Below are 42494 nucleotides of genomic sequence, written 5' to 3'. Positions count from 1 at the left end.
CTGTCGAAAACTGCGTAACTCTTTGTTTACCAAGGAGTTTTCCGTTTCGACTGCGCCGGAAGTGGGGCGAATTATAGACTTCCAAAATCTGCCGTCAACCCCTGATTACGCTTTTCTATCAATAACTTGCGGAAAGCCTGAAAACTGCACTATTCCTTCTATATAGGAGAGCAAAACCAGCCCCTCTATATAGAAGGAAATCCTCAGAGCACTCCAGACGCCTTGAACCCGGCAACAACGCCGGCATCCAGACCCAACACCCGCTGCAGAACCTCCAGCGTATGCTCACCCAACAAAGGAGGGGCACTACGGTACTCCACCGGAGTCTCGGACAGACGTATCGGGCTCGCCACCTGCGGCACCATCCCGGCCAAAGCATGAGGCAGCTCAATGGCCAGCCCACGCGCCCGAACCTGAGGATCGGCAAACATCTGAGCCAGATCATTGATCGGCCCGCATGGCACGCCTACCTGCTCCAGCTGCGCCACCCATTCGGCGGTAGTCTTGAACACGGTCGCCTGGCGGATCAGCGGAATCAATACTGCTCGGTTAGCCACCCGCAATTTGTTGGTCGCGAAACGTGGATCATCCGCCCACTGCGGCTGACCAGCCACCTGCGCAAACTTGCGGAACTGCCCATCGTTACCCACGGTGAGGATGAAATCGCCATCGGCCGTAGGAAAGTCCTGATAAGGCACGATATTCGGGTGAGCGTTGCCCAGGCGCTTCGGCGCATTGCCTGTAGTCAAATAATTCATTGCCTGATTGGCCAGACAAGCCACCTGAACATCCAGCAATGCCATATCTATATGCTGACCGCCACCGCCCTGATCCCGGTGAGCCAAGGCCGCGAGGATCGCTACCGTTGAATAGAGACCGGTCAAAATATCTGTCAGCGCCACGCCGACTTTCACCGGGCCCGCGCCTTCATCTCCTTCGGGACGACCGGTCAAACTCATCAGACCGCCCAAGCCCTGGATCATGAAGTCATAACCCGCCCGCTTGGCATATGGACCGGTTTGACCGAATCCGGTGATCGAGCAATAGATCAGCTTCGGATTAATTGCCTTGAGCGACTCATAGTCCAGCCCATAAGCCGCCAGGCCACCGACCTTGAAATTTTCAATGAGGATGTCCGACTTCGCCGCCAGCTCACGCACGAGCTGCTGCCCCTCTGGCCGCGTGAAGTCGATGGTCACCGATTGCTTGTTGCGGTTGGCGGACAAGTAATAGGCCGCCTCGCTGGTGTTCTCGCCATAGGCGTCTTTAAGGAACGGAGGCCCCCAGGCGCGCGTATCATCGCCATTGCCCGGGCGCTCGACCTTGATGACTTCGGCGCCAAGGTCCGCCAGGATCTGCCCGGCCCAAGGCCCGGCAAGCACCCGCGATAAATCCAATACCCGTAGATGCGAAAGCGCGCCCATGGCCGTTCTCCTATTAATAGAACGCCTGGATGCCGGTCTGCGCGCGACCGAGGATCAATGCGTGGACGTCATGCGTACCTTCATAGGTATTCACCACTTCCAGGTTGACCAAGTGCCGAGCGACGCCGAATTCATCGGAAATGCCGTTACCACCCAGCATGTCGCGCGCCATTCGAGCAATGTCCAGGGACTTGCCACAGGAGTTGCGCTTCATCATCGAAGTAATCTCGACCGCAGCAGTGCCTTCATCCTTCATACGACCAAGACGCAGGCAGCCTTGCAGCGCCATGGTGATTTCGGTCTGCATGTCAGCCAGCTTCTTCTGGATCAACTGTGTGGCCGCCAATGGACGACCAAACTGCTTACGATCCAGGGTGTACTGGCGAGCGGTGTGCCAGCAGAACTCGGCAGCGCCCAGTGCGCCCCAGGAAATGCCATAACGCGCCGAGTTAAGACAGGTAAAAGGACCTTTCAAGCCACGGACATCCGGGAAGATGTTCTCTTCAGGGACAAACACGTTGTCCATGACGATCTCGCCGGTGATGGATGCACGCAAGCCAACCTTGCCGTGAATCGCCGGAGCGCTAAGGCCTTTCCAGCCCTTCTCCAGAACAAAACCACGAATGTCGCCCGCGTCGTCCTTGCCCCAAACCACGAACACATCCGCGATCGGGCTGTTGGTGATCCACATTTTGCTGCCGGTGAGGCTGTAGCCGCCTTCCACTTTGCGTGCACGAGTAATCATCGCGCCCGGGTCGGAACCGTGGTCAGGTTCGGTCAGACCGAAGCAACCGATCCATTCACCCGAGGCCAGCTTCGGCAGGTATTTCTGCTTCTGTGCTTCGGTACCAAATTCGTTGATCGGAACCATGACCAGCGAGGACTGCACGCTCATCATCGAGCGATAGCCAGAGTCGACACGTTCGACTTCACGGGCAATCAGACCGTAGCTGACGTAGTTAAGGCCGCTGCCACCGTATTGCTCAGGAATGGTCGCACCCAACAGACCCACTTCACCCATCTCGCGGAAGATCGCCGGGTCGGTCTTCTCATGACGGAAAGCTTCGAGAACACGCGGAGCGAGCTTCTGCTGAGCGAATTGCTGAGCCGCGTCGCGAATCATGCGTTCTTCTTCGGTGAGCTGTTGATCCAGCAACAGGGGATCGATCCAGTTGAAGCTAGCCTTACCGCCCATGAGTGAGTCCTCTCGAATCGGGTCAAATAACGTGGAGTGATCCTAGGCCGGGTTGGCCGTCACGACAAACGAGGATTTTGCATAGTGTTGTGCTAATTTCTCACTCCGTAACGTCGCAAAATGGCTTATATGCGATGTACTAGTGAGGTTGACGTACATGCGTAGGAAGATCCCCAGCACTACCGCCCTGATCAGCTTTGAAGCTGCAGCGCGCCACGAGAGCTTTACCAAGGCAGCCCAGGAACTTTCCCTCACGCAGGGAGCGATTTGCCGACAGATCGCCAGCCTTGAGGAGTTCCTCAGCGTCGAACTGTTCCGTCGCTCGCGGCGCGGAGTGAAGCTGACGGAGGCCGGACTTTCCTACAGCCGCCGAGTGGCCACCCAGCTCGACGCGGTTGAACGCGACACCTTGTCAGTGATGGGTCAGCAAGGTGCCAACGTGATCGAGCTGGCGGTGGTGCCAACCTTCGGCACTCAATGGCTGTTGCCGCGACTCAAGGACTTTCAGCACAAACACCCGGAAGTGACGGTCAACCTCACCAACCGTACCCGCCCCTTCCTGTTTGCCGATACCGATTTCGATGCCGCGATCTATTTCGGCGACGCCGATTGGTCGGGTACCGAATCCCACAGGCTAATGGGCGAAAATCCGATGCCGGTGTGCAGCCCCACGTTACTAGGCGAAAAAACCAACCTGAGCCCCGGTGAAATCGCCGAACTGCCCCTGCTGCAGCAGACCACACGCCCTTATGCCTGGCGCCAGTGGTTCAACTCCCAAAACCTGAATATCCCGCGAGACATGACAGGGCCGCGTTACGAGCTATTCTCCATGCTTGCTCAAGCGGCGATGCACGATATGGGGATCGCGCTGATACCACCGTTCCTGATTCAGCGCGAATTGGCAGAGAAGCGTCTGGTGATTGCCAACGCCCAGGCACTCTCGAGCATCAAGGCCTATTACCTGATGATTCCCGAGCGAAAGGTCGAATCTGCGTCTTTAAGGGCATTTCGAGATTGGCTGGTGAATCAGGCACAAAGCTACAGCCTAGAAGGATAAAGGCTCCACGTTATTAGCTGACCTCGTAGTCAGAAAAACAAAAGCACTACAGATATAAGTATTTGTCGCATATTGGCAGACTGTACCGAGGAGTAGCACAAACGTCCTACAAAGGCCTGAATACGTGGCCTTGAGCCTCTATTGGCAGGCAATGACGCCTCATTCACCGTGCCGATGTGTAAATTCTTGAATTTTGGACAAAATCCTCACAGGCCACGGCCTGCAAGGGATTGCACCGACCAGTGCGACATTCGGTCACGGGGTGACTTGTAGTTAATTTTCCGTCACCCGTCATAATCCCTTGAAGGGCACAAAGTTCGCCTGCAAAATGCCGCGCCCCGCCCTGATTTGGCGGGATCGTGCTGATCGGCCGCCCCAGACGCACCATCCGAAGTGCTTGGGTTTACTCAATAAGATCACGCAGGAGATTTGACGTGCACATTGGTGTTCCTCTCGAAACCCAGACGGGTGAAACACGGGTTGCTGCAACCCCGGAAACCATCAAGAAGCTGATCGGCCAGGGTCATAAGGTCACTGTGCAAAGCGGCGCCGGCATTAATGCCAGTGTTGTCGACAGTGCTTATGAAGCGGCGGGCGCAACCATTGGCAGCGCCAACGATGCGTTTGGCGCCGAGCTGATTCTCAAGGTGGTCGCCCCCAGCGACAGCGAGCTGACGCTGATCAAGAGCGGCACCGTTGTGGTGGGCATGCTCAATCCGTTCAGCAATGAAACCATTGCCAAGATGGCTGAGTGCGGCATTACCGCGTTCGCGCTGGAAGCCGCACCGCGCACCTCCCGTGCGCAGAGCCTGGATGTGTTGTCTTCCCAAGCGAACATTGCCGGCTATAAAGCCGTGTTGCTGGCTGCTCATCACTATCCTCGCTTCATGCCGATGCTGATGACTGCGGCGGGAACCGTGAAAGCGGCGCGCGTGCTGATTCTTGGCGCTGGTGTAGCCGGTTTGCAGGCGATTGCCACGGCGAAACGTCTGGGCGCGGTGATCGAAGCGTCCGATGTGCGTCCTGCGGTGAAGGAACAAATCGAATCCCTGGGTGCGAAATTCGTCGATGTGCCGTACGAAACCGATGAAGAGCGCGAATGCGCCGTCGGTGTCGGCGGTTACGCGCGCCCAATGCCGGCCAGCTGGATGCAGCGCCAGGCCTTGGCCGTGCACGAACGCGCCAAGCTGGCTGACATCGTCATTACTACTGCGCTGATCCCGGGCCGCAAGGCGCCGACGCTATTGAGCGCCGAAACCGTGGCGCAGATGAAGCCAGGCTCCGTGGTCATCGACCTCGCGGCAGCTCAGGGCGGCAACTGCCCGCTGACCGTGGCCGATCAAGTGGTCGTCGAGAATGGCGTGACCATTTGCGGCCCGACCAATCTGGCCGGTGCGGTCGCGGCAGACGCGTCGGCACTGTACGCGCGCAACCTGCTGGACTTCCTGAAGCTGGTCTTCAACAAAGAAGGCCAGTTTGAAGTGAACCTCGAAGACGACATCGTCGCCGCGTGCCTGATGTGCCGCGACGGCCAAGTCATCCGCAAAAACGCCTAAGCAGGGATTCAGACGATGGAAGAGCTTATCTCCCCCGGTATCTACAACCTGATCATCTTCGTGCTGGCGATTTATGTCGGTTATCACGTGGTGTGGAACGTTACACCTGCACTTCACACGCCGTTGATGGCGGTGACCAACGCTATTTCGGCGATTGTGATCGTCGGCGCCATGTTGGCGGCAGCTTTGACCGTGACCCCACTGGGCAAGACCATGGGCACCCTGGCGGTGGCTCTGGCGGCAGTGAACGTGTTCGGTGGTTTCCTCGTGACTCGCAGAATGCTTGAGATGTTCAAGAAAAAAGCCCCGAAAGCCGTAAAAGAAGAGGCGCCCAAGTAATGAGCATGAATTTGGTAACGACGCTCTACCTGATCGCGTCGATCTGCTTCATCCAGGCCCTCAAAGGCCTGTCGCACCCGACCACGTCGCGGCGCGGCAATGTCTACGGCATGCTCGGCATGGCGTTGGCGATCCTCACTACCGTGGGTCTCATCTATAAGCTAGGGGCAGAGCTCGCTACTGCCGGCATCGGTTACGTCATTGTTGGTCTGTTGGTCGGCGGCACCGCCGGTTCAATCATGGCCAAACGCGTTGAAATGACCAAAATGCCAGAACTGGTCGCCTTCATGCACAGCATGATCGGTATGGCCGCCGTGTTCATCGCTATCGCGGCGGTGGTCGAGCCGCAGTCTCTGGGCATCGTTAAACAGCTGGGTGATCCGATTCCGGCGGGCAACCGTCTGGAGCTATTCCTCGGCGCAGCCATCGGTGCAATCACCTTCTCCGGTTCCGTGATCGCGTTTGGCAAGCTGTCGGGCAAGTACAAGTTCCGTCTGTTCCAGGGCGCACCGGTACAGTTCGCTGGCCAGCACAAACTGAACTTGCTGCTGGGTCTGGCAACGCTGGCATTGGGCATCACCTTCATGCTCACCGGCAGTCTCAGCGCTTTCGCGCTGATGCTGGCCCTGGCCTTCGTGATGGGCGTGCTGATCATCATCCCGATCGGCGGCGCCGACATGCCTGTCGTGGTGTCGATGCTCAACAGTTACTCCGGCTGGGCAGCAGCGGGTATCGGCTTCTCGCTGAACAACTCGATGCTGATCATTGCCGGCTCGCTGGTCGGTTCGTCCGGTGCGATCCTCTCCTACATTATGTGCAAGGCGATGAACCGTTCGTTCTTCAACGTGCTGCTCGGCGGTTTCGGCAACACAGCAGATGCCGCTGGCCCGGCAGGCTCGAAAGAAGCCCGCCCGGTGAAATCCGGTTCGGCTGACGACGCGACCTTCCTGCTGACCAACGCCGACACGGTGATCATCGTTCCGGGCTATGGCCTGGCGGTGGCCCGCGCGCAGCACGCATTGAAAGAGCTGACCGAGAAGCTGACCCACCGCGGCGTGACCGTGAAGTATGCGATTCACCCGGTTGCGGGTCGGATGCCTGGCCATATGAACGTATTGCTGGCCGAGGCCGAAGTGCCTTACGACCAGGTGTTCGAGATGGAAGACATCAACTCCGAGTTCGGTCAGGCCGATGTGGTGTTGGTGCTCGGCGCCAACGACGTAGTCAACCCGGCCGCCAAGAACGACCCGAAATCGCCGATTGCCGGCATGCCGATTCTCGAGGCGTTCAAAGCCAAGACCATCATCGTCAACAAGCGCTCGATGGCCAGCGGTTATGCCGGTCTGGACAACGAACTGTTCTACCTGGACAAGACCATGATGGTTTTCGGCGACGCCAAAAAAGTCATCGAAGACATGGTCAAAGCCGTCGAGTAAAACCCTTCGGCAACCTGAACGCCCCGACTCGTCGGGGCGTTTTTGTTTGTGGCTGTTACCGATCCTGTAACGGTGTTTTGTCCGAAAGGCCCGGAATAGACACCTCGAATGCGACCTTGGTAGCGGGACGGACAACAATCAAATTCACTAGACTGCGCACCTTGCTTTCTGTTGCCGAGATAACCATCCATGTACCGTGACCGTATTCGCTTGCCTTCATTGTTGGACAAGGTGATGAGCGCCGCCGACGCTGCCACTCTGATTCAGGACGGCATGACCGTCGGCATGAGCGGCTTTACCCGAGCCGGCGAAGCCAAGGCCGTGCCTCATGCCCTGGCCGAGCGCGCCAAGGTCGCGCCGCTGAAAATCACCCTGATGACCGGTGCCAGCCTGGGCAACGACCTCGACAAACAACTGACTGAAGCCGGCGTACTGTCGCGACGCATGCCGTTCCAGGTGGACAGCACCCTGCGCAAGGCAATCAATGCCGGCGAAGTCATGTTCATCGACCAGCACCTGTCGGAAACCGTAGAGCAACTGCGCAATCAACAACTCAAGCTACCGGACATTGCGGTAATCGAAGCCGTGGCAATCACCGAGCAGGGCCATATTGTGCCGACCACTTCGGTAGGCAACTCGGCCAGCTTCGCGATTTTCGCCAAACACGTGATCGTCGAGATCAACCTGGCCCACAACCCGAATCTCGAAGGTCTGCACGACATCTATATCCCGACCTACCGGCCGACCCGCACGCCTATTCCGCTGGTGAAGGTCGACGACCGCATCGGCAGCACCGCCATCCCGATACCGCCAGAAAAAATCGTCGCGATCGTGATCACTAACCAGTCCGACTCGCCGTCTACTGTCTTGCCACCGGACAGTGACACCCAGGCCATCGCTGATCACCTGATCGATTTCTTCAAACAAGAAGTGGCTGCCGGGCGCATGACCAACAAGCTCGGCCCGCTGCAAGCTGGTATCGGCAGCATCGCCAATGCGGTGATGTGCGGCTTGATCGATTCACCGTTCGAAGACCTGAGCATGTATTCCGAAGTGCTGCAGGATTCGACTTTCGATCTGATCGACGCTGGCAAGCTGAGCTTTGCTTCGGGCAGTTCGATCACCCTGTCGAGCCGGCGCAATGCCGATGTATTCGGGAATCTGGAACGTTATAAGGACAAGTTGGTGCTGCGCCCCCAGGAAATTTCCAATCACCCCGAAGTGGTGCGGCGCCTGGGCATTATCGGCATCAACACCGCGCTGGAATTCGACCTGTACGGCAATGTCAATTCCACCCATGTCTGCGGCACGCGGATGATGAATGGCATCGGCGGCTCCGGGGATTTCGCGCGCAATGCGCACCTGGCGATTTTTGTCACCAAGTCGATCGCCAAGGGCGGGGCGATATCCAGCGTGGTTCCCATGGTCAGCCACGTCGACCACACAGAACATGACGTCGACATTCTCGTGACCGAAGTAGGTTTGGCCGACCTGCGTGGCCTGGCACCGCGTGAGCGTGCCCGGGTCATCATCGACAACTGTGTTCACCCGGACTATCGCCCAGCCTTGAATGATTACTTCACTGCCGCTTGCGCAGTCGGCGGGCACACTCCCCACATCCTGCGTGATGCCTTGAGTTGGCACATAAACCTGGAAGAAAACGGGCACATGCTGGCGGTGTAATTGATACAGATTGCAGCTGACGCAAACACAGTTTCGTCAGCTCGCTGTGATAATACTCAACTCACTCAAAAACTGTACTGCTGTACCGGTCTTTTCCTACGGCATTTACCTACCTTTTGCGTGGAAGCGATCAAAAATGCACCTAATTAGTGCAGATAGATACAGTTGCCTCAATTTCGACCAGTACACTGCCTTTTAACAGTTAACTGGTCTCTCACAATACAGGTGAACTGTATCTACAGAGACTGGCCTAACGAGAGGATCATTGGCATCAGTTAAACCACTACCTAATCCCGCCATAAGCGGAAGGATGTCAACCATGGAACGTACACTCAGTTCCGAGCTGTTCTTCGAAGACAAAGCTGTAAACACCCAGGCTTCCATGCCTCTGCGCGTTCTCGCCAACCTGATGCTGTGGCAGCGCCGCATCTCCAGCCGCCATCAACTGGCTCGTCTGGATTCGCGTCTGCTGGCTGACGCAGGGATTAGCGAAGCACAACGCTACGAAGAGCTGAGCAAGCCGTTCTGGCGCTAAGTTAGCGTCGCTGGCTCTGATCCTCCGGATCCACCGCCAGCACCCGAATTGAACAAACAAAACCCGTCGTGGGAAACCACGACGGGTTTTGTCGTTTTGGAGCTTCGTATTGGATCGTACAACGGAGATAATCATCACACAGGTACAATTTTAAGATAATGTAGATATTACCAGTACAGTTTTATTGGACTGTTCTAATCGATGTGCACAAGCCTAATATCCAGACAGAACGTGGCGAACGCTTTACGACAGGCGTCTGATCCTGCGCCACCTCTAAACCGGTCTATCCAAAGGAGCTACCCCATGTCCCGTCTTCGTCTGCTCAGTGCTGCCGCCCTGCTTGTCGTGGCTGCCAATTCCCACGCCACCAGTTTTATCGTGACCACCGATTCCATTGTTGGTGGGCTGAAGTCCTCCTCTGACGCTACGTCGGACATTTCGTCTTCGTTTCACGATGACAAAATCGTCCGCGCTGCTCGTGACGACGCAGCCAGCTTCGTCGCCAGTGAAGGCGCCATTCGTGGTGTGAAACTGGAAAGCGCTCTCGACCATATCCGCCAACAGGCTCCGCAACTGAATGCGACCGATGCACAGCTGGCCCAAGCCATCCTGACGATCTAAGCGACAGCTCTGACGCGGGACACGCACGTCGTGTCCCCATGTTTCGGCGCTGGCTCTAGCCCGGGCATTGCGCTAGCCTTGGGACTCGCTTTCAGCTATCGAGTCTCATGCGTTTTCTTTCAAATCTATCGATCACTGCGGTTCTTCTTGCGGCTTGCTGGTCGGGTTCGGCCCATGCCTTCGACGCTTTCAACCTGTCTACGCAAGGCACCGTGGCCAGTGGTTATGCCACCAGCATGGTGACCTCCGCGCCCTTCGACCATAAACTGTTGATCGCCCGGGATGACGCCGCCGCATTCATTGCCAGTGATGGCCGACTACGAGGAGCGCAACTGGAATCCGCCTTGATTTACCTGCGCCGGACCCAGCCAAAACTTCATGCCAGCGACCTTGAACTGGCGCAGGCAATTCTCGTCCAATAGTTATCCCTCGTTCCTCCGGAGTCGTTCCATGCGTAACCCGCTGATTGCTGCCACCCTTGGCCTGCTGTTGTTGGCCGATCTGGCCCAGGCGCAAACCCTGGTAGCCACCAGTAACATCATCATTCGTGCCTCCGAGCGCACGCTTGATTTCACATCCGATACCACCACGTCCATCCGCGATTCGAAGATTGTCCGTGAAGCCCACGACGATGCGGCCAGTTTCGTCGCCAGCGACGGTGAAATCCGTGGTGCGCACCTGGAAGCGGCCTTCGACACCTTGCGCACCCGCGTACCGGAAGCCCGGGACGCCAGTGATCAGGTTCTCGCCGAAGCCATCCTCGCCCTGTGAAGTCATTAGGCGCCTGGCTGTTGGCCGGGGTTGTATTGCTGCTCGGCAATACGGCTCAGGCTGGCCTGCAATTACGGCTCAAGACCGACGGTCTGAGCCCCGCGCAACAGCAGGCCAGTCAGGCACTGCTCGATGAAGCCATGCAGGCTTTACCATCGCGTTTCATTGAGCAATTGGACCGGCGCATTGATGTCGGCTGGACCGACGACATGCCGAGCGATGCTTACGGCCAGGCGTCGCTGGTGTCCGAACTCGACCTGAATCGCAATCTGCTCGCCAGTCTCACCAACGGCAGCGCCGCGACCCAAAAAACCTATCGTCCCCACGGCACCGTGCGCCGGGAAATGCTCGCCACGGTGTTGCACGAACTCACCCATATTTATGACCGCGCGCGTCTGTGGCCAGACGCCGAGCGCACGCTGATCCAGCGCTGCACGCGACGCAACAGCAGCTCAGGGCTGATCGGCATCCCCGACCAATGCCGCGGGCAGACGGAACGACGCTGGACCCTCAGCGATGACCCTCGCCTGCTGGATTTGGCCGGCTGGCCGCAATACGTCGGTCGGCGCGGCGAGCGCGAACAACACAACCGGCAGATTGCCCGCAGCCCGGACATCTACGAGACGAGCAGCCCGAAGGAGTTCGTCGCGGTCAACATGGAGTACTTCCTTCTCGACCCAAGCTATGCCTGCCGTCGTCCTGCGCTGTATCGCTACTACAAAGAACATTTCGGTTGGGCGCCCGCCGCCAAAGACACATGCGCCCAATCATTCGCCTTCCTCAATGCGGGTAACGACTTCGCCAAGCAGCCCTTGGGTCAGGTCGATCCGGAGCGGGTTTACGCTGTTGACTATCTTCTGGCCGAAGCCAACCAGAACTGGGTCAGCCGCTGGGGCCACAGCATGCTGCGACTGGTGATCTGTGCACCGGGTCGGCCTCGCGGGCCGGATTGTCGACTGGATCTGGATCAGCATCTGGTGTTGTCCTACCGCGCCTTCGTCGGGGACGTACAGCTGTCGAGCTGGGATGGGCTGGTGGGCAAATACCCATCGCGCCTGTTTGTCTTGCCGCTGGCCCAAGTGATCGACGAATACACCAAGACCGAATTGCGCAGCCTGGCTTCAGTGCCGCTGAACCTGTCGCACAGCGAGGTCGAAGACGTGGTGGAGCACGCCGCGGAAATGCACTGGAGTTACGACGGCAACTATTTTTTCCTGTCCAACAACTGCGCGGTAGAAGGTCTGAAATTACTGCGCAGCAGCACTAACAATGCGCAACTGGTCGGCCTCGACAGCATCATGCCCAACGGTTTGCTGGAAGTGCTCAAGGGCCGCGGATTGGCGGACACCAGCGTGCTGGACGATCCCCGCGAAGCGTTACGTCTGGGCTATCGCTTCGACTCCTTCCGCGATCGCTATCAAGCGATGTTCGAAGTGCTGAGGAAGCATTTACCGATCAAGCAGGACAAGGTCGAGGACTGGCTGGCCTTGAAAGCCGAAGAGCGACGCAAATGGTTTGACCAGGCTGACTTGCGTACCAGCGCGGCGTTGCTGCTGCTGGAGCAGGCCAGTTTCCGTCAGCAGGTTGTATTGGCTCAGGACGAAGTGAAGCAACGTTATCTGGGCGCTCGGGAGTTGAAGAATGGCAGCATGGATAAGGCCAATGCGACCTTGCAGCAGATTCTCGCCAACAGCGGCTTCCTCAGCCGTCCGGCCGAACTGCTTGGCACCGGTGGTTATGGTTTGCCGCAGTCGAACGAGTGGACGCGCCTGGAGTCGGAAAGCAGCCTGCGCCAGAAGCAGTTGCAAGCGCTGACCGGGGATCTCGATAAGCAAGTCAGAGCCTTGCTCGAACCGAGTCGTTCCGCCGAAATGGCCGCCAACGAAGCCAATCTGAAGCAGGTTGGCGACCATTTGAGGAAGCTGCACAAGGCTGCGGGTGGGTTGGAATTGCCCTAGTTGAAATAGCACGAGTTCTGTAGCAGCTGCCGAAGGCTGCGTTCGGCTGCGAAGCGGTCGTAAACCCAGGCAACTCGGTCTATCTGAAACGATGCGGTGCATGATTTCACGACTGCTTCGCAGCCGAACGCAGCCTTCGGCAGCTGCTACATAAGCCGGAGTTGGCTTGTTGGGATCCGCTCGTCAGTAGAGCACCCCACAGCAAAAAGGGCTTCAGAACGTAGTCCTGAAGCCCTCGGTCTTGCTGTTTAGTCTGTGCCGCGAGGCTCTAATTCCTCAATATCAGGAACTTTACTTCAGCTGACCCGCGCTTTATGTACGCCTTCAGACAACGCTGCGCACAGGCTGAGTACGCCCTCCACAGCCTGATCCGGCGTCGAGGCATTGGCGATGTGATCGATCAGTGCCGACCCCACCACCACACCATCGGCCAGACGTGCGATGGACGCTGCCTGCTCTGGTGTGCGGATACCAAAACCGATGCTGATTGGCAGATCGGTATGGCGACGCAGACGGGTGACGGCTTCTTCAACATGTTCCAGAGTCGCCGCGCCCGCACCGGTCACACCCGCCACCGACACGTAGTAGACAAAGCCGGAACTGCCGTTCAAGACCGTCGGCAAGCGTACGTCATCAGTCGTCGGGGTGGTCAGACGGATGAAGTCCAGGCCCGCCGCCTGTGCCGGGTCGCACAATTCACCGTTATGCTCGGGCGGCAAGTCGACCACGATCAGGCCGTCGACACCGGCCTCTTTGGCTTCAGCGATGAAACGCGGCACGCCGTACATGTGAATCGGGTTGAAGTACCCCATCAGCACCAGCGGCGTCTCGCTATTGCCTTCGCGGAACTCGCGAACCATTTGCAGGGTTTTCGCCAGGTTCTGTTTGGCGCCCAAGGCACGAATGTTAGCCAGTTGAATCGCCGGGCCATCGGCCATTGGATCGGTGAAGGGCATGCCCAACTCGATCACGTCGGCACCCGCTCCCGGCAAGCCTTTGAGGATCGCCAGAGACGTGTCATAGCTCGGGTCGCCAGCGGTCACGAAGGTCACCAGGGCGGCGCGGTTCTGTTCCTTGAGTTCGGCAAAACGCGTTTGCAGGCGGCTCATCAGTGTTTCTCCTGCTTGGATTGCTCTTGTTGAGCGTGTTCCATGTGGTGCATCACGGTCTGCATGTCTTTATCGCCACGGCCGGACAGGTTGACCACCATCAAGTGATCTTTCGGCAGCGTCGGTGCGCGTTTGAACACTTCGGCCAGGGCATGGGCGCTTTCCAGTGCAGGAATAATCCCTTCCAGACGGCAGCATTTGTGGAACGCGTCGAGGGCTTCATCGTCGGTTACCGAGGTGTACTGGACGCGGCCGATGTCATGCAACCAGGCGTGTTCCGGGCCGATGCCCGGATAGTCGAGGCCGGCAGAAATTGAATGAGCGTCGATGATCTGGCCGTCATCGTCCTGCAACAGGAAAGTACGGTTGCCGTGCAGAACACCCGGTACGCCGCCGTTCAGGCTGGCCGCGTGCTTGCCGGTTTCGATGCCGTAACCGGCGGCTTCAACGCCGATGATCTCGACGCTCTGATCATCGAGGAACGGGTGGAACAGGCCCATGGCATTGGAACCACCGCCAATGCACGCTACCAGGCTGTCGGGCAGACGACCTTCCTGGGCTTGCAACTGCTCGCGGGTTTCCTTGCCAATCACTGCCTGGAAGTCGCGAACCATTGCAGGGTATGGGTGCGGGCCGGCCACGGTACCGATCAGGTAGAAAGTGCTGTCGACGTTGGTCACCCAGTCACGCAGGGCTTCGTTCATCGCGTCTTTGAGGGTGCCGGTGCCAGCAACCACCGGGATCACTTCGGCGCCCAGCAGCTTCATGCGAAACACGTTGGCTTGCTGACGCTCGATGTCAGTGGTGCCCATGTAGATCACGCAATCGAGGCCGAAACGCGCAGCCACGGTGGCAGTCGCCACGCCGTGCATGCCGGCGCCGGTCTCAGCGATGATGCGTTTCTTGCCCATACGCCGCGCCAGCAGGATCTGGCCGATGCAGTTGTTGATCTTGTGCGCGCCAGTGTGGTTCAGCTCTTCGCGCTTGAGGTAAATCTTCGCGCCGCCGCAGAACTCGGTCAGACGCTCGGCGAAATACAGTGGGCTTGGACGTCCGACGTAATCCCGCTGGAAGTAGGCCAATTCTTCTTTGAACGCAGGATCTTCCTTGGCCGCTTCGTATTCGCGGGCCAGATCGAGGATCAACGGCATCAGGGTTTCGGCGACATAACGGCCACCGAACGCACCGAACAGGCCGTTGGCGTCGGGGCCGTTACGCAGATTAGTCTGGGTCATGGGTCGCTCCAGTTGTATTCGAGAGGTGACGATGGGGTTCACTCTACCCCTGACATCCCGCACTGAAAACCGATAAGATCGCCACAACCTGTCAGGAAAACTCACAGATCCCATGAGCCACGACCTTCCTCCGCTGAACGCCCTTCGCGCCTTTGAAGCCACGGCCCGCCTGAACAGCGTCAGTCAGGCCGCCGAACAGCTGCACGTCACTCATGGCGCGGTCAGCCGACAACTCAAGGTGCTGGAAGAACACCTCGGCGTGAGTCTGTTCATCAAGGATGGGCGCGGCCTGAAACTCACAGATGCCGGTGTCCGTTTGCGCGATGTCAGCGGTGAAGCCTTCGAGCGTTTACGCAGCGTTTGCGCCGAACTGACCCAGAGCACCGCCGATGCGCCGTTCGTGCTGGGCTGCTCGGGCAGCCTGCTGGCGCGCTGGTTCATTCCGCGTTTGGGGCGGCTCAATACGGACCTGCCGGATCTGCGTTTGCACCTGTCGGCTGGCGAAGGCGATCTCGATCCACGGCGGCCCGGCCTGGATGCTTTGCTGGTGTTTGCCGAGCCGCCATGGCCGGCGGACATGCAGGTCTACGAATTGGCCAGCGAACGCATCGGCCCGGTCATGAGCCCACGATTCGTCGGCTGCGAAAGGCTGCAGAATGCACCGACTCACGCACTGCTGACCGAACCCTTGCTGCACACCACCTCACGCCCGCAAGCCTGGCCGAGTTGGGCACAGCAAAACGGCCTCGATGCCAAGGCGCTGAAATACGGTCAGGGTTTCGAGCATTTGTATTACTTGCTGGAGGCGGCAGTGGCCGGGCTGGGTGTGGCCATCGCCCCCGAGCCGCTGGTGGCCGAGGACTTGAAGGCCGGTCGCCTGGTTGCGCCATGGGGTTTCTGTGAAACCCCGGCGCAACTGGCGTTATGGCTACCCAAGCGCGCCGCGGACGGGCGCGCTCGGCAATTGGCGCAATGGCTTAAAAATGAACTGCGCCAGGCCTCTTAATTACCGCGTTTGCACAACAGATAGGCCGCGAGCAGGCCCAGCGCACCAACAGCGACGCCGGCGGTAGTCCAAGGATGTTCCTGGGCATAGTCACGCGTCGCGATCCCGGTTTCACGGGTTTTGACCTTGACCTCTTCATAGGCATCGGCGAGCAGATGGCGGGAATGTTTCAGCGCGTTCTCGGCGTTGCTTTTCAGCGTTTTAAGGGTTCTACGCGACTCGTCCGAGGCGTCGTCCTTCAGGCTTTCCAACGATTTCAGCAGACTTTCGATCTCGGCTTCCATGCTTTGCAATGAGGCTTTGCGTAACGAGGTGTTGGCCATGGTGGATCTCCTGCATTGTTTGAGTTGCGTGTGTTGGTTGGGACTTCAGGGGTTCGAGAAAGTGCAGTAAATCTGAACTTCCCCTCGGATTGGTCGACAGAAGAAATAAGAAAAATCACTGCTAGGCTGTATTTCACACCCTTAGGAGAACGCCATGACTGACCATCACACCTACAAGAAAGTCGAGCTGGTTGGCTCATCCACCACCAGCATTGAAGACGCCATCAACAATGCCCTGGCCGAAGCCAACAAAAGCCTCAAGTATATGGAATGGTTTGAAGTGACCGAAACTCGCGGACACATCAAGGACGGCAAAGCGGCACACTTTCAGGTGACGCTCAAAGTCGGGTTCCGGATTGCCAGTAGCTGAGCTTAAGCTAGTCTTCTGAACTTGCGCGCCGGCCGAATGCCATAGGGAATGGCAAAGCGCTACGTGGTGAGTGCGTCCGGCCGATAGCTGGATGCCCTCCCCCTATTGATCCGACCAGGGAGTGCAACCCATGAAGAAGTTTATTTTGGCGATAGGTTTGTTGAGCCTTGCGGGAACAGCCTTTGCCCAGGGCAAGTCGTGCGACGAGCTGAAAGCCGAAATCGCAGCGAAACTGGATGCCAAGGGTGTTTCCAATTACACATTGGAGATCATCGACAAAGGCGCTAGAGCTGACGGAAAAATCGTCGGCATCTGTGAAAAAGGCTCCAGGCAAATCGTCTACAAACAGGGCTGACCGCCCGCGAAAATGAAAAAGCCGACACAATGGCGTCGGCTTTTTTGTGGGCGCTGTTTGCGCCTCAGCCCTTCATGACTTGTGCCAGCAACTCATAGGAGTGCACGCGATCGGCATGTTCGTACAGGTCACAGGTAAAAATCAGCTCATCGGCCTGGGTCTGTTCGATCAGCACCTCAAGCTTGGCGCGGATTTTCTGCGGGCTGCCGACCATGGCCAGGCCAAGGAAGTCACCGACCGCTTCTTTCTCATGAGGCAGCCACAGGCCGTCCATGGTCTTCACTGGCGGGCGTTGCACCAGACTCTGACCACGCATCAACGCGAGGATTCGCTGATAAACCGAAGTGGCCAGGTAGTCGGCTTGCTCATCAGTGTCTGCAGCCACCAGTGGCACGCCGAGCATCACGTAAGGCTTATCCAATACCGCTGAAGGCTTGAAGTGGTTGCGGTAGACGCGAATCGCCTCATGCATGAAGCGCGGTGCGAAATGTGAAGCGAAGGCGTAGGGCAAACCGCGCTCACCGGCCAACTGCGCACTGAACAGGCTCGAACCCAACAACCAGATCGGGACATTGGTGCCGGTACCCGGCATGGCAATGATCCGCTGGTCCGGCGTGCGGGGGCCGAGGTAACGCATCAGTTCGGTTACATCTTCCGGGAAGTCGTCGGCGCTGCCGGAACGCTCACGGCGCAAGGCGCGGGCGGTCATCTGATCGGAGCCAGGGGCGCGACCCAGGCCCAGATCGATCCGTCCCGGGTACAGGCTTTCAAGGGTGCCGAACTGCTCGGCGATGACCAGCGGCGCGTGATTAGGCAGCATCACGCCACCCGAACCGACACGGATGGTCGAAGTGCCGCCAGCCAGATAGCCCAGTAGAACCGAGGTCGCCGAACTGGCGATACCGTCCATGTTGTGGTGTTCGGCGACCCAGAAGCGGTTGTAGCCGAATTTTTCCACGTGCTGCGCCAAGTCCAGGGAATTGCGCAGAGATTGGGCTGCACTGCCGTTCTCCCGCACGGGCACCAGATCGAGGGTCGAGAACTTGATATCGGACAGTCGTTTCATGAACCTGCTTCTCCAATGGGTAAGCAGGTTTTTTCACGAACGAAAACCTGCCGAGTCTATAAGCGTGTTCTATGCAATGAGGGCATATACCCGAGTTTCAATAGGAGAAACAAAATTCCTGGGCAATTAGAAGACTGATCAGATGAGGTGAACTTTGCCGGACGGTCTATCCTCAGAACCCTGGTAACCGAAAACCACGAAGGCGCGACGTTTCGCGCCGGATCTTGAGGAGGCAGACATGGCTATCACGAAGAAGGCATCGGCTCATTGGGAAGGTGATCTGAAAACCGGTATTGGCTCGATTTCCACGGAAACCGGCGTTCTCAGAGACGCGCCCTACGGCTTCAAGGCCCGTTTCGAAGGCGGTAAAGGCACCAATCCGGAAGAACTGATCGGCGCGGCTCACGCGGGTTGTTTCTCCATGGCGTTTTCAATGATTCTCGGCGAGGCCAACCTTAAGGCCGACAGTATCGACACCAATGCCGAAGTTACCCTGGACCAGGTAGACGGTGGCTTCGCAATCACAGCGGTAAAACTGATTCTCAAGGCGAAAATTCCCGGGGCGACCCAGGCGCAATTCGAGGAACTGAGCAACAAAGCCAAAGAAGGCTGCCCGGTGTCCAAAGTGCTGAATGCGAAAATCAGCCTGGATGCGACGTTGGTCAGCTGATAATGGGTTGATACGCTAGCTGGTAAAAGATCGCAGCCTTCGAGGGCTCCCTTGCGCAGGTTGCGGTCTTTTTTTGCCCTGAAACATAATCTGATAGACAAAATTGTGGTCGAATAAATGACAGCAGCTTCAGCGCATCACCCTGCGCGCTGCCTCAAGGGAGCTTCAACCATGAAACGTTTTGCCTTGGCGGTTATCTGTTGCACGCTGGCCACATCGACCCTCGCGGCACCGAAACCCTGTGAAGAACTCAAGGCCGAGATCGAAGCCAAGATCCAGGCCCAAGGGGTGACGTCTTACACATTGGAAATCGTCACCAACGACGAAGTGCACGATCAGAACATGGTCGTGGGCTCATGCGAATACGGCACCAAAAAAATCATCTACCAAAAAAATGATCGCTGATTCGTCTCACATGACGCAATTAGCCAGCCGATCCTCGGCGACAATCTCCCGCTTGGCGTTATAGAGCCGGGCGCTGGGGGTGAACGCTATAGAACGCGCTTCCAGCAAGTAACGCTGGCCGGCCTCGAAATGGTCGTAGTTGATGGTCAGATAGCACAGCCGCTCCAGCGGAGCATTCATCAAGCCCGAGCCACCACCCATCACTTCAAAATCGAAACGCACTCTCAGTTCATGGCTACCCGGAGTGACCTGGAAGTAACGCCCGTCGCTCAGGCGCTGGTTGTCCAGCCGTTCGGCCATCAGCAGTTTCCCGCCGGGGCTCGGCGTAGCGAAGTCGACCCAGGCCATCTGCGGATCGACCGCCGGTAACGGACTCGTGCAACCGACGAAGGCGCCTGCAGCGAGCAACAGCAACAACCTGCGCATGATGAATATCCCAAGGGCTGATTATTCAGCATAGCGTTGATCAAGTACGTTGGCAGCCTGCCGGCGTGCCCTGTCCAATCACTTTTCGCTGTTGATCGTAGAGCTTCGCCCACGGCCGAAAGCCGATACTCCCTGCTTGCAGCTGATACCGCTGACCGGCGTTGAAGTCCTTGAATTTCACATTCAACTGGCAGTCGCGCCACAGCGGCTCGGCGTCGGGGCCAATGTTGGTCGGCTGGACCGCGAACAAGTAACGAACCGTCAGCTCATGGCTACCGGGATGCACCTCGAAGTAGCGTTTATCGATGGAAGCCTTGTCGTCGACTTCCATCGCTTGCAGCGAGGTGTCTTCCTGCCGTGAATCCAGATCAATCCATGCCTGTGAAGGATCAGGGGTGGGCAGTCCAGCACAACCGGCCAGCATCAGCAGGCCTGCCGTCAGCATCAACTTGCGCATAGCGAAGCTCCAATAGGCGGGATAGTCTTGCGGGTAGACTTTCCAGGGATGATTCATTTTGATCAGGCCGCGTCCATGCCTTGGGTTACTTGATCGCGTTTTACGCATTTTGTTTCCGGGGATGTTTCTTTTGTTATTTAACGGCTGCACCAGCATCAGCTATTACGGCCAATTGGCCAGTGGTCAGCTGCACTTGCTGCGGGCACGGGAGCCGGTTTCCAGTGTGATTGCCGATCCCGGCCGCGATCAGCAATTGCGCGCGCATCTGGCCCAATCACAAAAGGCCCGGACATTCGCCAGCCAACGCCTGCACCTGCCGGACAATCAGAGCTACCGCCTGTATGCCGACATCGGCCGACCGTTTGTAGTCTGGAACGTCTTTGCCACGCCGGAGTTTTCGCTGAAGCCGAAAAACCATTGCTTCCCTATCGCTGGCTGCGTCGCCTATCGCGGGTATTACAGCCAGAGCGCTGCCCGCGGTGAAGCCGCGTTGCAACGTTTGCAAGGTATGGACGTGTCGATTGGCGGCGTCGAGGCCTATTCGACGCTCGGTTGGTTTAACGATCCGATCATGAGCTCGATGATGGGTTGGGGCGACGAACGGTTGGCCACGCTGATTTTCCACGAACTCGCCCATCAACGTTTTTATGTGAAAGACGACACTGAGTTCAACGAATCTTTCGCCACCTTCGTAGAGCAGGAAGGCACTCGCCAATGGCGCGCATTCCGCGGCCTGCCACCGGATAACGGAGCGTTGGTGCAGCAACGCGACCAGTTCATCCAATTGGTTTTGGACGCCCGCAAAAGGTTGGAAAAGCTTTACGCCTTGCCACTGCCTCCCGAGCAAATGCGTAAGCGCAAAGCGGCAGAGTTCGAACGATTGCGCCGTGAATACCGGACGTTGCGCGACAGCCAATGGGCCGGGAACAAACGCTACGACACCTGGATCAACACCCCGATGAACAATGCCCGACTGTTGCCGTTTGGTTTGTACGACCAGTGGGTGCCGGCGTTTGCCGCGTTGTTCAAACAGGTTGATGGGGATTGGGTGAGGTTTTATGCGGAGGTGGAAAAATTGGGCGCGTTACCGGCTGAGGAACGTAAGGCGGCGTTGAAGGTGTTGGCGGGATCAAAGAACCCCGGTGGCTGAACGGGCCTCTTCGCGGGCAAGCCTCGCTCCTACAGGGGCCTTCGATCATCTGTAGGAGCGAGGCTTGCCCGCGAAGGCGTCATTGAATGTCACAACCAAATTGCATCCCACAACGGATAGCCCCCAATCTGCTCCACCAGCCCCGCTCGCAACGGATTGGCGACGATGTATCGAGCAACTGCCTGCAAGTCTTCTTCCTTGCGAATGGCGCGATCATGATAGCCATGCTGCCAAACCGGGCCTTGACGTTGAATCGAACGATTGACCGTCACTGCAACCCGGGATTTGGTACGGGCCATCAATTTAGGTAGCTGAGTATTTTGTAACTCAATCAGCCAATGAAAATGATCGGGCATCACTACCCAGGCTAACGATGTTGCAAACCCTTCTCGCTCAGCCGTTCTAAAAGCATCGACCACCAGACGCCCATTCTTGAAGTTGCGAAACAACGGTTCTCGATTCAAAACCACCGCAGTTAGCAGGTAAATCTGTCCGGACTCCGAATATCGCCCGGAGCGCAATCGATGAGCATGTTTGAGTTCTGGCAATGATGATCCTCCTTGATCGTGGCCGGAGTGTTAAGGCTAGGACGATAAGAAGGGGTTGGAGTAGTGACTTTTACTCAGGATGTTTCTGGGGGGACGCCTTCGCGGGCAAGCCTCGCTCCTACAGGGGCCTTCGATCATCTGTAGGAGCGAGGCTTGCCCGCGAAGGCGATTCAACTAACGCTGCAAAAACGCGTGATGCATCTCCTCCAGCGTTTCGAAGTGATACGCCGGAGCTTCGGCGCTCAACTCTTCCCGGCTGCCAAAACCATAACCCACCGCCGCCGCATCCAGCCCATTGCTGCGAGCGCCGATCAGATCGTGTTTACGGTCGCCAATCATCAGGGTATTGGCCGGGTCCAGGCCTTCTTCGCTCATTAAGTGCGCAATCAGCTCGACCTTGTTGGTTCGCGTGCCATCCAGCTCGCTGCCATAAATCACTTTGAAATGTTTGGCGAAGTCGAAGTGCCGGGCGATTTCCCGGGCGAATACCCACGGCTTGGAGGTCGCGATGTACAGCTGTCGTCCTTGCCCACCGAGGGTTTCCAGCAGCGGCGTGACGCCGTCGAACACGCGATTTTCATACAGGCCGGTGACTTTGAAGCGCTCGCGATAGAAGTTCACCGCTTCCCAGGCCTTGGGCTCGTCGAAGTCGTAGAACTGCATGAACGCCTGCAACAACGGCGGGCCGATGAAGTGCTCGAGCCTGGTCAGGTCCGGCTCATCGATGCCCAATTTGCTCAGGGCGAACTGGATGGAGCGGGTGATGCCTTCACGCGGATCGGTCAACGTGCCATCAAGGTCGAACAGTACGGTTTGGTGATGCATGAAAATTCCTGAGCAATAGGGCAACACTTGCCATTATCAAAAGGCTTAGAGCTGGTCGTAGCCTTCGGCCAGATGCAGATCCTTGAGCTTCACGTAGTTCGCCGCGCTGTAGGTGAAAAAGGCTTTTTCCTTGTCAGTCAGCGGTCGGATCTGGTTCACCGGGCTACCGACGTAGAGGAAACCGCTTTCCAGGCGCTTGCCCGGGGGTACCAGGCTGCCGGCGCCGATGATCACATCGTCCTCGACCACCGCACCGTCCATGACGATGCTGCCCATGCCGATCAGAATCCGGTTGCCCACGGCGCAACCATGCAGCATGACTTTATGCGCGATGGTCACATCGTCACCGATCAGCAGCGGGAAGCCATCGGGGTTGAATGGCCCGGCGTGGGTAATGTGCAACACGCAGCCGTCCTGCACGCTGGTGCGTGCACCGATTCGGATGCGATGCATGTCGCCGCGGATCACTGTCAGCGGCCAGACGGAGCTGTCTTCGCCGATTTCGACGTCGCCGATCACCACTGCCGAGCCGTCGACAAAGGCGCCTTTGCCCAGCAGCGGCGTGTGGTTCTGATACTTGCGAAGGGTCACGATAGGCTCTCTCTCTTTTGCTGATAGCTGCGGTGAGCGTCGATTGTAATTAAGATGGGGCCATGTTTCTTCCGCATGTTTTCCAGTCAAGGTGCCAACCGTGAGCGTGAACAACCCTCTTCTGCAGTCCTACGACCTGCCGCCGTTCTCGGCGATCCGTGCCGAACACGTGCAACCGGCCATTGAAAAGATCCTGGCTGACAACCGCGCCGCCATCGTCGATATCCTCAGAATCCAGGGTAAACAACCGACCTGGGCCGGCCTGGTGCTGGCGATGGATGAACTCAACGATCGTCTGGGCGCCGCCTGGAGCCCGGTCAGCCATCTCAATGCCGTGTGCAACAGCGCCGAGTTGCGCGAAGCCTACGAGTCCTGTCTGCCGGCCTTGAGCGCCTACGCCACCGAGCTGGGCCAGAACCGTGAACTGTTTCAGGCCTATGAAGCGCTGGCCAACAGCCCTGAAGCCGCCGGTTTCGACGTGGCACAGAAAACGATCCTCGAACACGCGCTACGTGACTTCCGTCTGTCGGGTATCGACCTGCCTGCGCCTGAACAAAAGCGTTACGCCGATGTGCAGAGCAAACTGTCGGAGCTGGGCAGTCGCTTCTCCAATCAGTTGCTTGACGCCACTCAGGCCTGGACCAAGCACGTCACCGACGAAGCCGCCCTCGCCGGCCTGACCGAGTCGGCCAAGGCGCAAATGGCCGCCGCCGCGCAAGCCAAAGAGCTGGATGGCTGGTTGATCACCCTGGAATTCCCGAGCTACTACGCGGTGATGACCTACGCCCAGGATCGCGCCCTGCGCGAAGAAGTCTACGCCGCCTACTGCACCCGTGCGTCGGACCAAGGCCCGAATGCCGGTCAGAATGATAACGGCCCGGTCATGGAAGAAATTCTCGACCTGCGTCAGGAATTGGCAAAACTGTTGGGCTTCGCCAGCTTTTCGGAGCTGAGCCTGGCCACCAAAATGGCCGAATCCAACGATCAGGTGCTGAGTTTCTTGCGCGACCTGGCCAAACGCAGCAAGCCGTTCGCCGCCCAGGATCTGCAACAGCTCAAGGCTTACGCCGCCGAACAGGGTTGCCCGGACCTGCAAAGCTGGGACAGCGGTTTCTACGGTGAAAAACTTCGCGAACAGCGCTACAGCGTCGCCCAGGAAACCCTTCGCGCGTACTTCCCGATCGACAAGGTTTTGGGTGGGTTGTTCAGCATCGTCCAGCGCCTGTACGGCATCGAGATCGCCGAGCTGAAAGGCTTCGACACCTGGCACCCGGACGTTCGCCTGTTCGAAATCAAGGAAAACGGCCAGCACGTCGGCCGATTCTTCTTCGACCTGTATGCCCGCGCCAACAAGCGTGGCGGTGCGTGGATGGACGGCGCCCGCGATCATCGCCGCACGATCAACGGCGTGCTGCAAAGTCCGGTGGCGAATCTGGTGTGCAACTTCACCCCGGCCGACAGCGGTAAACCGGCCCTGCTGACCCATGATGAAGTGACTACGCTGTTCCACGAATTCGGTCATGGTCTGCATCACTTGCTGACTCGCGTCGAGCACGCTGGCGTGTCTGGCATCAATGGCGTGGCTTGGGATGCGGTCGAGTTGCCAAGCCAGTTCATGGAAAACTGGTGCTGGGAGCCGGAAGGTCTGGCGCTGATTTCCGGTCACTACGAAACCGGCGAGCCGTTGCCTCAGGATCTGCTGGAGAAAATGCTTGCGGCGAAGAACTTCCAGTCCGGACTGATGATGGTCCGCCAGCTGGAGTTCTCGCTGTTCGACTTCGAACTGCACGCGACCCACGGCGACGGACGCAGTGTGCTGCAAGTGCTCGAAGGCGTGCGCGACGAGGTCTCGGTCATGCGCCCGCCGGCCTATAACCGCTTCCCCAACAGCTTCGCTCACATCTTCGCCGGCGGTTACGCGGCGGGTTACTACAGCTATAAGTGGGCTGAAGTATTGTCGGCCGATGCCTTCTCGAAATTCGAAGAAGAGGGTGTGCTCAATGCCGAGACCGGTCGCGCCTTCCGCGAAGCAATCCTGGCGCGAGGCGGCTCCCAAGAGCCAATGGTGCTGTTCGTCGACTTCCGTGGCCGTGCCCCATCGATTGACGCACTCTTGCGTCACAGCGGCCTGAGTGAGGACGCGGCAGCATGAGTGAGGGACCTGTGATTACCAAAAAACGCTTTATCGCCGGGGCGGTCTGCCCGGCCTGCAGTGAGCCGGACAAGTTGATGATGTGGAGCGAAGACGCCGTTCCGCATCGCGAGTGCGTGGCCTGCGGTTATACCGATACGCTGAATGAACAAGGTCTGTCGGTGCCCAAGGAATTGGGCACACGGGTCAATACTTCGGCACTCAAGCTGCCTGACACCAAGGTTCAGGCCGTGCAGTTTTTTCCGAACCCGAAGTTGAAGAAAAAGCCTGACTGACAGCACTGACTGAACACCATCTTCCACTTCCAACGGGGTGGAAGGTGGTATCTATCTACCACCTTTCTCCTGCGCTTCCTTTTTAGGCTGACCACATTCAGCCTCTATTCAAGGAAGACGCCATGCCCGATATCAATCCACTTCTGCAGCGCTGGGATCTGCCGCCCTATTCGGCCGTTCGCGCCGAGCATCTGGTGCCGGCCATCGAAAAAATCATCAGCGACAACCGTCAGGCCATTTCCGACATCATTGCCAGTCAATCGGCATTTCCGACCTGGGACGACCTGGTGCTGGCGGTCGATGAAGCCGATGCTCGCCTGGATGAAGCCATGGGCATCATCGCCACTCTCGATACGGTGAAGCACAGCGGCAACACCTGGGAAATCACAAGCGGTACGTGTCACGTTGCAGCCGCGCAGTACAAAACCGAAAAGTTGAGCAATCAGGCGCTGTTCCAGGCTTATCGGCATCTAGCGCAAAGCCCGGCCGCCGCGAATTACGATGAGTCTCGCAAAGCGGTGCTGCACAAGATTCTGCGCAGGTTCCGCTTCTCGGGAATCGAATTGCCCCAGGATCAACAGCAGCAACTTGCTCGCCTGAATCGCGACATCAGCGCGCTCGAGAGCCAGTTTCTAACGCATCTGGAGAATGCCAGCGCGGCCTGGAGCAAGCGCATCGATGACGTTGCCCAACTCAGGGGTTTACCCCTGGCGACCAAAGATCGTCTGGCACTCAATGCACGGCAGGCAGGACATGAGGGTTGGCTGATAACCCTGGATCAGGACACCTACAACCAACTCATGGCCTATGCCGAAAATCGCCCCCTGCGTGAAGAGTATTTTATTGCCTTCAGCACGCGAGCCTCCGATCGGGGCCCGCACGCCGGGCGATTCGATAATGGTCCGGTGCTGGAATCGCTATTGGCTCAGCGTCATCGCAAAGCCCTACTGCTAGGGTATGAAAACTTTGCGCAACTGAAACTGGAGAACCGGATGGCGGATTCAACCGCACAGGTCCTCGGATTCTTGCGTCGGCAAGTGGCCCTGAAAACACCGGGCTTCGAGAAGGATGCGCTAGCGCTCAAGGCGTTCGCCGCCGGCCAGGGCATCGCTGAGGTACAGCCTTGGGACCACGAGTTTCTCGCCGAAAAGCTGCGTCAGCAATCCCTCGATACGCCCCTCAAAAGCCTGCGTGATTATTTTTCCCTGGACGGAACCCTGCGCAGAATCTGCCTGTTCAGCGAGCGCATGTTCGGGGTCCGGATCGTTGAGCAGACGGTCTTCAGTCTCTGGCATGACAACGTTCGTCTGTTTGAAGTCAGTGAGCACGGGCAGGTAATCGGGCACATTTACCTCGACCCGTTCCATCGCAAGGAAGCCCCTGACTACCCATGGACCGCAACACCACGCAACCGGCGGATGGACGCCGAAGGCCGACTGACTTTGCCGATTGCCGTTATTCACGCCAACTTCGCTGAGGTTTTGGCTGATCAGCCTTGTTTGCTGAATCATCTGGAGCTGCGGGTACTTTTCCATGAATTTGGTCACAGCCTGCACCACATTCTGACTCGCTCACCGCATTACACCCTCTCAGGCATCTCCCAGCTGGGACGCGACACGGCGGAGTTTACCGGGCAATTATTCGAACACTGGTGCTATTCACGAGAGTTTCTGCGGTGGCTGGCAGCTCATTATCGGACGGGTGAACGCTTGACTCAGGATCAAGTCGATAAAGTACTGACATCGATTCAAACCCATAACAGCTGGCAGACAGCCAGATTGCTGATGGCTGGCTTGTTCGATTTCCAATTGCACTGTTCTCAAGATGATGGCCGTAGCGTTGAGCAAGTATTCGAAGACGTACAGCGGGAAATTCCTCACCTGAAACTGTCTGCCTATAGCCGACTCGCAAACAGTTTCGATTACATGGTGACCGGCTATGGTGCGTCGGTTTACGCCTACAACTGGTCAGATGTGCTGGCCACCGAAACCTTCAAACGCTTTGAGCGCGATTGGGTTTTCAACATCCAGACAGGTAAAGCTTTTCGCGAAGCCGTTTTTTCACCTGGGGGTTCGCGCTCTCTTTTGTCATCTCTAGAGGCGTTTCTGGACCGGCCGCTTGCCGAGGATCTTTTCCCGGCAGCAATGGGTAGCTGAGGTAACGGTTATTCGATGTGGGCCGAGTTGAACCAGCTCTTCATCGAGCAACTGGCAAATGGACTCGTGCTGCAATCACCATTGGCCAGCGCCGTACGAAGTTTGTCGACATCGGCCTGCATCATGTAACGCACACCCTCCTTGAAATGCGTGCTGTCACCAAAGCCGCCTTGGGTCATTTCATTCAAGGCATCGTCCTTGCTCCAGCCCTGCACGACCACTCGGTACATCGCAGCCATCAGGCCGGTGCGGTCAGAACCGTGTTTGCAGTGCATAAGTACAGGGCCTTTGGTCTCGGCGGTCTGAATTGTGCAAAGGACTTTAAGCACGTCCGCATCATCCACGTGATTGGTGCGATAAGGCAGCTGTACCTGTGCGATATCGGGCGTAGCCAACCAGGTTGAATCTGACTCAGGCAGGAAGTTGATGACGGTTGCGACCTTGAGTTTTTCCAGTAACGGCCTCGCTGTACGATCGGGCAATGCACTTCGGTAGAGGGTCGGGGACATTTGAAAGAGGTTGTACTTTGCTTCTACCGGTTGAGCCCACTCCGTAGGACGAGGTAAAGCCTCGTCGTCACCATGGGCCAGCGTCAGGTTGGAAAATGCGGCTAGCGACAAAAAGAGCATCGCGAGGAAAAAGCGTGGTAGGGACATGCTCAGTTGGCCGGAAACAGGACAGATGACGCACAGCTTCAGCCCCAAGCAGTCAAAGGCCTGTGAGTCCGTTGTTAAAGAATCGTGAATCGAATGACCAAGGCTTTTTTCGGCGCGAAAACAAAAGCGGCATTGAAAACTTCCGTGCCGCTTTATAAATGCGTTTTTTATCGCTTGGCCTGGAACCCCTTGAATTGAGCAAACACATCGGCCAACTGCAAATAAAGTTTCTTGTCATGTTTATCGATGTCGCCGTCGCCATCGCTGTCCTCAGTTACGGAAGCAATGTCATATCGGCCGTTTTTATCGGAGGAAGACGCATAAACCAGATAATAAAAGTCGTCCAGACCGCTCGCCTTTTCGTCAAAGTGATAGAAAAATACTTCCGGACTGGTATCCCCTTGCATTTCCTCAAACTCCAACAGCACTCGAGTTTTCATAAAGCTTCCCCTTCCAATATTTATCTGAAGACCCCGACACACCGGAATAATGTTGCGTGCACGCCAGAATCTAAGCCGCTAGCAGAACACCGTCTACTGTCAAATTTGACAGGGTGTACACCCATACAGCACTGGAATTTCACTCGACCGCTGAACGGTGCTGGCCGAATCAGTCAGCCACGTATACTGTATAAAAATACAGCTAAAGGATCCTGTCGATGGCTACTCTTCTGCCACCCCGCGGCCGCGGCACCGCCACCAACCCGCACAACCGTTTCGCGCCAAGCCGCTCGGTGGCCGAGGATGACGGCTGGTATCAGGAAGCGCCGATCACCCAAGGCACCGAGGTGCGCATCGAGACCGCGAAAACCATCATCACCCGCAACAACTCGCCGGACCTGCCCTTCGATCGCTCAATCAATCCCTATCGCGGCTGCGAGCATGGCTGCATTTATTGCTACGCACGGCCCAGTCACGCCTATTGGGACCTGTCACCGGGGCTGGATTTCGAAACCAAACTGATCGCCAAGACCAACGCCGCCGACGTGCTGGAGGAGCAACTGTCAAAGCGCGGCTATCAATGCGCGCCGATCAACCTGGGCTCCAACACCGACCCTTATCAGCCAATCGAGCGTGAACACAGAATCACCCGCAAGACTCTCGAAGTGCTGCTGCGTTACCGCCACCCGGTGACCATTATCACCAAGGGCTCGCTGATTCTTCGCGATCTGGACTTGCTGGCCGAACTCGCCGAGCAAAGGCTGGTGGCGGTGATGATCAGCCTGACCACGCTGGATGACGAACTCAAACGCATCCTCGAACCGCGCGCCGCGGCACCCAAGGCACGGCTGCGAGCGATCCGGGTGATGCGCGAAGCCGGGATTCCGGTGGGCGTTTTGTGCTCCCCGATGATTCCCATGATCAACGACAGCGAACTCGAAAGCCTGCTGACCGAAGCCCATGCGGCCGGCGCGCAAAGCGCGGCCTACATAATGTTGCGCCTGCCGCTGGAAGTGGCGCCGCTGTTCGAAGAGTGGCTGGCCGCCCACTATCCTCAGCGTGCAGCTCATGTATTGAGCCTGATCCGCCAAAGCCGTGGTGGTGAGCTCTACGACAGCCGGTTCGGTGCCAGAATGCGCGGTGAAGGGCCGTTTGCCGACCTGTTGGCGCAACGCTTCGCCAAAACCATCAAGCGCCTGGGGCTCAATCGTCGGGAAGGTTTCAATCTGGATTGCGAAGCCTTCTGTCCGCCGGGTCGCCAAATGTCGTTGATTTAAGGACAATTAGCCCTATGGTTGAGTAGAAAACGATACTCCGCATTTAGGCTGGTCACGTTTTTGGTGACCTGGAACACTCGTTCTAGAGCGTTTTATTCAGTTTGAGTTAAGTTTCAACAGCTACCTTGTTCATCGAGTGACTGATGGGTCTGGCTCTTCGACCTGGATGTTTTTTAAACAGCCACTGGCTTCATATCGGACAAAACGGGAAAATTCCCTGACTCCGCCAAAGAGGATGAATTATGAGTGACAAGGATAAACAGCCGTTGGCTGCGTCGGCTTCAGCCCAACCCGAGGCGGAAACCGCCGATGCAGCGCTGAAGCATATCGTTGACGGCTTTTTGCACTTTCATCACGAGATCTTTCCGCAGCAGGAAGAACTCTTCAAAAAACTCGCCACGGCCCAGCGGCCTCGGGCGATGTTCATCGCGTGCGCCGATTCGCGCATCGTTCCCGAACTGATTACCCAAAGCGCCCCCGGCGACTTGTTCGTCACCCGTAACGTCGGCAATGTCGTGCCGCCCTATGGGCAAATGAACGGCGGTGTTTCCACGGCCATCGAATACGCAGTGCTGGCTCTCGGCGTGCAGCACATCATCATCTGCGGACACTCCGACTGCGGCGCGATGCGCGCGGTACTCAACCCGCAGAGCCTGGAAAAGATGCCGACGGTCAAGGCCTGGTTGCGGCATGCCGAAGTGGCAAAAACCATGGTCCAGGACAACTGCAATTGCACTGATGAAAACGAAAGCATGCACATCCTCACTGAAGAGAATGTGATCGCTCAGTTACAGCATTTGCGCACGCATCCGTCGGTGGCCTCACGCATGGCCAACGGTCAGTTGTTTATCCATGGCTGGGTTTACAACATCGAAACCAGCGAAATCAATGCTTACGACGCGGATCAGGGGTGTTTCCTGCCGCTCGATGGCAGTCATCCGATTCCGGTGGCGACGCCCAAAGCGCGCTTCTAAATCCTCCGTATGGTTTAGCCGAGGCTGCTGATCTGGCAGCCTGGCTTTGCCATGCCTGAAGAAAACTTCGGGAGAGTCACCATGCGTGCTGCTCAATTAAAAGCTGTTCTGCCACGGGAGCTGCTGGCTTCGGTGGTTGTGTTTCTGGTCGCCCTGCCGTTGTGCATGGGTATCGCCATCGCCTCGGGGCTACCACCGGCCAAAGGCCTGATCACCGGCATCATCGGTGGTCTGGTGGTCGGCTGGCTTGCCGGGTCGCCGCTGCAAGTCAGCGGGCCGGCGGCGGGCCTGGCGGTATTGGTGTTCGAACTGGTGCGCCAGCATGGTATTGCCATGCTCGGGCCGATCCTGTTGCTGGCGGGTTTTCTGCAACTGGTGGCCGGGCGTTTGAAACTGGGTTGCTGGTTTCGGGTCACGGCGCCGGCAGTGGTGTACGGCATGCTCGCCGGGATTGGGGTACTGATCGTGCTGTCACAGGTGCATGTGATGCTTGATGCCGTGCCCAAGCCGTCGGGGCTGGATAACCTGGCGGCCTTCCCCGCTGCAGTGATTCAGGCTTTGCCGTCGTTTGGCTGGCAAGCGGGTTTGCTCGGGTTGTCGACCATCGCCGTGATGTGGCTGTGGGAAAAATTCCGTCCGCACTCCCTACGTTTCGTTCCTGGAGCATTACTGGGGGTCGGTCTGGCAACGATTGCCAGCCTGGTGCTCGCATTGCAGGTCAAACGTGTGGAAGTCCCGGCCAATCTCGCGGAAGCCATCGATTGGCTGCGCCCGGCGGACCTGCTCAACCTGGCAGACCCGGCCTTGCTGATCGCGGCCTTCGCCGTGGCCTTTATCGCCAGCGCCGAAACTCTGCTTTCGGCCGCTGCCGTGGATCGCATGCACAATGGCCAGCGCTCTGACTTCGACCGCGAATTATCGGCGCAAGGTGTGGGCAACATGCTGTGTGGTCTGCTCGGCGCGCTGCCAATGACCGGGGTGATCGTGCGCAGTTCGGCCAACGTCCAGGCCGGCGCCACCACCCGACTGTCGACGGTGTTTCATGGTCTGTGGTTGCTGGCTTTCGTGCTGCTGCTATCGAGTGTGCTGCAAAGCATTCCGGTGGCAAGTCTGGCAGGCGTCCTGGTTTACACCGGTTTCAAACTGGTGGACCTCAAGGCCTTTCGCGGTCTGGGTCGTTACGGCCGGATGCCGATGTTCACCTACGCGGCGACCGCATTGGCAATCATCTTCACCGACCTGCTGACCGGCGTGCTGATCGGCTTCGGCCTGACACTGGCCAAACTGGCCTGGAAGGCTTCGCGCCTGAAAATCAGCCTGATCGATCTGCCGGCGAACGGCGAGATGGAGCTGCGACTCGTGGGGGCGGCGACCTTCCTCAAGGTACCGGCGCTGACCCAAGTGCTGGGGAGCATTCCCGCAGGCACAACGGTGCATGTGCCACTCAATAACCTGAGCTACATCGATCACTCGTGTCTCGAGTTGCTGGAGGAGTGGGGTCGGGCCAATGCGGCCAAGGGTTCGAAGCTGCTGATTGAAGCGCGAGGGTTGAAGCGCAGGCTTGAAGGACGGTTACGTACTACCGCTGGCGTTGGCTAAACGGCGGGTTGAAGCAAGTCCTCCTGTAGGAGCGAGGCTTGCCCGCGAAGGCGTCCTCGAGTACGCCAAAAGCTTCGCGGGCAAGCCTCGCTCCTACAGGGGATGTATAGGCACTTATGCTGCTGGCTGATCCAGCTCAAGGCCCACGCCCAATTGGCGCGACAGGCACGGCCAGCGTTTCCACGCGGCGCCGGTGTCCGGGCTGTTGAGTTTCTCGCGGTAGGCCTCTACCGATTCCAGCGCGAAACTTTCATCGTTAAGCATCTCGTCCACAGCGTGATGCACCGCCTCATCCAGTTGATTGGCAAATTCTTCGCCGATCAGTTGGTGGGCAATCAGGTTGGCAACCGTCATGTCCAAGGGGATCAATGGCTGGCCAAAATGCTTGATGTACAGATCGTTGACCTCTTCGACCAACCGATGCGCCAGATAAGCTTCGTCCAGCAGGCCGTCCAGACCGATATGACCGGCCATGATCGCCGGTGGCTGGAGGAAGAACTGCTCGGCGATTTTCAATACCGGCTTGATCTGCGATTCAATGCCCGCTTCCCTGGCGACTTCATTGGCTGCATCCAGCAGGTCCGGCACTTGTTCTATATACGCGGCCACAAAACGCGTCATTACGCCATTGGCATCGACATCCGGCAATTGGATGGCGGAGTGAAGGTGCGGCAGTTGGGTTTCCAACTGACGAGTCAACAGGCCGGTCTCGGCCTCATGTTGTTGGGCTTTTTGGATCTGCTCGCGCAATGCGGCGGTGTTCATGAAAACTCCAGGAAACGAAGGCAATGAAATAGGGGAAGACATAACGTAGCTGGCTTATGAAAAAGCCTAAGACGTATTTGTCATAATTATTTCATCCTTGAGACGTCTACGTTATATCGATTTGCCACCACTCGTCTGCATCCTTCGCCATTCGTGACCCGGAACGCAAGGCCAACCTGTTTCAGTCGATTTACGCCATCGCATTGCGAGGTGGCAGTCGCTGTCTATACTCGGTTCTGAATGGAGTTAGCTGATGACGCCCGACTGCATATGCAGCAAGGCTCGGCGATTCAAGTTCGTAGTCTGAAAAAGCCGCTCCCTTGCCGCAGGTGAAAGCCGGCGGGATAAAAAGAACTATAAGGGGAACCCGCAATGATGCGACATCCACATGTCTGGATGGGCCTCCTGTTGTGGTCGATTTTCAGTCAGGCGCAAGCGGCCTGGACTGTGAATATGGCGCCTGGAGCGACTGAAATCAGTCACGCAGTATTCGATCTGCACATGATCATTTTCTGGATCTGTGTGGTGATTGGCGTCATCGTCTTCGGCGTCATGTTCTGGTCGATGATGGTCCACCGCCGCTCGACCGGGCAGGTGGCCGCCAAATTTCACGAAAACACGACCGTTGAAGTTCTATGGACCGTCGTGCCCCTGCTTATCCTGGTGGCCATGGCGGTTCCCGCAACCGCCACGCTGATCCAGATGTACGACAACACTGAGCCGGATATCGATATCCAGGTCACCGGTTATCAGTGGAAGTGGCACTACAAATACCTGGGTCAGGACGTCGAATTCTTCAGCAACCTGACCACCCCCGCCGATCAGATCCACAACAAGGAAACCAAGGGCGAGCATTACCTGTTGGAGGTCGACAAGCCGCTGGTGCTGCCGATCGGTGCCAAGGTGCGCTTTCTGGTGACTTCCGCCGACGTCATCCACTCCTGGTGGGTGCCGGCCTTCGCGGTCAAGCGCGATGCGATTCCAGGCTTCGTCAATGAATCCTGGACCCGGGTCGAAAAGCCCGGCATCTACCGTGGCCAGTGCGCCGAGCTGTGCGGCAAGGACCATGGCTTCATGCCGATCGTGGTCGAGGTCAAGGAAAAGGTCGATTACGAAACCTGGCTGGGCGAGCGCAAGGCGGAAGCTGCGCAACTCAAAGAGCTGACCAGCAAGGAATGGACCCTCGATGAGCTCAAGGAGCGTGGCGACAAGGTCTATCACACCGCTTGCGTGGCCTGTCACCAGGCCGAAGGTCAGGGTCTGCCGCCGATGTTCCCGGCACTCAAGGGCTCGAAAATCGCCACCGGACCTATCAAGGATCACCTGAACATCGTCTTCCACGGCAAACCCGGCACCTCCATGGCGGCGTTCGGCAAACAACTGTCGGAAGTCGATATCGCAGCCGTTGTGACTTACGAACGTAACGCCTGGGGCAACAACAAAGGCGACATGGTCACCCCTAAAGAAGTGCTGGAGCTGAAACAGGCGGAAAGCAAATGACCCGGTTTATTGCGTACGTAAGGAACCGCTCGGGGCATGACGCCCCGGCCCGCCCAGCCCATCCGTTTGCAGGAGACAGGACATGACTGCTGTAGTCGATGACCATGTTCATACCGGCACCGCCCACGCCCACGGCCCCGCCAAAGGCCTGATGCGCTGGGTGCTGACCACCAACCACAAGGATATCGGCACGCTGTACTTGTGGTTTGCGTTTTCCATGTTCCTGCTGGGCGGCTCGTTCGCCATGGTGATCCGCGCCGAACTGTTCCAGCCGGGACTGCAAATCGTCCAGCCGGAATTCTTCAACCAGATGACCACCATGCACGGCCTGGTGATGGTGTTCGGTGCGGTGATGCCGGCCTTCGTCGGCCTCGCCAACTGGATGATCCCGTTGATGATCGGCGCGCCGGACATGGCGCTGCCGCGGATGAACAACTTCAGCTTCTGGCTGTTGCCGGCAGCGTTCCTGCTGTTGGTATCGACCCTGTTCACCCCCGGCGGCGGGCCGAACTTCGGCTGGACCTTTTATGCACCCTTGTCGACGACCTACGCGCCGGAAAGCGTGACGTTCTTCATCTTCGCCATCCACTTGATGGGGATCAGTTCGATCATGGGGGCGATCAACGTGATCGCGACCATCCTCAATCTGCGCGCCCCCGGCATGACGTTGATGAAAATGCCATTGTTTGTCTGGACCTGGCTGATCACCGCGTTCCTGCTGATCGCAGTAATGCCCGTGCTGGCCGGCTGCGTGACCATGATGCTGATGGACATCCACTTCGGTACCAGTTTCTTCAGTGCCGCCGGTGGCGGAGACCCGGTGTTGTTCCAGCATGTGTTCTGGTTCTTCGGTCATCCCGAGGTGTACATCATGATCCTGCCGGCCTTCGGTGCCGTCAGCTCGATCATTCCGGCCTTTGCGCGCAAACCATTATTTGGCTACACCTCGATGGTCTACGCCACGGCGAGTATTGCGTTCCTGTCGTTCATCGTCTGGGCGCACCACATGTTCGTGGTCGGCATTCCGCTGGTGGGCGAATTGTTCTTCATGTACGCCACGCTGTTGATCGCGGTGCCCACCGGAGTCAAGGTGTTCAACTGGGCCAGCACCATGTGGCAAGGCTCGCTGACCTTCGAGACGCCGATGCTGTTCGCCGTGGCGTTCGTCATTCTGTTCTCCATTGGCGGGTTCTCCGGGTTGATGCTGGCCATTGCCCCGGCGGACTTCCAGTACCAGGACACCTACTTCGTGGTCGCGCACTTCCACTATGTGCTAGTGCCGGGGGCGATCTTCGGGATCTTCGCCTCGGCCTACTACTGGATGCCGAAATGGACTGGCCACATGTACGACGAAACCCTCGGCAAGCTGCACTTCTGGCTCTCGTTCATCGGCATGAACCTGGCGTTCTTCCCGATGCACTTCGTGGGCCTGGCGGGCATGCCGCGGCGGATTCCGGACTACAGCCTGCAGTTCGCCGACTTCAACATGGTGTCGTCGATCGGTGCGTTCATGTTTGGGGCCACGCAGATCTTCTTCCTGTTCATCGTGATCAAGACCATTCGTGGCGGCGAGCCGGCACCGGCCAAGCCATGGGATGGCGCCGAAGGCCTGGAATGGAGCATTCCGTCGCCGGCGCCGTATCACACCTTTACCACGCCGCCGGAAGTGAAATGAACGCACTAGCCTTTGTGGGAGCGGGCTTGCTCGCGAAGCAGGCGCCGCGGTCTGGTAGACGGACCGCATCATCGTTCTTCGCGAGCAAGCCTCCCACAGAGCTCAATGTGGAGGGCTTGCACCGTGGCTGATTCGATTTCGATGAAGAAACTAGTCACCCGCCTGTTGCTGGTGGTGGTGGCGATGTTTGTCTTCGGCTTTGCCCTGGTGCCGATCTACGACGTGATGTGCCAGGCGTTCGGCATCAATGGCAAAACCTCCGGGCAGTATGAAGGCGAGCAAACGGTCGACGCCTCGCGGCAGGTGCGTGTGCAGTTTCTGTCGACCAACGCCGCCGACATGGCCTGGGATTTCTATCCCAAGAGTGATGAGCTGACCGCTCACCCGGGGGCAGTGAACGAGATGATTTTTATCGCCCACAACCCGACTGATCGCCCGATGAGCGCTCAGGCGGTACCGAGCATCGCGCCCAGCAACGCAGCCGCGTACTTCCACAAGACCGAATGTTTCTGCTTTACCCAGCAAGTGCTGCAGCCCGGTCAGCGAATCGAGATGCCGGTACGGTTCATCGTTGACCGCGACATGCCCAAGGAAGTGAAGCACCTGACGCTGTCCTACACGCTGTTCGATATCACCGCACGTCATCCGCCCGTGGCTGTTGCAGCAAGCACCGGCGGCTAGGCGTTAAAGCGTGCCCGATAAGGAGAACAATAAATGGCAACTCATGAACATTATTACGTTCCAGCCCAGAGCAAATGGCCGATTATCGCCACGTTCGGGATGCTGATCACCGTGTTCGGCCTGGGCACCTGGTTCAACGACCTGAAGGCTGCGCGTCCGGAATCCCATGGCCCATTGATCTTTTTCGTCGGCAGCCTGCTGCTGGCCTACATGCTGTTCGGCTGGTTCGGTACGGTGATCAAGGAAAGTCGCCAAGGGTTGTACAGCGCACAGATGGACCGCTCGTTTCGCTGGGGCATGAGCTGGTTCATTTTCTCGGAGGTGATGTTCTTCATCGCCTTTTTCGGTGCGCTGTTTTACGTGCGCAACATCACGGGCCCGGCACTGGGCGGTGAAGGCACCAAAGGCATCACTCACATGCTGTGGCCAACGTTTGAATTCACCTGGCCGCTGCTGAACAACCCGGACCCGAAACTCTTTCCTCCACCCAAGGAAGTCATCAGCCCCTGGGGCCTGCCGCTGCTCAATACCGTGCTGCTGGTGAGTTCCAGTGTCACCGTGACCATTGCTCACCATGCCTTGAAAAAAGGCCACCGTGGCGCACTGAAAATCTGGCTGGTACTGACGGTGTTGCTCGGTTGCGCGTTCCTCGGTTTCCAGGCCGAAGAATACCTGCACGCCTATCACGAACTGGGCCTGACTCTGGGCTCCGGCATCTACGGTGCAACGTTCTTCATGCTCACCGGCTTCCACGGCGCCCACGTGACCATGGGCACCATCATTCTGTTCGTGATGCTGATGCGGGTCATGCGCGGGCACTTCGATGCCGACCATCAATTCGGCTTCGAGGCGGCGAGCTGGTACTGGCACTTCGTGGACGTGGTGTGGATCGGTCTGTTCGTTTTCGTCTATGTGCTTTAGAGAGCAGCTTCAAGCCGCAAGCTTGAAGCTTGAAGCTGCGCGCTTTGCGCGCGCTACCAAGGCACGTGAGACACCAACTGGCCGCTGAAAAAACCCCAGGCGATCAAGCCGACAGTGGTGGCGGCCAGTGCAACACGAACACTCAAGGCGATGACCAGGCGATTCGAGTGGCTGTCGTCCTTGACCAGAAAAAACAGGCCGCTGAACAGGCTGACGACCGTGGCAATCAGCATCAGGACGATGGCTGCTTTGAGCATGGTGACACTCCGGGGGACAGGCGATGCATTTGAGTATAGCTATCGCGATTACCGACTTTCTGGCGACGCCATGAAACGCTTCCGGCCGGGCCTCGTGCCGACCCTGGTGGTCGCGATGCTGCTGCCTTTGCTGGTGTCACTCGGTTTCTGGCAGTTGAGCCGGGGCGCGGAGAAAAGTGCGCTACTGCAAAGCTACGCCGAACGCCGGGCGGCCGAACCGATGGCCAGCACTGAACTGCAACACACCGAAGATCCGGCCTTCCGCCGGGTTCGCCTGCACGGCCAGTTCGATGCCGAACACAGCCTGCTGCTGGACAACCGTCAGCGTGACGGCAAGGTCGGGGTCGAGCTGCTGCAACCGTTTCAGGATCAGGCGACCGGGCTCTGGCTGCTGATCAATCGCGGCTGGCTGCCGTGGCCGGATCGGCGCACACCACCGTCATTCACCACACCGACTCAAGCATTGAGCCTCGACGCCTGGGTCTACGTCTCCCCCGGCGCAACGTTCCAGTTGCACGCCGACCCAGATGCCACGACCTGGCCACAACTGGTCACCGCCATTGAACCGGCCAGGCTCTGGGCAGCGCTTGACCGTGACGGTTATGCCTACGAATTACGCGCGCAAAGCGGTCCTGCGACCTACCAGGCCGATTGGCCAGTGGTGGCCATGGGGCCGGAAAAACACTTGGCTTATGCCGTGCAGTGGTTTGCCCTGTCGATCGCCCTGCTCGGCCTTTACCTCTATCTCGGTTGGCACAACGCAAAGGAGAAAAATAATGGGAGCGGCCATGAATCCACCCGGCATGTCTGAGGCGAAAACGCCGGTAAATCGGCGGCGCGGGCGCTTGCAGTTGTTACTGATCCTGTTGGGAGTGGTGGGTCCGATGATCCTCGCCACCGGCATGTACAAATTGCAGTTTTGGGTGCCGGAGGGCCGCAGTTATCACGGCGAACTGATTGGCAACGGCCAGACCCGCGCCGACATCGGCGTACAGGCGCAAGAAGACCGCTGGCAGTTGCTGGTGACAGCGCCCAAGGACTGTTCGGTGGACTGCCAGCAGTTGGTGTATCTGGCGCGTCAGATCCAGATCGGCCTCGGTCGCGAGGCCTCCCGCGCCAGCCATGCGCTGGCCATCGCACAGCCGCTGAACAGCGATTACGAGACTAAACTTCAACGTGAATATCCGCAGCTGCAACGTTATTCACTGGACCCGCCGACCTACATCAAAGGAGCTCGGAGCAATGACACGCCGCACCTGTGGATCATCGACCCTCACGGCAACCTGGTGCTGCGCTACGACCCGACGGTGAAGGGCAAGGACCTGCTCAACGACCTGCGCCATTTGCTGAAACTGTCGAACATCGGATAAGGGCATCGTCATGGCCAAACCTGGATTTCGCCTCGCGCTGTTTGCCACCTTGCTGGCACTGATTGTGGTGTTGCTCGGCGCCTACACGCGCCTGACCCACGCTGGCCTCGGCTGTCCGGATTGGCCCGGCTGCTACGGCTTTATCAGCGTGCCGAACAGCGAAGCCCAACTGGCCCATGCCGAATTGCATTTTCCCGACGCGCCGGTAGAAGCCAACAAAGGCTGGAACGAGATGCTCCATCGCTACTTCGCCGGCACATTGGGGCTGCTGATCGCGGTGCTGGCGGGCCGCGCCTGGACCCATCGTCATCACCCGGGGCAGCCAGTGAAATTACCGTTGTTTGTGCTCGCGGTAGTGTTCGCCCAAGCGGCGTTCGGCATGTGGACGGTGACGCTCAAGCTCTGGCCGCAAGTGGTCACCGGGCATTTGCTCGGCGGCTTTGCGACGTTGAGTCTGTTATTTCTGCTGACCTTGCGCCTGTCTGGCGTGTTGCCGGCGCTGACCGTGCCACGGCGTTTGCAGCACTGGGCGACCGCCGGGTTGCTGCTGGTGATCCTGCAAATTGCCCTTGGTGGCTGGGTCAGCTCCAATTACGCGGCGGTGGCCTGCATCGACTTTCCGACCTGCCACGGGCAATGGCTGCCACCGGCGGATTTCGCCAACGGCTTTCATCTGACCCAGCACATCGGCCCCAATTACCTCGGCGGGCAACTGGACAGCGATGCCCGCACCGCGATTCACCTGACTCACCGCATCGGCGCGTTACTGGTCACCCTCGTTCTGCTCGGTCTGGCCTGGCAATTGAAGGTCGTCGGCATGACGCGCCTGGCCGCCATGGTGCTGATCGCCCTTGCCACACAAATCACCTTGGGCATCAGCAACGTGGTGTTTCACTTGCCGCTGCCCGTGGCCGTCGCCCACAACGCTGGTGGCGCAGCGCTGCTGCTAACGATGGTGCTGGTCAATTATCACGCGCGAACCAGCCTGGTTCGGGTTAAGCAGCCGACACGCTGGCGCTTCAGCCCGCGTAAACATTCAGCCGGGCCCATAACAATAAAAGGAGAGATGCCATGGCGATTCTGATCGGCGAACGTCACAGTCAGGCAATCTGGCGCGATTACCTGGAGCTGACCAAGCCGAAAGTGGTGGTGCTGATGCTCATCACCTCGCTGGTCGGCATGTTCCTCGCGACCCGCGCCGGGGTGCCATGGACGGTGCTGGTGTTCGGCAATCTGGGGATCGCCTTGTGTGCCGGCGGTGCGGCGGCGGTCAACCATGTGGTGGACCGGCGCATCGACGCGGTCATGGCCCGAACTCACAAACGGCCCTTGGCCGAAGGTCGGGTTTCTCCAACCGCTGCGCTGACTTTCGCTCTGGTGCTGGCGGTGCTCGGCCAAGCTCTGCTGCTGGCCTTCACCAACCCGTTGACGGCATGGCTGACCCTCGCGTCCTTGCTCGGTTATGCGGTGGTTTACACCGGTTTCCTGAAACGCGCGACGCCGCAGAACATCGTCATCGGCGGCCTCGCTGGTGCGGCCCCGCCGCTGCTCGGCTGGACCGCCGCCACCGGTCATGTCAGCGCCGAACCGTTGCTGCTGGTGCTGATCATCTTCGCCTGGACCCCGCCGCACTTCTGGGCACTGGCGATTCATCGCAAAGAGGAATACGCCAAGGCAGACATCCCGATGCTGCCGGTGACCCATGGCGAGCACTACACCAAAGTCCACATCCTGCTTTATACCTTTGCGCTACTGGCCGTCAGCCTGATGCCCTACGTGATCCACATGAGCGGCGTGCTCTACCTGATCTGTGCCCTCGTCTTGGGTGCGAGGTTTCTGCAATGGGCCGTGGTGCTGTACCGTGGCACTCGGCCGCACGCGGCGATCAACACGTTCAAGTACTCTATTTACTACTTGTTCCTGCTGTTTATCGCGCTGCTCGTAGACCACTACTTACTGTTGAACCTATGACTCGAACCCAGAAAACCGTCTTCATTCTCGTCGCCTTGATCGCGCTGATCCTGGGCCTGACCATCAATAAAGTACTGACCGGAAAAAACCAGGGCGACCCGACGGCACTGATCGATGCGGGGATCATCCTGTTGCCTCAAAGCCGCAACCTGCCGGGCGTGAAGATGACCGATCAGGACGGTAAGCCAGTGGCGGTCAACGAGCTGAAAGGCAAGTGGAGCTTGCTGTTCTTCGGCTACACCTTCTGCCCGGACATCTGCCCGACCACCCTCGCCCAGCTGCGGCAAATCAAAAGCGAACTGCCGGCCGATGCGGTGGACAAGTTGCAGATCGTTCTGGTCAGCGTCGACCCGAACCGCGATACGCCCAAGCAACTCAAGCAGTACCTGGGCTACTTCGATCCGCAGTTCATCGGGCTGACTGCGTCCTCGGTCGAAGACCTGCAGAAACTGGCCAATGCGGTGAGTATTCCGTTTATTCCGGCAGACACCAGCAAGCCTAATTACACGGTTGATCACAGCGGCAACCTGGCGGTGATCGGGCCGGACGGGACGCAGCGCGGGTTCATTCGTGCACCGTTGAATAACCAGAAACTGGTGGCGCAGTTGCCGGTAATGCTCCAGCGCGAATAACCAACCCCATTCCCCTGTAGGAGCCAGGCTTGCCGGCGAAGGCGTCCGTAAGATCGCCTTCGCCGGCAAGCCTGGCTCCTAC

46 protein-coding genes are annotated in these 42494 nt (G+C 58.1%); 31 read left to right on the top strand and 15 right to left on the bottom strand.

Annotation, left to right across the window (positions count from 1 at the left end; genetic code table 11):
• Window positions 1-203: 203 nt before the first annotated feature.
• Both NHU87_RS27200 and NHU87_RS27195 read right to left on the bottom strand, forming a co-directional pair.
• The gene (locus tag NHU87_RS27200; RefSeq protein WP_253554391.1) at window positions 204-1424 is read right to left on the bottom strand and encodes a CaiB/BaiF CoA transferase family protein; all 1221 of its coding nucleotides are present in this window, start codon (window positions 1422-1424) and stop codon (window positions 204-206) included.
• 13 nt (window positions 1425-1437) lie between these two features.
• Entirely contained in the window at window positions 1438-2619 is a 1182-nt protein-coding gene (locus NHU87_RS27195) for an acyl-CoA dehydrogenase (RefSeq protein WP_253554387.1), read from the bottom strand.
• A gap of 157 nt (window positions 2620-2776) precedes the next feature.
• Between NHU87_RS27195 and NHU87_RS27190 the strand changes: the two genes are divergently transcribed.
• From NHU87_RS27190 to NHU87_RS27145, 10 genes are all read left to right on the top strand, one after another.
• Window positions 2777-3676, top strand: a complete 900-nt coding sequence (locus tag NHU87_RS27190; RefSeq protein ID WP_253554384.1) for a LysR family transcriptional regulator — start codon at window positions 2777-2779, stop codon at window positions 3674-3676.
• A gap of 434 nt (window positions 3677-4110) precedes the next feature.
• Window positions 4111-5232, top strand: coding sequence for a Re/Si-specific NAD(P)(+) transhydrogenase subunit alpha (locus tag NHU87_RS27185; RefSeq protein ID WP_253554382.1), 1122 nt, complete (start codon window positions 4111-4113; stop codon window positions 5230-5232).
• A 15-nt stretch (window positions 5233-5247) separates the two neighbouring features.
• Window positions 5248-5571, top strand: coding sequence for an NAD(P) transhydrogenase subunit alpha (locus tag NHU87_RS27180; RefSeq protein ID WP_003187010.1), 324 nt, complete (start codon window positions 5248-5250; stop codon window positions 5569-5571).
• Entirely contained in the window at window positions 5571-7007 is a 1437-nt protein-coding gene (locus tag NHU87_RS27175) for an NAD(P)(+) transhydrogenase (Re/Si-specific) subunit beta (protein WP_253554372.1), read from the top strand. Before NHU87_RS27180 ends, NHU87_RS27175 begins: the two co-directional genes overlap by 1 nt.
• A gap of 189 nt (window positions 7008-7196) precedes the next feature.
• A complete protein-coding gene (locus NHU87_RS27170) occupies window positions 7197-8690 on the top strand; it encodes an acetyl-CoA hydrolase/transferase family protein (RefSeq protein ID WP_253554369.1) in 1494 nt (497 codons plus the stop codon).
• A 319-nt stretch (window positions 8691-9009) separates the two neighbouring features.
• Window positions 9010-9225: a DUF1127 domain-containing protein gene (locus NHU87_RS27165; protein WP_253554367.1), complete on the top strand. Its 216-nt coding sequence runs from the start codon at window positions 9010-9012 to the stop codon at window positions 9223-9225.
• Between the two features lie 303 nt (window positions 9226-9528).
• Window positions 9529-9846, top strand: a complete 318-nt coding sequence (locus NHU87_RS27160) for a DUF2388 domain-containing protein (protein WP_253554365.1) — start codon at window positions 9529-9531, stop codon at window positions 9844-9846.
• 107 nt (window positions 9847-9953) lie between these two features.
• A complete protein-coding gene (locus NHU87_RS27155; RefSeq protein ID WP_253554349.1) occupies window positions 9954-10268 on the top strand; it encodes a DUF2388 domain-containing protein in 315 nt (104 codons plus the stop codon).
• A gap of 28 nt (window positions 10269-10296) precedes the next feature.
• Window positions 10297-10617 carry a DUF2388 domain-containing protein gene (locus NHU87_RS27150; RefSeq protein ID WP_253554345.1) on the top strand — a complete coding sequence of 107 codons (321 nt, stop codon included), beginning with the start codon at window positions 10297-10299 and terminating at the stop codon, window positions 10615-10617.
• Window positions 10614-12575, top strand: coding sequence for a DUF7844 domain-containing protein (locus NHU87_RS27145; RefSeq protein WP_253554341.1), 1962 nt, complete (start codon window positions 10614-10616; stop codon window positions 12573-12575). Before NHU87_RS27150 ends, NHU87_RS27145 begins: the two co-directional genes overlap by 4 nt.
• Window positions 12576-12871: 296 nt before the next feature.
• Here NHU87_RS27145 and trpA read toward each other — a convergent pair whose 3' ends face one another.
• Together trpA and trpB are read right to left on the bottom strand one after the other, a co-directional pair.
• Window positions 12872-13684, bottom strand: a complete 813-nt coding sequence (gene trpA / locus NHU87_RS27140) for a tryptophan synthase subunit alpha (RefSeq protein ID WP_253554338.1) — start codon at window positions 13682-13684, stop codon at window positions 12872-12874.
• Window positions 13684-14919, bottom strand: coding sequence for a tryptophan synthase subunit beta (gene trpB / locus NHU87_RS27135; RefSeq protein WP_253554327.1), 1236 nt, complete (start codon window positions 14917-14919; stop codon window positions 13684-13686). The genes trpA and trpB overlap by 1 nt, the downstream gene beginning before the upstream one ends.
• Before the next feature lie 112 nt (window positions 14920-15031).
• Here trpB and NHU87_RS27130 point away from each other — a divergent pair, with 112 nt between their 5' ends.
• Window positions 15032-15925 (top strand): LysR family transcriptional regulator, encoded by an 894-nt coding sequence (locus tag NHU87_RS27130; RefSeq protein ID WP_253554324.1) that lies wholly within the window; start codon window positions 15032-15034, stop codon window positions 15923-15925.
• On the opposite strand, the gene NHU87_RS27125 is transcribed toward NHU87_RS27130, so the two are convergent.
• A complete protein-coding gene (locus NHU87_RS27125; protein ID WP_253554321.1) occupies window positions 15922-16248 on the bottom strand; it encodes a DUF883 family protein in 327 nt (108 codons plus the stop codon). The two genes, NHU87_RS27130 and NHU87_RS27125, sit on opposite strands and share 4 nt — an antisense overlap.
• Before the next feature lie 154 nt (window positions 16249-16402).
• On the opposite strand from NHU87_RS27125, the gene NHU87_RS27120 reads away from it, so the two are divergent.
• Window positions 16403-16618 carry a dodecin gene (locus tag NHU87_RS27120; RefSeq protein ID WP_007902773.1) on the top strand — a complete coding sequence of 72 codons (216 nt, stop codon included), beginning with the start codon at window positions 16403-16405 and terminating at the stop codon, window positions 16616-16618.
• Window positions 16619-16748: 130 nt separating this feature from the next.
• Window positions 16749-16973, top strand: a complete 225-nt coding sequence (locus tag NHU87_RS27115; RefSeq protein ID WP_253554317.1) for a DUF1161 domain-containing protein — start codon at window positions 16749-16751, stop codon at window positions 16971-16973.
• Between the two features lie 64 nt (window positions 16974-17037).
• Here the strand turns inward: NHU87_RS27115 and NHU87_RS27110 are convergent, their stop codons facing one another.
• A complete protein-coding gene (locus NHU87_RS27110; protein ID WP_253554308.1) occupies window positions 17038-18039 on the bottom strand; it encodes an LLM class flavin-dependent oxidoreductase in 1002 nt (333 codons plus the stop codon).
• Window positions 18040-18277: 238 nt separating this feature from the next.
• Here NHU87_RS27110 and NHU87_RS27105 point away from each other — a divergent pair, with 238 nt between their 5' ends.
• Together NHU87_RS27105 and NHU87_RS27100 are read left to right on the top strand one after the other, a co-directional pair.
• Entirely contained in the window at window positions 18278-18709 is a 432-nt protein-coding gene (locus NHU87_RS27105; RefSeq protein ID WP_007902777.1) for an OsmC family protein, read from the top strand.
• Between the two features lie 171 nt (window positions 18710-18880).
• Window positions 18881-19114, top strand: coding sequence for a DUF1161 domain-containing protein (locus tag NHU87_RS27100; protein WP_253554307.1), 234 nt, complete (start codon window positions 18881-18883; stop codon window positions 19112-19114).
• 6 nt (window positions 19115-19120) lie between these two features.
• Here the strand turns inward: NHU87_RS27100 and NHU87_RS27095 are convergent, their stop codons facing one another.
• Both NHU87_RS27095 and NHU87_RS27090 read right to left on the bottom strand, forming a co-directional pair.
• On the bottom strand, window positions 19121-19540 hold the full coding sequence (locus tag NHU87_RS27095) for a hypothetical protein (RefSeq protein WP_253554306.1): 420 nt from the start codon (window positions 19538-19540) through the stop codon (window positions 19121-19123).
• Between the two features lie 40 nt (window positions 19541-19580).
• A complete protein-coding gene (locus NHU87_RS27090; RefSeq protein WP_253554305.1) occupies window positions 19581-19997 on the bottom strand; it encodes a hypothetical protein in 417 nt (138 codons plus the stop codon).
• A 58-nt stretch (window positions 19998-20055) separates the two neighbouring features.
• Between NHU87_RS27090 and NHU87_RS27085 the strand changes: the two genes are divergently transcribed.
• On the top strand, window positions 20056-21147 hold the full coding sequence (locus tag NHU87_RS27085) for an aminopeptidase (protein WP_253554303.1): 1092 nt from the start codon (window positions 20056-20058) through the stop codon (window positions 21145-21147).
• Between the two features lie 89 nt (window positions 21148-21236).
• Here the strand turns inward: NHU87_RS27085 and NHU87_RS27080 are convergent, their stop codons facing one another.
• The 3 genes from NHU87_RS27080 to NHU87_RS27070 form a co-directional block, all read right to left on the bottom strand.
• On the bottom strand, window positions 21237-21695 hold the full coding sequence (locus NHU87_RS27080; protein ID WP_253554302.1) for an REP-associated tyrosine transposase: 459 nt from the start codon (window positions 21693-21695) through the stop codon (window positions 21237-21239).
• Window positions 21696-21869: 174 nt separating this feature from the next.
• On the bottom strand, window positions 21870-22520 hold the full coding sequence (locus NHU87_RS27075; RefSeq protein WP_253554301.1) for an HAD family hydrolase: 651 nt from the start codon (window positions 22518-22520) through the stop codon (window positions 21870-21872).
• Window positions 22521-22565: 45 nt separating this feature from the next.
• Entirely contained in the window at window positions 22566-23111 is a 546-nt protein-coding gene (locus NHU87_RS27070) for a gamma carbonic anhydrase family protein (RefSeq protein ID WP_253554299.1), read from the bottom strand.
• 100 nt (window positions 23112-23211) lie between these two features.
• On the opposite strand from NHU87_RS27070, the gene prlC reads away from it, so the two are divergent.
• The 3 genes from prlC (at window position 23212) to NHU87_RS27055 (ending at window position 27694) form a co-directional block, all read left to right on the top strand.
• Complete coding sequence (prlC, locus tag NHU87_RS27065; protein WP_253554296.1) at window positions 23212-25263, top strand: oligopeptidase A; 2052 nt, start codon at window positions 23212-23214, stop codon at window positions 25261-25263.
• A complete protein-coding gene (locus NHU87_RS27060; RefSeq protein WP_253554286.1) occupies window positions 25260-25538 on the top strand; it encodes a YheV family putative zinc ribbon protein in 279 nt (92 codons plus the stop codon). Before prlC ends, NHU87_RS27060 begins: the two co-directional genes overlap by 4 nt.
• 122 nt (window positions 25539-25660) lie before the next feature.
• On the top strand, window positions 25661-27694 hold the full coding sequence (locus tag NHU87_RS27055; protein ID WP_253554284.1) for a M3 family metallopeptidase: 2034 nt from the start codon (window positions 25661-25663) through the stop codon (window positions 27692-27694).
• A gap of 8 nt (window positions 27695-27702) precedes the next feature.
• On the opposite strand, the gene NHU87_RS27050 is transcribed toward NHU87_RS27055, so the two are convergent.
• Window positions 27703-28350 carry a phosphatase domain-containing protein gene (locus NHU87_RS27050; RefSeq protein WP_253554282.1) on the bottom strand — a complete coding sequence of 216 codons (648 nt, stop codon included), beginning with the start codon at window positions 28348-28350 and terminating at the stop codon, window positions 27703-27705.
• 167 nt (window positions 28351-28517) lie between these two features.
• Window positions 28518-28790, bottom strand: coding sequence for a hypothetical protein (locus NHU87_RS27045; protein WP_253554279.1), 273 nt, complete (start codon window positions 28788-28790; stop codon window positions 28518-28520).
• 218 nt (window positions 28791-29008) lie between these two features.
• Between NHU87_RS27045 and NHU87_RS27040 the strand changes: the two genes are divergently transcribed.
• From NHU87_RS27040 to NHU87_RS27030, 3 genes are all read left to right on the top strand, one after another.
• Window positions 29009-30067, top strand: a complete 1059-nt coding sequence (locus tag NHU87_RS27040) for a PA0069 family radical SAM protein (protein WP_253554276.1) — start codon at window positions 29009-29011, stop codon at window positions 30065-30067.
• Window positions 30068-30309: 242 nt separating this feature from the next.
• Window positions 30310-31041, top strand: coding sequence for a carbonic anhydrase (locus tag NHU87_RS27035; protein ID WP_253554266.1), 732 nt, complete (start codon window positions 30310-30312; stop codon window positions 31039-31041).
• Between the two features lie 81 nt (window positions 31042-31122).
• On the top strand, window positions 31123-32640 hold the full coding sequence (locus NHU87_RS27030) for a SulP family inorganic anion transporter (RefSeq protein WP_253554264.1): 1518 nt from the start codon (window positions 31123-31125) through the stop codon (window positions 32638-32640).
• Window positions 32641-32754: 114 nt separating this feature from the next.
• On the opposite strand, the gene NHU87_RS27025 is transcribed toward NHU87_RS27030, so the two are convergent.
• Entirely contained in the window at window positions 32755-33405 is a 651-nt protein-coding gene (locus NHU87_RS27025) for a hypothetical protein (RefSeq protein WP_048397324.1), read from the bottom strand.
• Between the two features lie 372 nt (window positions 33406-33777).
• Here NHU87_RS27025 and coxB point away from each other — a divergent pair, with 372 nt between their 5' ends.
• The 4 genes from coxB (at window position 33778) to NHU87_RS27005 (ending at window position 38182) form a co-directional block, all read left to right on the top strand.
• Complete coding sequence (coxB, locus tag NHU87_RS27020; protein WP_253554262.1) at window positions 33778-34905, top strand: cytochrome c oxidase subunit II; 1128 nt, start codon at window positions 33778-33780, stop codon at window positions 34903-34905.
• Window positions 34906-34987: 82 nt separating this feature from the next.
• A complete protein-coding gene (ctaD, locus tag NHU87_RS27015) occupies window positions 34988-36580 on the top strand; it encodes a cytochrome c oxidase subunit I (RefSeq protein ID WP_253554259.1) in 1593 nt (530 codons plus the stop codon).
• Window positions 36581-36703: 123 nt separating this feature from the next.
• Complete coding sequence (locus NHU87_RS27010) at window positions 36704-37261, top strand: cytochrome c oxidase assembly protein (RefSeq protein ID WP_253554256.1); 558 nt, start codon at window positions 36704-36706, stop codon at window positions 37259-37261.
• A 33-nt stretch (window positions 37262-37294) separates the two neighbouring features.
• On the top strand, window positions 37295-38182 hold the full coding sequence (locus tag NHU87_RS27005; RefSeq protein ID WP_253554253.1) for a cytochrome c oxidase subunit 3: 888 nt from the start codon (window positions 37295-37297) through the stop codon (window positions 38180-38182).
• 53 nt (window positions 38183-38235) lie between these two features.
• Here NHU87_RS27005 and NHU87_RS27000 read toward each other — a convergent pair whose 3' ends face one another.
• Entirely contained in the window at window positions 38236-38439 is a 204-nt protein-coding gene (locus NHU87_RS27000) for a twin transmembrane helix small protein (protein WP_030129650.1), read from the bottom strand.
• A gap of 70 nt (window positions 38440-38509) precedes the next feature.
• Between NHU87_RS27000 and NHU87_RS26995 the strand changes: the two genes are divergently transcribed.
• Genes NHU87_RS26995 through NHU87_RS26975 form a run of 5 tightly spaced genes read left to right on the top strand, consistent with a single transcriptional unit; the run spans window position 38510 to window position 42412 of the window.
• A complete protein-coding gene (locus NHU87_RS26995) occupies window positions 38510-39250 on the top strand; it encodes an SURF1 family protein (RefSeq protein WP_253554250.1) in 741 nt (246 codons plus the stop codon).
• Window positions 39216-39809: a hypothetical protein gene (locus tag NHU87_RS26990; RefSeq protein WP_253554247.1), complete on the top strand. Its 594-nt coding sequence runs from the start codon at window positions 39216-39218 to the stop codon at window positions 39807-39809. Before NHU87_RS26995 ends, NHU87_RS26990 begins: the two co-directional genes overlap by 35 nt.
• A gap of 10 nt (window positions 39810-39819) precedes the next feature.
• Window positions 39820-40893, top strand: a complete 1074-nt coding sequence (locus NHU87_RS26985; RefSeq protein ID WP_253554236.1) for a COX15/CtaA family protein — start codon at window positions 39820-39822, stop codon at window positions 40891-40893.
• Window positions 40881-41780, top strand: coding sequence for a heme o synthase (gene cyoE / locus NHU87_RS26980; protein ID WP_253554234.1), 900 nt, complete (start codon window positions 40881-40883; stop codon window positions 41778-41780). Before NHU87_RS26985 ends, cyoE begins: the two co-directional genes overlap by 13 nt.
• Window positions 41777-42412 (top strand): SCO family protein, encoded by a 636-nt coding sequence (locus NHU87_RS26975; protein WP_253554231.1) that lies wholly within the window; start codon window positions 41777-41779, stop codon window positions 42410-42412. The genes cyoE and NHU87_RS26975 overlap by 4 nt, the downstream gene beginning before the upstream one ends.
• The last annotated feature ends 82 nt before the right edge of the window (window positions 42413-42494 follow it).

It is taken from the genome of Pseudomonas mandelii (assembly GCF_024138395.1).
GTDB classification, from domain to species: domain Bacteria; phylum Pseudomonadota; class Gammaproteobacteria; order Pseudomonadales; family Pseudomonadaceae; genus Aquipseudomonas; species Aquipseudomonas mandelii_E.
This window is presented reverse-complemented; position numbering and strand designations above follow the sequence as displayed.

Coding starts and splice junctions, on each gene's coding strand:
- NHU87_RS27200 (WP_253554391.1), bottom strand. CDS start 1,424: ATGGGCGCGCTTTCGCATCTACGGGTATTGGATTTATCGCGGGTGCTT.
- NHU87_RS27195 (WP_253554387.1), bottom strand. CDS start 2,619: ATGGGCGGTAAGGCTAGCTTCAACTGGATCGATCCCCTGTTGCTGGAT.
- NHU87_RS27190 (WP_253554384.1), top strand. CDS start 2,777: ATGCGTAGGAAGATCCCCAGCACTACCGCCCTGATCAGCTTTGAAGCT.
- NHU87_RS27180 (WP_003187010.1), top strand. CDS start 5,248: ATGGAAGAGCTTATCTCCCCCGGTATCTACAACCTGATCATCTTCGTG.
- NHU87_RS27175 (WP_253554372.1), top strand. CDS start 5,571: ATGAGCATGAATTTGGTAACGACGCTCTACCTGATCGCGTCGATCTGC.
- NHU87_RS27170 (WP_253554369.1), top strand. CDS start 7,197: ATGTACCGTGACCGTATTCGCTTGCCTTCATTGTTGGACAAGGTGATG.
- NHU87_RS27165 (WP_253554367.1), top strand. CDS start 9,010: ATGGAACGTACACTCAGTTCCGAGCTGTTCTTCGAAGACAAAGCTGTA.
- NHU87_RS27160 (WP_253554365.1), top strand. CDS start 9,529: ATGTCCCGTCTTCGTCTGCTCAGTGCTGCCGCCCTGCTTGTCGTGGCT.
- NHU87_RS27155 (WP_253554349.1), top strand. CDS start 9,954: ATGCGTTTTCTTTCAAATCTATCGATCACTGCGGTTCTTCTTGCGGCT.
- NHU87_RS27150 (WP_253554345.1), top strand. CDS start 10,297: ATGCGTAACCCGCTGATTGCTGCCACCCTTGGCCTGCTGTTGTTGGCC.
- trpA (WP_253554338.1), bottom strand. CDS start 13,684: ATGAGCCGCCTGCAAACGCGTTTTGCCGAACTCAAGGAACAGAACCGC.
- trpB (WP_253554327.1), bottom strand. CDS start 14,919: ATGACCCAGACTAATCTGCGTAACGGCCCCGACGCCAACGGCCTGTTC.
- NHU87_RS27130 (WP_253554324.1), top strand. CDS start 15,032: ATGAGCCACGACCTTCCTCCGCTGAACGCCCTTCGCGCCTTTGAAGCC.
- NHU87_RS27125 (WP_253554321.1), bottom strand. CDS start 16,248: ATGGCCAACACCTCGTTACGCAAAGCCTCATTGCAAAGCATGGAAGCC.
- NHU87_RS27120 (WP_007902773.1), top strand. CDS start 16,403: ATGACTGACCATCACACCTACAAGAAAGTCGAGCTGGTTGGCTCATCC.
- NHU87_RS27115 (WP_253554317.1), top strand. CDS start 16,749: ATGAAGAAGTTTATTTTGGCGATAGGTTTGTTGAGCCTTGCGGGAACA.
- NHU87_RS27110 (WP_253554308.1), bottom strand. CDS start 18,039: ATGAAACGACTGTCCGATATCAAGTTCTCGACCCTCGATCTGGTGCCC.
- NHU87_RS27105 (WP_007902777.1), top strand. CDS start 18,278: ATGGCTATCACGAAGAAGGCATCGGCTCATTGGGAAGGTGATCTGAAA.
- NHU87_RS27100 (WP_253554307.1), top strand. CDS start 18,881: ATGAAACGTTTTGCCTTGGCGGTTATCTGTTGCACGCTGGCCACATCG.
- NHU87_RS27095 (WP_253554306.1), bottom strand. CDS start 19,540: ATGCGCAGGTTGTTGCTGTTGCTCGCTGCAGGCGCCTTCGTCGGTTGC.
- NHU87_RS27090 (WP_253554305.1), bottom strand. CDS start 19,997: ATGCGCAAGTTGATGCTGACGGCAGGCCTGCTGATGCTGGCCGGTTGT.
- NHU87_RS27075 (WP_253554301.1), bottom strand. CDS start 22,520: ATGCATCACCAAACCGTACTGTTCGACCTTGATGGCACGTTGACCGAT.
- NHU87_RS27060 (WP_253554286.1), top strand. CDS start 25,260: ATGAGTGAGGGACCTGTGATTACCAAAAAACGCTTTATCGCCGGGGCG.
- NHU87_RS27055 (WP_253554284.1), top strand. CDS start 25,661: ATGCCCGATATCAATCCACTTCTGCAGCGCTGGGATCTGCCGCCCTAT.
- NHU87_RS27050 (WP_253554282.1), bottom strand. CDS start 28,350: ATGTCCCTACCACGCTTTTTCCTCGCGATGCTCTTTTTGTCGCTAGCC.
- NHU87_RS27045 (WP_253554279.1), bottom strand. CDS start 28,790: ATGAAAACTCGAGTGCTGTTGGAGTTTGAGGAAATGCAAGGGGATACC.
- NHU87_RS27040 (WP_253554276.1), top strand. CDS start 29,009: ATGGCTACTCTTCTGCCACCCCGCGGCCGCGGCACCGCCACCAACCCG.
- NHU87_RS27035 (WP_253554266.1), top strand. CDS start 30,310: ATGAGTGACAAGGATAAACAGCCGTTGGCTGCGTCGGCTTCAGCCCAA.
- NHU87_RS27030 (WP_253554264.1), top strand. CDS start 31,123: ATGCGTGCTGCTCAATTAAAAGCTGTTCTGCCACGGGAGCTGCTGGCT.
- NHU87_RS27025 (WP_048397324.1), bottom strand. CDS start 33,405: ATGAACACCGCCGCATTGCGCGAGCAGATCCAAAAAGCCCAACAACAT.
- coxB (WP_253554262.1), top strand. CDS start 33,778: ATGATGCGACATCCACATGTCTGGATGGGCCTCCTGTTGTGGTCGATT.
- ctaD (WP_253554259.1), top strand. CDS start 34,988: ATGACTGCTGTAGTCGATGACCATGTTCATACCGGCACCGCCCACGCC.
- NHU87_RS27005 (WP_253554253.1), top strand. CDS start 37,295: ATGGCAACTCATGAACATTATTACGTTCCAGCCCAGAGCAAATGGCCG.
- NHU87_RS27000 (WP_030129650.1), bottom strand. CDS start 38,439: ATGCTCAAAGCAGCCATCGTCCTGATGCTGATTGCCACGGTCGTCAGC.
- NHU87_RS26995 (WP_253554250.1), top strand. CDS start 38,510: ATGAAACGCTTCCGGCCGGGCCTCGTGCCGACCCTGGTGGTCGCGATG.
- NHU87_RS26990 (WP_253554247.1), top strand. CDS start 39,216: ATGGGAGCGGCCATGAATCCACCCGGCATGTCTGAGGCGAAAACGCCG.
- NHU87_RS26985 (WP_253554236.1), top strand. CDS start 39,820: ATGGCCAAACCTGGATTTCGCCTCGCGCTGTTTGCCACCTTGCTGGCA.
- cyoE (WP_253554234.1), top strand. CDS start 40,881: ATGGCGATTCTGATCGGCGAACGTCACAGTCAGGCAATCTGGCGCGAT.
- NHU87_RS26975 (WP_253554231.1), top strand. CDS start 41,777: ATGACTCGAACCCAGAAAACCGTCTTCATTCTCGTCGCCTTGATCGCG.